At 35.3% G+C, this 57,671-nt stretch carries 36 protein-coding genes and 1 pseudogene (1 of these 37 running past the window's edge); 19 read left to right on the top strand and 18 right to left on the bottom strand.

The genetic code is table 11. From position 1 onward, the window contains the following. A protein-coding gene (locus F6K06_RS18020) for an ABC transporter ATP-binding protein (protein ID WP_124144051.1) crosses the window boundary here: on the top strand, window positions 1–97 show its 3' portion. Its footprint begins 1,736 nt before the window's first position; only the last 97 of its 1,833 coding nucleotides appear in the window; its start codon lies beyond the left edge, outside the window; it ends in the stop codon at window positions 95–97. Between the two features lie 730 nt (window positions 98–827). Here the strand turns inward: F6K06_RS18020 and F6K06_RS18015 are convergent. Beyond that, on the bottom strand, window positions 828–1,643 hold the full coding sequence (locus F6K06_RS18015) for a RusA family crossover junction endodeoxyribonuclease (RefSeq protein WP_124144050.1): 816 nt from the start codon (window positions 1,641–1,643) through the stop codon (window positions 828–830). A gap of 338 nt (window positions 1,644–1,981) precedes the next feature. On the opposite strand from F6K06_RS18015, the pseudogene F6K06_RS18010 reads away from it, so the two are divergent. After that, window positions 1,982–2,545 (top strand): annotated as a pseudogene (locus tag F6K06_RS18010) (IS1 family transposase); the annotation flags it as partial. A 54-nt stretch (window positions 2,546–2,599) separates the two neighbouring features. On the opposite strand, the gene F6K06_RS18005 reads toward F6K06_RS18010, so the two are convergent. Then, entirely contained in the window at window positions 2,600–4,651 is a 2,052-nt protein-coding gene (locus F6K06_RS18005) for a hypothetical protein (RefSeq protein WP_287242504.1), read from the bottom strand. Window positions 4,652–5,342: 691 nt separating this feature from the next. Continuing rightward, on the bottom strand, window positions 5,343–6,296 hold the full coding sequence (locus F6K06_RS18000; RefSeq protein ID WP_124144047.1) for a glycosyltransferase family 2 protein: 954 nt from the start codon (window positions 6,294–6,296) through the stop codon (window positions 5,343–5,345). Window positions 6,297–6,894: 598 nt separating this feature from the next. Here F6K06_RS18000 and F6K06_RS17995 point away from each other — a divergent pair. After that, window positions 6,895–7,494: a Uma2 family endonuclease gene (locus tag F6K06_RS17995; RefSeq protein WP_124144046.1), complete on the top strand. Its 600-nt coding sequence runs from the start codon at window positions 6,895–6,897 to the stop codon at window positions 7,492–7,494. A 452-nt stretch (window positions 7,495–7,946) separates the two neighbouring features. Continuing rightward, window positions 7,947–8,261, top strand: coding sequence for a PAN domain-containing protein (locus F6K06_RS17990; protein ID WP_205127589.1), 315 nt, complete (start codon window positions 7,947–7,949; stop codon window positions 8,259–8,261). Between the two features lie 363 nt (window positions 8,262–8,624). Here F6K06_RS17990 and F6K06_RS17985 read toward each other — a convergent pair whose 3' ends face one another. Both F6K06_RS17985 and F6K06_RS17980 read right to left on the bottom strand, forming a co-directional pair. After that, window positions 8,625–11,678: a DUF4347 domain-containing protein gene (locus tag F6K06_RS17985; protein ID WP_124154186.1), complete on the bottom strand. Its 3,054-nt coding sequence runs from the start codon at window positions 11,676–11,678 to the stop codon at window positions 8,625–8,627. Between the two features lie 949 nt (window positions 11,679–12,627). Continuing rightward, the gene (locus F6K06_RS17980) at window positions 12,628–14,409 is read right to left on the bottom strand and encodes a hypothetical protein (protein WP_124144043.1); all 1,782 of its coding nucleotides are present in this window, start codon (window positions 14,407–14,409) and stop codon (window positions 12,628–12,630) included. 227 nt (window positions 14,410–14,636) lie between these two features. Here F6K06_RS17980 and F6K06_RS34070 point away from each other — a divergent pair, with 227 nt between their 5' ends. Both F6K06_RS34070 and F6K06_RS17975 read left to right on the top strand, forming a co-directional pair. Continuing rightward, entirely contained in the window at window positions 14,637–14,822 is a 186-nt protein-coding gene (locus tag F6K06_RS34070) for a transposase (protein ID WP_205127292.1), read from the top strand. Between the two features lie 607 nt (window positions 14,823–15,429). Further along, window positions 15,430–16,416 carry a methyltransferase domain-containing protein gene (locus tag F6K06_RS17975; protein WP_287242498.1) on the top strand — a complete coding sequence of 329 codons (987 nt, stop codon included), beginning with the start codon at window positions 15,430–15,432 and terminating at the stop codon, window positions 16,414–16,416. A gap of 222 nt (window positions 16,417–16,638) precedes the next feature. On the opposite strand, the gene F6K06_RS17970 is transcribed toward F6K06_RS17975, so the two are convergent. The 3 genes from F6K06_RS17970 to F6K06_RS17960 are packed head-to-tail and all read right to left on the bottom strand — an operon-like array spanning window position 16,639 to window position 19,016. Next, window positions 16,639–18,450 carry an AIPR family protein gene (locus F6K06_RS17970; RefSeq protein ID WP_287242495.1) on the bottom strand — a complete coding sequence of 604 codons (1,812 nt, stop codon included), beginning with the start codon at window positions 18,448–18,450 and terminating at the stop codon, window positions 16,639–16,641. Between the two features lie 42 nt (window positions 18,451–18,492). Further along, window positions 18,493–18,786, bottom strand: a complete 294-nt coding sequence (locus F6K06_RS17965) for a type II toxin-antitoxin system RelE/ParE family toxin (RefSeq protein ID WP_287242493.1) — start codon at window positions 18,784–18,786, stop codon at window positions 18,493–18,495. Then, a complete protein-coding gene (locus F6K06_RS17960) occupies window positions 18,786–19,016 on the bottom strand; it encodes an addiction module protein (RefSeq protein WP_287242491.1) in 231 nt (76 codons plus the stop codon). Before F6K06_RS17960 ends, F6K06_RS17965 begins: the two co-directional genes overlap by 1 nt. A 107-nt stretch (window positions 19,017–19,123) precedes the next feature. Here F6K06_RS17960 and F6K06_RS34065 point away from each other — a divergent pair, with 107 nt between their 5' ends. From F6K06_RS34065 to F6K06_RS17940, 5 genes are all read left to right on the top strand, one after another. Next, window positions 19,124–19,480, top strand: a complete 357-nt coding sequence (locus F6K06_RS34065; RefSeq protein WP_353734862.1) for a hypothetical protein — start codon at window positions 19,124–19,126, stop codon at window positions 19,478–19,480. Beyond that, window positions 19,425–19,841, top strand: coding sequence for a hypothetical protein (locus F6K06_RS17955; protein ID WP_353734863.1), 417 nt, complete (start codon window positions 19,425–19,427; stop codon window positions 19,839–19,841). The genes F6K06_RS34065 and F6K06_RS17955 overlap by 56 nt, the downstream gene beginning before the upstream one ends. A 200-nt stretch (window positions 19,842–20,041) precedes the next feature. Continuing rightward, entirely contained in the window at window positions 20,042–20,686 is a 645-nt protein-coding gene (locus F6K06_RS17950) for a Uma2 family endonuclease (protein ID WP_287242488.1), read from the top strand. Window positions 20,687–20,972: 286 nt separating this feature from the next. Next, a complete protein-coding gene (locus tag F6K06_RS17945; protein WP_287242485.1) occupies window positions 20,973–21,347 on the top strand; it encodes a hypothetical protein in 375 nt (124 codons plus the stop codon). A gap of 12 nt (window positions 21,348–21,359) precedes the next feature. Continuing rightward, a complete protein-coding gene (locus F6K06_RS17940) occupies window positions 21,360–23,054 on the top strand; it encodes a GUN4 domain-containing protein (RefSeq protein WP_287242483.1) in 1,695 nt (564 codons plus the stop codon). Window positions 23,055–23,406: 352 nt separating this feature from the next. Here the strand turns inward: F6K06_RS17940 and fumC are convergent, their stop codons facing one another. The 4 genes from fumC to F6K06_RS17920 all read right to left on the bottom strand — a co-directional run bounded on the left by fumC (window position 23,407) and on the right by F6K06_RS17920 (window position 32,622). Beyond that, window positions 23,407–24,804 carry a class II fumarate hydratase gene (gene fumC / locus F6K06_RS17935; protein ID WP_240041530.1) on the bottom strand — a complete coding sequence of 466 codons (1,398 nt, stop codon included), beginning with the start codon at window positions 24,802–24,804 and terminating at the stop codon, window positions 23,407–23,409. A gap of 160 nt (window positions 24,805–24,964) precedes the next feature. Beyond that, window positions 24,965–26,164, bottom strand: a complete 1,200-nt coding sequence (locus tag F6K06_RS17930) for a response regulator (protein ID WP_124144038.1) — start codon at window positions 26,162–26,164, stop codon at window positions 24,965–24,967. A gap of 538 nt (window positions 26,165–26,702) precedes the next feature. Continuing rightward, window positions 26,703–27,911 carry a PleD family two-component system response regulator gene (locus F6K06_RS17925; protein WP_287242478.1) on the bottom strand — a complete coding sequence of 403 codons (1,209 nt, stop codon included), beginning with the start codon at window positions 27,909–27,911 and terminating at the stop codon, window positions 26,703–26,705. Window positions 27,912–29,925: 2,014 nt separating this feature from the next. Beyond that, complete coding sequence (locus tag F6K06_RS17920; protein ID WP_287242475.1) at window positions 29,926–32,622, bottom strand: AAA-like domain-containing protein; 2,697 nt, start codon at window positions 32,620–32,622, stop codon at window positions 29,926–29,928. 1,788 nt (window positions 32,623–34,410) lie between these two features. Here F6K06_RS17920 and F6K06_RS17915 point away from each other — a divergent pair. Next, complete coding sequence (locus F6K06_RS17915; RefSeq protein WP_124144036.1) at window positions 34,411–34,848, top strand: helix-turn-helix domain-containing protein; 438 nt, start codon at window positions 34,411–34,413, stop codon at window positions 34,846–34,848. 474 nt (window positions 34,849–35,322) lie between these two features. Here the strand turns inward: F6K06_RS17915 and F6K06_RS17910 are convergent, their stop codons facing one another. From F6K06_RS17910 to F6K06_RS17885, 6 genes are all read right to left on the bottom strand, one after another. After that, a complete protein-coding gene (locus tag F6K06_RS17910; RefSeq protein WP_287242470.1) occupies window positions 35,323–37,104 on the bottom strand; it encodes an ABC transporter substrate-binding protein in 1,782 nt (593 codons plus the stop codon). Between the two features lie 831 nt (window positions 37,105–37,935). After that, the gene (locus tag F6K06_RS17905; RefSeq protein WP_287242467.1) at window positions 37,936–40,083 is read right to left on the bottom strand and encodes a response regulator; all 2,148 of its coding nucleotides are present in this window, start codon (window positions 40,081–40,083) and stop codon (window positions 37,936–37,938) included. Window positions 40,084–40,155: 72 nt separating this feature from the next. After that, window positions 40,156–41,346, bottom strand: a complete 1,191-nt coding sequence (locus F6K06_RS17900; RefSeq protein WP_287242465.1) for a cache domain-containing protein — start codon at window positions 41,344–41,346, stop codon at window positions 40,156–40,158. A 571-nt stretch (window positions 41,347–41,917) separates the two neighbouring features. Then, window positions 41,918–45,298 carry a response regulator gene (locus tag F6K06_RS17895; RefSeq protein ID WP_287308858.1) on the bottom strand — a complete coding sequence of 1,127 codons (3,381 nt, stop codon included), beginning with the start codon at window positions 45,296–45,298 and terminating at the stop codon, window positions 41,918–41,920. A 700-nt stretch (window positions 45,299–45,998) separates the two neighbouring features. Continuing rightward, window positions 45,999–49,400, bottom strand: coding sequence for a response regulator (locus F6K06_RS17890; RefSeq protein ID WP_287242460.1), 3,402 nt, complete (start codon window positions 49,398–49,400; stop codon window positions 45,999–46,001). A 30-nt stretch (window positions 49,401–49,430) separates the two neighbouring features. Continuing rightward, complete coding sequence (locus tag F6K06_RS17885) at window positions 49,431–50,771, bottom strand: RNA-guided endonuclease TnpB family protein (protein ID WP_287242457.1); 1,341 nt, start codon at window positions 50,769–50,771, stop codon at window positions 49,431–49,433. A 520-nt stretch (window positions 50,772–51,291) separates the two neighbouring features. Here F6K06_RS17885 and F6K06_RS17880 point away from each other — a divergent pair. From F6K06_RS17880 to F6K06_RS17850, 7 genes are all read left to right on the top strand, one after another. Continuing rightward, entirely contained in the window at window positions 51,292–51,393 is a 102-nt protein-coding gene (locus F6K06_RS17880; protein ID WP_287242454.1) for a helix-turn-helix domain-containing protein, read from the top strand. Window positions 51,394–51,464: 71 nt separating this feature from the next. Continuing rightward, window positions 51,465–51,842: a hypothetical protein gene (locus F6K06_RS17875; protein WP_287242452.1), complete on the top strand. Its 378-nt coding sequence runs from the start codon at window positions 51,465–51,467 to the stop codon at window positions 51,840–51,842. A gap of 149 nt (window positions 51,843–51,991) precedes the next feature. After that, window positions 51,992–52,387: a transposase gene (locus tag F6K06_RS17870; protein ID WP_287242448.1), complete on the top strand. Its 396-nt coding sequence runs from the start codon at window positions 51,992–51,994 to the stop codon at window positions 52,385–52,387. Then, a complete protein-coding gene (locus F6K06_RS17865) occupies window positions 52,365–52,568 on the top strand; it encodes a zinc ribbon domain-containing protein (protein ID WP_287242523.1) in 204 nt (67 codons plus the stop codon). Before F6K06_RS17870 ends, F6K06_RS17865 begins: the two co-directional genes overlap by 23 nt. Before the next feature lie 443 nt (window positions 52,569–53,011). After that, complete coding sequence (locus F6K06_RS17860; protein ID WP_287242447.1) at window positions 53,012–55,105, top strand: NAD(P)H-quinone oxidoreductase subunit 5; 2,094 nt, start codon at window positions 53,012–53,014, stop codon at window positions 55,103–55,105. A gap of 285 nt (window positions 55,106–55,390) precedes the next feature. Next, window positions 55,391–56,971: an NAD(P)H-quinone oxidoreductase subunit 4 gene (locus F6K06_RS17855; RefSeq protein ID WP_287242441.1), complete on the top strand. Its 1,581-nt coding sequence runs from the start codon at window positions 55,391–55,393 to the stop codon at window positions 56,969–56,971. Between the two features lie 495 nt (window positions 56,972–57,466). Further along, the gene (locus F6K06_RS17850) at window positions 57,467–57,607 is read left to right on the top strand and encodes a hypothetical protein (protein ID WP_287308859.1); all 141 of its coding nucleotides are present in this window, start codon (window positions 57,467–57,469) and stop codon (window positions 57,605–57,607) included. Window positions 57,608–57,671: the final 64 nt, after the last annotated feature.

Below are 57,671 nucleotides of genomic sequence, written 5' to 3'. Positions count from 1 at the left end.
GCGAGGAGAGTTAATTGAATCTGGTACTCACGAAGAATTATTACAAAAAGAAGGTCTTTATGCTAGTTTGTATAAATTACAAATGTTAGGAACTTAATTAGAGAAGTTCTCAGAAAGATAGAAAAGTATCCACTCAATATGATGGGGTAGGCAATGATTAGACATAGGCGTGAAAAAGATATAGACTTTTTACACATAACAGGTAACAGGCAACAGCTCCGGAAAGCAACAGGGAATAGATTTTTAGGAAAAATGTACGAAAAATGATTTAGGGAACTAACTTTTACAACTCTAGCTTATGTTAAATAAAGGGTAAGTTTATTTTCACCAGATGTCTATTATATAAACCATACGTCAAGGTTTTAGGTGAAAATCCGCCCCTACAATTTTTTTAACGTTTAATTAGACCTACCTACTACCTAAAACCTACGATATGCTTCAAAATCTATTACCAATTAAAATAAATGGTGCCCAATAATAAGGATGACTAAACTCACTTCCAGCAAAAGGTAATTCTTCAAAATCAAATTTTCTTTTGCCTACTTGAAAATTATAAATTCCCTCTGTTAAAGCACCTGCTAATACTAGAGGATTAATCTATGTTTTCGGAGTTAAATCCATTAAAGTTGTGGCGGTAATATTGGAGTTAACTAGATTTCAACTTTGTAGCTTTTGGGCTTGCCTGTTTAAACCATTTAGACTTGGACTTACTCATATCTACGTTGGTGTAGGTTTGCTGTGGCACGCACTGTTACTTTTACCCTATTTCCTTTCTTTGTGCAACAAAGCCATATAACATACTAAATTAAAACTTATTATTTAACGATTTATCTCACAGGAAGTATTTCAATTGTAATCTTAACTCCCGTTTCCTTAGTATTAGGAATATATTCAAGATTAAGTTTAGGAATACAAGCCAAGCGGTCGTCCTGCAGCACCCCCGCGCCGTTTAACGTTAAAGCATCAAGACAAGCCCCTGCTAAATTATCTAAATCAGAATTAGTACGATGTTTACCACAAAAACTGATAGAAATAGCTGCTCTTTGAATTGGTAAATTTACTTCTAAATTAAGGTCAGAAACTTGACGGTAAATTTCAACTTCTGCTTGATTTCTCCAGGCACGATATCGAGGTGGTAAATAAGTACCATTAGTCGTAACTCGTGGGCGTGCTTTTGGAACTACTTTCCCACGAAGATAAAAGTTAATAATTGTAGCATTTTCAGATTTTTCAGAGTCTGGAAGGGAGGTCGGAAAATTTTCAGCATTGCTCAATAAAGGAATAATTTGCTTAACTTCTGTCTCCACATCTTCTTCAAAACTATCCTTTGACTTAGAGGAAATAAGTGACATCTGGGGTATATTCTCCATAGCAGATAGATCCACTTTTCTGTAAGGATCTAATTGCGTCCGGAAACTAGGCCAGCTTTTAGCTATTTGCAGATAAGTTTCAGCACAACTTTCTGAGAAATGGCAATTCTTTTTGAACCAAGATTGCCATTCAGTGGGAGAAAATAAAGCTTGAGTTTCTAGTAATAATTGCCCTAAAGAATAAGCAAATGCCATAGCATTTATCGGATCGTCTTGGCATTGTTTATGTTTAAAATTTATTTCTGCTATTAAGTCTTGCCAATTAATTAACATTTTATATTAGGTGAAGAAGTTGACTATAGAGCTATTTTACCGAATAATTAAGGTTTAAAGCATAATTGTATTAAGGATAAAAAAGAAAAAATCCTGGGTAGTCCTATATATGTAGTGGTAGGTTAATATAAATGATCAATTTATGATATTAATCTCTCAAATATTGAACTTCAATCTACTTGAAATTTGAAAATTTATTTTGTCGGCGATTGCTAACACAAAGCTCCGCTAACACTTGATATAATCAATCAGTACGTTATAAATAACTCAACCTTAAATGTAATACAAAAAAATCTGATAATATACATTTCAAAAATATTTCATCAATATCTAATCCTATGCCAAATAATGATTTAATCTGTGCCAATTGTGGTAGTGGCAATATTGTGAAAAATGGCACAATTCATAACAAAAAATAGAAATATCAATGTCAAACCTGTCAAATACAATTTGTCCCAAATAACTCTAAAGTATACATCAACGATCAAACCAAAGAATTGATTGATAAATTATCAAAGTGAAAAAATTAGTTTAGCTGGCATTATTCCTGTAAAAGGTGTATCTGAAAAATGGCTTCACGCATTACGTTAATAGTAAGTATACAGAGGTTTATCAATCTATTAAATCTACTAAAAAAACTGGAAAACTCACTATTGAGTGTGATTAAATGTGGTCATTTGTTGGGAGCAAATATTACAAGCAATGGCTGTGGCTAGCCATTGACATAGACACCAAAGAAATTGTGGGTTTCTTTTTAGTTAGGAGAAAGACGTGAAAAAGGTGTATTAGGGTTGTGGAATTGATTGCCAGATATTTACAGGCAATGTGCAATTTGTTATACAGATTTCTGGTGAGCTTATGATTTGATTTTTTCTGATTGTAGACATAGCTCAGTGGGAAAATAAACTGGTTTAACTGCCTATATAGAAAGATTAAATAATACTTTCCACACTCCCCTACTCTCCTACTCCACTACCATTTTTTGTAATCAGGTGATTTGTATCTAATTTATAAGCTTTACCTAATTTAGCATCAAATGCCCAAGCTGCAATTTTCAACTTACCTTCTGGGAGTAATTTACCAGAAATTGTTTGTTCCCAACCTGCGTTAAGGTATGCAGGATTATTGAATAGTTGAACTAAATTTTCTCTTTGAGTTTGAGCAGACATCAAAACATCAAAAATAATCCAATCATCTTTTGATTTTGGGTTTAATACCCCGCCATCTACAGGGTGTTTATAATTGGTTGGGGTTTGAGTCCCCATCCACTTTTTCCTTCTTCCTCTCTTGGTGCGCATTCCCTTGGGTCTGTCGCCGACGCGGGGTAGCACCGCTTCTTCCTTCTTCCTCTCTTGGTGTGCATTCCCTTGGATCTGTCGCCGACGCGGGGTAGCACCGCTTCTTCCTTCTTCAACTGCTTGATTTTTATAGGTTAAAATAATTGCATCTGCAGGCTCGTTACGCTCTGGTAAAAATGCCCAACCATTAACAAAGTACCAACTATTTAAAGGTATAATTCCATCTAACGATCCGTAAGTTTGATCTGGAGATTTTTCAGCAGCGATCGCTTCGATATTATTGCTGGCAACTAAATTAGGTTTTAACATACCTAAGTAATTAAGTCCCTTGACTAAATCTTTAACATGATCATAATTTCCTAAAATATTTTCTTCAATACAAAACTTATTTTCAATGATATTAATGAATGATAAACAAGTTTTTCCTTCCATACGCAATTGATAGCTAGATTTAATTTCTTTCACGCTATAAGTAAACGATTTATAGTGTAAAATCATCAATCCAGTCATGGCGATCGCCACTGTAACTTTATAGAGCCATACTTGCGATTTTATCGGATTTATCTGACTATAAATATGGCTCAAAACTATTGGTAATAAATGTATAATAGCGATTATTAAATAAATAGAAAATGTTGTATACCTTGAAGGTAAAGCACTTTCTACTCCAAAACCAACTCTACCAACGGCAGTAATTAAAGCACTAATTATTGAGTAGATAGCAATCATCATCCAACCAATAGTTCTCTCTAAAATATGGTAATTTTTAATATGTTTGAGTAGGTAAATAAATAAACAGCAAAATATTCCTATTTCTACTCCACCAATAAATATCGAAGAAGTAAGAGGAGATATTTCAAAACCAGAACCCAAAGGAGAACCCAAAAAGGCTAAGAAAAACTGTAAAGTTTGCTCTGGATGCCGAAATGCTGGTATAAGACTAGGGCTAACTTCAGGCTTTTGATAATCATAAAAATAAATAATTATATTGCTGATAAAAACTGCTATCCAGCTTAAGAATAACCATTTTTGTTTCAGTAAATCTGATGTTGATTTTGCCGTAACTAATATTAATACAGGTAAAATTATTATCCAAGCTATCATCCCATTAGAATAGGAAAAAGTACTAATGATGCAAAGCATCATACAAATTAAAAATTTATATCTAGTATGAAAGTGGGAGTAGACAACTGAAATTCCTGTAGTAATACAAGCGATCGGCATCAAAACTACTAATTGGATTCCCCAAAACCAGTTATCATATTGAATTGGAGAAAAAATCAGGATATTTGTCAAGAAAGCTATGAGTGAAGTTGTCAACAAATTAGCATTTACGGTTAATCGATTGAGGCGATAAATATTAACAGAAACTAGACAAGCTAAGATAAATATTACTAGCATTTCATATCTAACATCCCAGTTAGTTAAATATGCCAGTCCGAGAAATATTAGTCGTGGAAATAGTTTTCTACTTTCATTATGTTGAGCAATCAAGTCTTGCCAGGACAAGGAATTTTGGGAAATTTTTATGAATAACTGAGGCATAAGATTCCATTGGTCCCAATAAGGCATATTAACGCTGTAGGTCAGAATTAATATTCCCATTGCAACTGCTGGAAGTATAACTAAAACTATACTTATCCAATTTAAAAGTTGGAAATTATTCTTGAAGATTTTTTTGCTAATTGGGGATTTTTTTTCTGTTGTCATTATCCTCATTACGCTCTAAAGGTTTTATACCAATTTGAAAAAGGTAGTTAGATCTTAATCTTTGAAGAAGTAAGAAGGAAAGACCGAAAAAGGAAAAAGAGAATGGGGACTCAAACCCCAACCAATTGTAAATACCGCGTAGACGGCGGGGTATTAAACCCAAAAGAAAAAGATAATTTTTGGCCTTAAGTATAAAATTTGATCGTTCGCAGATATTGTAAATATTTAATTTTTTTTCTCTTTTTTCATATACTTCTTTTCCTCTGCGACCTAGGGACATTGCATGCAATATCCCTACCTAATCCCTGCTTACTCTTCCATGAATGTAGCAATATTTTATGAACAGGACTTACGCAAAAGACGAAATTATACAGCATTTTTAGGGGTTGGCCGTTAACCCCTAGGCATAAGTGGTAGTTATGCGTAAGTCCTAATGAAATTGGTATTAGATTTTAGGTGGTAGATTGAAGAGAAACTTGTTGTGCAACCCTGGTTTAAAATTAGACTGAAGTATTAACCTAAAAACTATAACTAAAAACCTTCTTCAACTCTATAAAATTAATCTGCTGAGTGAAAAAAATATTTTATAAATAAAATTGAATATAAATTGTTATCCAGATACTGAAAAATTGTGTACCACAGTTTTTAGTAGATAACTTAAATATTCTTGTTCAACCCACTGTTAAAATTTTTAACTTTCATCTGAACTTATTTTCTCAAAGCCAATTTTTTCTCTAATAATATAGTACGGTCTTTGCCTAACTTCATCGTAAATACGACCAATATATTCTCCAATAATTCCTAGAGACAGCAGTTGTATTCCCCCCATAAAAAATGTTGTAGTTAAACCATAAGCCCAGGATAAAAATTCTTGCCCTAAAACAAATTTAAAGTAAAGACCAATTAATCCTATAATAAAAGAGAAAATTGCAGATACTAAGCCTAAAATAGTTGCCATTTTCAAAGGAATTGTTGAAAAAGAAAATATGCCATCAAAAGCAAGCTTAAATAACTTAGAAACTGAAACTTTAGGCTCACCTCTATATCGAGGACCACGTTCTACAGAAATACCTATTTGTTTAAATCCGGCATAGGCTCTTAAACCACTTAAATATTTGTTGCGTTCTGGCATTTGTCGTAGAGTTAAGATGACTTTTCTATCCATTAATGAAAAGATACCTGCATCCATTGGAGTGATAATTCCTGACAACTTTCTTTGAATGTAATAAAAACTTTTAAATGCTAATCGTTTCAACAATTTTTCTTTACGATTTTTTCTAATAGCATAAACCACATCATATCCCTGTTGCCAAAGTCGTGAAAAACTAATAATTGCTTCTGGAGAATCTTGCAAATCTCCATCCATTAAAATAACTGCTTTTCCATCAGCATGATCTATTCCCGCAGACAAAGCAGATTGATGCCCAAAATTTCTAGAAAAGTTAATAATTTTTACTTCTAGGTGTTGCTGAGTTATTTTTTTTAACAGTTCAAAGGAAGAATCTACACTACCATCATTGATAAAAATTACTTCGCTATTACCATCAAGTCGCTGTAAAACATCTAATAACTGTCGCCATAGTTCAGGGATGATTTCTTCTTCGTTGAAGATGGGAATAACTACAGAATAATCTATATTTTTCATAGTCTTTACTCACTACTCGCCCAAATCATACATATCTAGTTTATAATTGTCAACTTTTAGGGAGTAGTCATTTCAGTTATCAGTTATCAGGTAAGCATTCAGCTATTAGCTGTCAGCTCTTCCTACGGAATGCTGCGCAAACAGCTTTTTAATAAATGAAGCAAGCATTTGCTTAACTTCTACAACATTTTTAAACAAAGAATTGAAGCACAAGAACAGCAAGCTTAAATTGTCAACTAAAATTAATAAAGCTGATAGCTGACTGCTGAATGCTGACAATTAACAACTGACTTTAAGGGTAAGGAAGCCAACTTTTGTAGTAAAACAATTAATAAAGCTTTTATCCTAAATTAAAAGCAATAGCTGATAGCTGATAGCTGATGACTGACTGCTGAATGCTTAGATTACCGCACTCTTATTTATCAATTCTTTCCCCCTACTTCCTACTCCCTACTCCCTCTTTTGGAGGAGATGTTTAATATCTGTTTATAATTCTATAATTACTTCAATATTTCATCTCCCCTACTCCCCTACTCCCCTACTCCCTCACTCCCTCACTCCCAACTATAATAATAAGTATTCAACCGGATTTGATATTATGACCCAGGTACTTTATAGGACAAGTTTTAGTGATTTTGATGAATTTATTAATTGGTATCCAGAACAGTCGGAATACCACTATGAATTACATAACGGAGTAGTTACTCAAATGCCTAAACCTAGAGGTCAACATTCTCAAATTGCAGGTTTTTTAATGGCTGAGTTGAGCTTGGAAATTAGGCATTCAGGGTCGCCTTACTTTATCCCTAAAGAATGTATTTTCAAAACCGATAATTTATCAGGTTACGAACCAGATGTAATTGTTGTCAACCGAGATTTTATTCAGAATGAACCACGTTGGGAAAAAGAATCTACTTTAATTAATAGTCAGTCAATTAAGTTAGTAATTGAAGTTGTCAGTAGCAATTGGAGCGATGATTATCCTCTCAAACTAGATGCTTATGAAATTATGGGCATTAAAGAATATTGGATTGTGGATTATTTGGGATTAGGAGGAAGAAAATTTATCGGTTATCCCAAACAGCCAACTTTTACAGTTAATACCCTAGAAAATGGAGAGTATAAATCTACTCAATTTAAGGAAAAGCAACTCATTCAATCTTCTATCTTTCCGGAATTAAAATTGACTGTGGAATAAGTTTTTCGAGCAGAATAATGTAAGCATTCAGCCGTCAGCTATCAGCTATCAGCTATTAGGTATTGTTTTTAGTTTTAGATAAAAGCTTTACTAATTGAGTCAGAATTAAATCTTACTACAAAAACTGGCTAAAACAGTCTATTTTCATTAAAACCCTGTCCTTTTTCTGAGAGTTGATAGCTAATAACTGTTTGCGCAGCATTCCGTAGGAAATGCTTACAGAATAATACCAAATAGTTTTCAACTAAAATCCTTGGAAAGATTCGTCCAAGATTATCTCTATAGATATTGCTTGATGAAAAGTCAATTATTGTCTGTAGTTGTTTGAGAAGGAAAAATTAAGAAAATATTAGAGAAAAAGGTCTTCATCTGAGGGAAAGGTAAAAATGTTCTGAAAAGTTCCTTTTGAAAAGCACCCAATATAAGGATAAACGAAGAGACAAATGGAAAGATTGTGGAAAATTATCGCAGGAATCATGCTGGTCGCATTGGTTTTTTTCGGTACGATGCTGGCAAATGTAACTTCAGCTCTTGCAGACGATATGGGGCCATTGTCCCCTGATGTATTTATCCGAGGGCGAGGGCTTGCTGTTACCGATGTTTCTGGCCCAGAAGAATGTTCTAACTTATGTGAAAATGATTCTGAGTGTATAGCAGTGAATTGGTTTCGACCTACATCAACTTGTACGGAGTTAATGGCTTACTTTTCAGCAGAAGTAAATCCAGACTACATTTCTGCATTAAAACCCCAAGGTTACGGTAACTAATCGCAATATTGGACCCACCTTTTTGCGTAGCATTCCGTAGCAAAAAACCTAGTTATATCATGTCCGGATGATATAATTATAAATTTCTAACCGCGATCGGAGCCGTTTTCGCTTTGGTAGACTACATAGCTCCTGCCTTAAAGCCAACATCTCTGTACTCTATTCTAATGAAAACTGCTATCAATCGATCGCTGTTGTTATATTATGTCCGGATAATTAGTGAGAAAAAACTTTCTCCTTCTTCTCTTGTTCTTCTTCTTTCTTCCCTCCTGACTCCTGACTCCTGACTCCTGAGGACTCCGTCGTTATTTATTTATAACTGTTCAACCGGACATGATATTAATGAAATCAAAGGAAAGAGCGTCAAGCTCTGACTAAGAAATCATCTGCCTCCAAAGATACTCCATTAGAGAAAATAGCAAAGCGATCGCCATCTCCCAACCCATTCTCTATACCATTAGGATTATAATATAAGGTACTATTAGCAGAGTCATAAACGATCGTAGCATCAGCGGTAAATACATCAGCTTCACCATCCACCACAGCAAATTCGCTACTATCTAGACTTTCTCCAGGAGTAGTTGCAATGGCAGTGAATACAGTCACATCCAAGAGGATTCGATCTTTGCCAGATACAAAATCAGTAATTTCATCCACACCTAAATTTGCTTCGCTAAATGTTTTATTAGCAGCAAAAATAAATTTATCCTTACTCGCTCCACCACTGAGAATATCGTCATCCTCTCCTCCATTCAGGCGATCGCGTCCGATACCACCACTCAGACTATCTTCTCCACTGCCACCAAGCAAAGCATCGAAACCCAACCAACCAATTAAAGTATCATTGCCACTATTTCCCTTGAGAGTATCGTTTTCATAACCACCTTTGAGAATATCGTCACCATCACCACCTTTGAGAATATCGTTACCCCGGTTGCCATAGAGTTCGTCATCACCAGCAAAGCCAAAGATAATATCGTTACCACCTTTGCCTTGCTTAATATCATTTCCTGAAGTTCCCTTAAGTAGGTCGTTAGAACTAGATGATATTTTTGTTAAAATTTCAGAACCAGAAATCTCATCAACTAACTCAATATAACCTACGCCAACTTCTCCTGCTTCCTCTGCAAAAAAGTCTTTCAGTGTCAGATCGTCTGCTGCTTGGAAACTGCCATCTTGGTTAACATCTATGATTAGATCGGTATCTTCTCGATGCAAGTCTGACATAGAAGTTTCCATACCTTCAAGAGTCAAAGTTTCGCGACCAGCTACTTCTTGAATCTCCAGACCTCCAACATCAGCAGCATTCAATTCAAATAATTCATTACTCGTACTGCCATGAAGTACCCCATCTTCGGCATCCTCCACAGTTCTCACAGGTAATATTTGACCTCGAATATCACCAGGTTCAGGATTTTCGTTTGTATGCACCTGGACGTAGAGGTTGCCATGAAATAGATTAACTAGAGAAGTTATCACTGGTTGAGTTCCCGGCATTTGAGCGGTAGGCAGAATGGCTATTTCCCCGGTAGGAAGATCGCCTCCTTCTAGCAGACTTGCTGCAACTGTAGTGCCTTCTACCGTAGATATGGTGATATTTTCTGTTATCTCAACTGTTGCACCGTTGGCAAAGTTGAGCTGAGTTCCCTCAAAAATGTTGAGTTCGTCTCGGGGTTCCCCATCTAGTAGTTTGATACCTAAAGTGCCATCATCGTAAGCTTCAACAACTTCAATTTCTAATTCGGGAGCTGTCCAGTCACCATAAACCCCATCAGACTTGGGTTCAGAATGGCGAGCAAAATTGGCAGCAGCATCAGACCAATCCCATTTACCTGTAATTGTTTCACTTTCGTAGTCGATCTCAATGTCATCATCATCTACGGATGGTGCCCCAAAGATATTCAAAACATGACTCCCATTAGTGCCATAGTCGCGGTGGTGAAAGTGAATTTTGGTAACAGCATTATCGGTGGTACGTTCTGCGGGGTCTTCAATTAGATCGATTCCATTGAATTGAATCGTATATTCTATTTCTGTCTGTTCGGCATTGAGACTAAAAGTTGCAACTCCTGTAGCATCTGACTCTACTCCATTTTGACTGCTGTCTAAGAAGGCTTTAAATTCTTGAGCTGGTTCGGTCATGCCGAAGTTTTCCAGCAGATAGTTTTGAGCTGCCAGAATAGTATCTTGGTCTGCATCGGGGGCGGGAGAGAGATTTTGATTGTAGAGAATATAAACAGGATCGGAAGGAATGCTACCAGGAATGTTAGTCTCAACCTCCACTGGCAAGAGGTAAAGTCCGTCATCAATACCAGTAGGTGAAGTACCTGCCTGTAATTCCATGACATAATGCCAGTGGTCATTACCTGCCTGGTCATATTCTGCATAATAGTAGGGTTGTCCTTCTACAACAGCTTCCCCTGTAGTGACTTCATTTACGAATTCTACATACCATTCACCTTCATCATTGACTAACCAGTTTTCTTGATACCAGGTCATCACTTCTCCACCTGTGGTCACAAAACTTTCTCCATCCCAAACCTTCAGCTCATCGAGAAAGTTGACTTGGAAATAAGTATTGCGTTCGCGATCGAAAGAATCATCCACTGGACTACCGTCTACAGGAGTATCGTAGAACATATCTATTTGTGGTGTAAAGCCAGGAAAATAGGATGCGTTATCAGTATAGCGATAGTCGAAGGCAGTATCTGATTCTTCTACTACTCGGTCATCCCAAACCCCAACTGGTGCTAAAGTGAGATAGTCGTCAGAAAATAGGTTGGTGTAGCCATTACTCACGCTGTCATCTTTGCCAAGATAGGCTCTGATTTGACCTGTTTCATCTTGACCGAAATAGAATTGTAAACCGTGAAACACTCCAGGATAATATTGAATAATTTGTGGTAAAAAAGCTATCTCTGAAGTAACTGAACCAATGCGACTTTCTAAATCCCAAGTTCCACCTTTTAATGGGTTGCCCACCTGATGTTTTGAAGCAGCAATATTAGCTCCAGTTAGTTGATGTAAAAGTTTGATAAAGTTATTTGATTGACTGGCAATATTACAACTATAAAGTAATATATCGACAATGCCCCATTCTTGCAGATATCCACTATATTCGGCAAGATATTGCTCATTTATGGGTGTTTTTCCTAGATATAAAATTCCAGGATCGCCATGACAAACTATATACAAACTATTAGTTGGATAGTTAGATAAAAGTTCGGTAATTTGTTCTATGCCATCACGATTAGGGTCAATTAAAGCAACTTTTGTTTGTGGAGTAACTCCGGTGGCTAACTGGCGATAATTTTCCACTCTGGTGTCAATTACCATCAATCTTTTATGCTGTCGGAGTTGTTGCAACTTTTGGTTGATTTTTGTTGATTCTGTAGATTTTTTTAAGATTAAATTCATCTTGATAAATCCTCAAATTGATAAATTTGAGAAATACCCTAATCTCTCAGTAAATATTTTGTCAAAAGACAATTTGTCAAAGATTAAGTAATTCTAAAATATGGGATATGAATTGTGAATTTGGAGGAAACCGTTTAGGTTTATTTTTGTTTTAATGATTTTTCTAGTTGTTTATATTTGATACCTAATAAACGTTATTTGTCTTGTGGATGATGGCGAATATGTTTCAGTATTCTAGTGATAATTATCTGCCAAAATCTTGGAGTTCAAACGGCGACGTTATGAGGAGTTAGGATGAATAAATATCGGACTTTGGCAAGATGAAATTGTCTGATCTCTACCTCAGAAAAATTTTATAGAGTTTATAGCTTATGGAGAGAAGTAACCAATCAAAGTCCCATATTAACAGGAGTAAGACTCCATGATTTACGTCATACTTTTGCCACCGAAAGAGTTGGTTTAATGGGAATTGAGGAACTGCGGGCCTTGATGGGTCATTTTCACATTCTTTAAAGTATCAAAAAGTCATATCATTAATACCAATTTGATAAATGTTTGCTACAAATAGATAGGGTATTTATTAGAATTTCCTACGGAATGCTCCGCAAACAGAATCCAGAATTCAGGAGTCGTATGGGAATAGATTTAATACCAATTTTCAGGTCGTAAATTCTCTTTTTTGTCAAAGGGACATTTCCTACAAAATCTTTTTATTGCACTTATTATTCGTAACATTCTTTTTTCAAATTGGTATAAGGGCAAAACAAGTTGCTCAAAACGCTTTGCAAATCTTATTAACTGAGGAGTTGTAAGTAGAAATTAAATTTATATTATTATGAGAGCAATTCTTACAACACAAGAGTATTGACAATACTCTTGCTCTGATGAGTGAGTGTTGAGGGCGTTTATATACATGTCAGATGTTGCTACAAAGCTTGCGTGGTATGATTTACAGCCTTGGCGCATATTTTCGTTCCATTACTACCGATCGCCCGTTAACTATTTGAGTTTGATTCAATAAAAAAGCTTTGCCAGCTTCAGTATCAAACGCCCAAGCTTTAAGTTTAACCTTTCCTTGAGGAATTTCTTCCACAGTAAAAGACTTTTGCCAACCTGAATCTAAATAAGCTGAATTATCAAAATATTCCTTGACACTAGGTCTCGGCATTCTCTGATTAATTAACTTAAATATGATGTCTTCTCCCTCGGTATTTTCGTAAGTTAAAATCACACCATCAGCAACTTCATTTCTTTCGGGTAAAATTGCCCAACCATTGGCAAAATAAGTCCGATTATCAATTTGATTAACTGTATCAAAATAACCATAATTTAATTCTGTTTGTCTCTCTCCAGCAATATCTTGAATATTCTTACTCTTGACTAAACCAGGTTGTAAAAAACCTAATTTATCCAGAATATTAGCTGTATTTCTCAGAGGTTCAGGACTTCTTTTAGTCACTAAACATTCATCTTGAGGAATAACATTTATCATTAACAGGCAAGCCTTACTTTGTAATAAAATTACTCGGCGATCGCTCATCCTCTCCAAAGCATTAATAGTAGTCTTAAGATGTAAGATAATCAAAATACTAACTAAAAAGTAGGAAGTATATTTAATCAACTTTGTCTGAACATTTTTTTCACTAGCTAACTGCCAAAAAATAGCCAACAAATAAACCAAAGAAACCATCAAATATAAAGAAAAAGCCGTATATCTTGGAGCCAAAGATTGTTCGACACCAAAACCAACTCTACCTACAGCAGTTACAGCACCACTAATAATTCCATAAACCCCAATTATTAGCCAGCCAATTAAACGATGTAACAATAAAAAATCTGTTTTAACTAACCAAAAAAATTTCCAACCTAAAAACAGCCAAAAACCAAATACCAAACCTCCAACTATTGTCGCCACAGTTAAATTTTCAAATCCTAAAGGAGCGCCTAAAAAAGCTAAAAAATAATGAACTGTCTCAACTGGATGAGCTATAGCAGATAAAAAACTTGGATGTTTATCGGGCTTTTGATAATCATAAAAATATACGACTAAATTAGCAACTAAACCCAACAACCCACCGATAATTATCCAAATATTCTTAGTAAAAACTTCCTCAAATTTTCCAGAAGCTAAAATTGCCAATGCTGGAAAAATTAATACCCAAATTAACATTCCATTGGCATAAGAAAAAGTGCTAACCGTACAGAGACAAAAACAAATAATAAACTTAGTTCTTAAATTCAGTTTTTTCTGGGCAATAACCAAACAACCAGTCAAACAAGCAACAGGGATATAAACAACAATTTGAATTCCCCAAAGCCAATTTTCATATTGGGCAGGAGAAAAAATTAGTAAATTAGAAATTGCCAAGAGCAAAAGTTGAGTAAAAAGACTAGCCCTAACAGTCAACCTATTTAAACAATAAATATTGAAAGAAACAACACAAGTCAACAAAAATATCACCAACATTTCATATCTGACATCCCAATTAGTCAAATAAGCTAAACCGATAAAAATTAGCCTGGGAAAAAATTTTCTACTTTCATGGAATTGAGCAAATAAATCGCTAAAAGATAAATTTCCAGCATAGATTTTCTCAAACATTACTGCTAGAGGCCATTGGTCAGAAAAAGGAAAATTTACGCTATATTTTAGGATGCAAATTCCCATGAATAAAACTGGCAAAAAAATCAGAAATAAAATAGGAATTTGTCGGCGGTTGAATTGTTGCATAGACTAGAAATATTTGAATTAATGACTATACTCAAGAGCTTTTCAAGTTTAATAAACTCCAGGTATAAAAGATAATATTAGATAATTTTCAGACGAAACAAAGGAAAAATGTATTTATAGAACCCCTGAGTGGGATCTTTTAGGAATAAAGTTATACTAATGAGCGATCACCAACTAGCATGAGAAAATGCCAGCCTTCAAGTAGTTTAACAGACAAAGAATAGGTTCTGATCGAACCACTACTACCTAAGAAGAAGAAAACTCGGCCACAAAAATGGAGCAACAGAGAAATCTTAGATGGTATCTTGTATCAACTTAAGAATGGTTGTAACAGGTGTAACTTACCCTGCATACTTACCTCCTTATTCAACAGTGTTTTGGCAGCTACATTCAGTGGCGAGCATCAGGGATAATTGAGAAGGTTAGAGATGTATTGCATTCTCAAGTACATCAACAGGTAAAAAAAGCCAGATGGACAACTTTAATCATCATTGATTCACTTATCTGTAAAAAATACCTGTAATGCTAGTATCAAGTCAATCATGATTTTGTTTTTACAAATCCACGAACGGAATTAAGCGACATAAGCGCGTTAGATAGTCTCGGTTTTCCTTCTTGCTCCGTCCTTACTCTGAGGAAACCTCAGAGCGGGCGGTGCGCTTTTTTACTTATTGCAGCAAAGCCAATGTATCTGACGATTAGGGATGAACAGAAATTTTGTCAGATAACATTGATTACTTCAAGTCCAAACCTGTTAACCCATAACAAAATTACTATTTTACTTGACAGGTGTAAAAGCTTGACCAAAAATTTTGTTTGCGCAGCATTCCGCAGGAAAAGGACTCTTAAAAAGACTACAGCTAAGATTAATCTGTGTTTGATCCGATTGATGCTTCAGAGATTGGCGGTCGCATAGAACTCATTTGGGTTCTATAGCATGGTATGCTGACGCGAGGCCGCACCACTGTTCCCTGTTCCCTGCTATAAATAAAATGGTAAATAAATAATCTGGTTTGATAAATGTTCTTATATTACTTATTGGGATTTCTACTTTTACTATCAGTAGTAGGTATTACGCTTTATTTCGTCACCCCTCGCAGTTATGAGTCGTCTGAGACGGTAGCTAATTCCTACGATGAATGGACTCAAGACGGTATCCTAGAATTTTACTGGGGCGAACACATTCACTTAGGTCACTATGGTTCGCCACCACAGAAGAAAGATTTTTTGACTGCCAAGTCTGACTTTGTCCATGAAATGGTGAAATGGGGAGGGTTGGATAAACTATCTCGCGGTACTACTGTTCTAGATGTAGGTTGTGGCATTGGTGGCAGCACCCGTATTTTAGCAAAAGATTATGAGTTTGACGTTACAGGTATTACTATTAGTCCTAAACAAGTACAACGCGCTCAGGAATTAACCCCGGAAGGAGTTGATGCTAAATTTCAGGTAGATGATGCTCTAGCACTTTCTTTTCCAGATAATAGTTTTGATGTCGTTTGGTCTATTGAAGCGGGACCTCATATGCCAGATAAAGCTAAATATGCTGAAGAAATGATGCGGGTATTAAAACCTGGTGGAATATTGGTTGTAGCTGACTGGAACCAGCGAGACGATCGCCAAAAACCACTCAATTTCTGGGAAAAACCTGTAATGAAACAGTTATTAGAGCAGTGGTCTCATCCTGCTTTTTCTAGTATTGAGGGTTTTTCGGAACTGATAGCAGAAACTGGATTAGTGGAAGGGGAAGTAGTGACAACAGATTGGACACAGGAGACTATTCCTTCTTGGTTAGATTCTATTTGGCAAGGTGTAATTAGACCTCAAGGAATGATTCGTTTTGGTTTATCAGGGATAATTAAGTCTATACGAGAAGTACCAACTTTGTTATTAATGCGTCTGGCATTTGGGAATGGTCTTTGTCGTTTCGGAATGTTCCGCGCAGTCAAGGTTAGTTCAATATTATCATCAACAGAAAATACTGAAGCTGAAGTAGTTAAAGTGTAATATTTGTATGTATCTTTGGCAGATGTTGGAAGTTGCTTATTTTGCTAATTTATAGCAGTCGAAGGAAAGGTGAGGACAGATCGAGAGCTTAAAACTCAGACAAAGCAAGATTTTTCCATCTTCCTTCTTTCTTCTGCTATAGCATTAAGTATTGGGGATTATATTTGGCATCGGAAAACTTAACTGTTTCGCAAGGAAAAGTCAATCATAAATTTTGGTTGACTAATTGCTAGTGACTTTATCTATCAAAAATTCTGTAAAACCTTGACGCTTAATTGCTTGATTTAAATAAGGATAGTCAGATGAAATTTTTAAATATTCATCTGTCCAAGCATCAATTTTTTTAATCACTTCAAAAAAAACTTTACTATTATGGGGCAAACTTAATTTTTCTACATCTTTTACTTTGTAAGTTGCTGTTTGTAGTTGTCTGATAGTAAATAGCATTGCAATATAAAATTTTAAAGTTTTAATTGTTGTTTTAGACTTCTTGAGAGACTGATTTTGTAGACAATTCTTTATTTCTGAAAACTCTGGCGAACTAATACAATTTTCTACTTGTTTTACTAACTGAGCACATAAAAGGTAAACTTTCATATTTATCGATTCATCAAATACTTTTTTATAGTGACTATCCGCTTTAATTATTGTATTTGGGTTAGACGTTGCTCTATGGGGTTCACGAAAAACTATAGAAGTTACCGCCTGACCTAAATAAGGAATTGTCACTATTTTTTTAGAATCTTTACCCATATTTTTATAAAAATTTTTGCGACGATCATAAAACAAGTTAGATTTTGAAAAGTAGTTTTCTATATTTCGCTGGATAGAATCTGTAGCTCTTAAAGAAGATGCTTGAATCGGAGTTTGAAAATTGGTTGCCTTAATAATTTGGTCTCTAGCTTCCTGGTCTTCTGTAAATATAATTTTAATTAGTATTGCTCTATCATCTAGATTGTTTTGATCGCCAAATTTTTCGTTGCTATTGTTTTTATTTAAACCTTTCATATATTCATATATAATTGTCGTTGTTTGTAAACCATTTACTATTTGAACATCATCAAGACTAATGACTTTTCCTTTGGTTGTTCCATTAGATGCCAATATAGTTACACCATTATTCAGCCACCAAAAATCTATATCTTGATGAGGAGAATCAAGGGAGTTTTTAATATCCTTGTTAACTTCTATATTATTACCTTGATAATCTCGCACATTTGACTCAAATATATACTTTCGTAAATTACCTTGTTCATCAGTCACAAATTCATAGTAGTCTTTGAGCTTCGAGAGGATGACGTAACCTTTGTTTAAATTATTATCTGAATTATTGTCTAACCTTGATATATAATTTTCTACAAACTTTAATTCTAAATTATAGCTTTTCTCTTTCCTAGATATTTCAAGTAGTTCACTAGCACCGAGAAACTCAAATTCTACCTGAGAAGACGAAAAATATTTTTTTGTTTGCTCTCTTAGTGTTTCAACTTTAGACTTCACGTTATTATTAATATTTGATTTATCCCCTTTGCTAGCATAGATATACTTAATTTTTAAACTTGGATGCTTACTAGCTAAATCTTTATATAGCTGATGAAATATTTCTATCTTCTCTAGAAGCAGATCATTATAAATATTTTTGAGATTTTTTATGTCTTTGGATAAATCAAATATTGTATGTATAGTAGCAATAAACTTATCTATGGCTTGTTCTTGAAATGACTTCGATATTTTAGCTTGAATCAAGTAAACTTCTAGTCGTGGTTTTTTGGTAATTTTCTTAATTTCCTCTGGGGAAGGAACTTCATTAAAAAGTACATTTTCTACAAAAATAAAAAACCCATCTATACCTCCATCATTACTTCCATCTACCAGACCTGAAGATATTTCTTCATCCGATAAATCATATTCTTTTAATGATTGCTCAAAAGAGAAAAATTCAAAAAATTCTGCTTTTGAATTAGTAGAAGAAGTCTCATTCATTTTATCCTCAAGAATTTGCTCTACTATAATTAAATCGTTATTATTTGACATAAATTTTCACCCTTTATAAAGTTATATCCATTCTGTATATTACTATGAACTTCTATCTATCCAGTAGTTAGGTTTTCGTTGGAGGTGCATAACAGCTACTACCAAAATTCTACTTTCTGAATGTTTGTAAACTATGCCGTAGGGAAAACTAAGAATCCGGCAACGTCGTGTATTAGCTGACAGCTTAGGCCATGCTTCAGGAAACTTTTCTATTCTATTAAGAGTAAATTCAGCTTCAGCAATGAACTTATCCGCTAGAATCGAGTTTATAGTATCATAATACGCAACAGCTTCTTGCATTTCTCTTTGTGCCTCTGGATGAAAATCACAAACCATTATTTTCCTCTAGAACGTAATTTCTGAAACACCTGTTGGCGACTCACTATTTCAACTTTTCCTTGTTCAACTTCTGCAACTCTTTTTTCTGCCTCAATTTCCCACAAAGCATCTATTTCTTTTTGATAATCAGCATCAAGACTTTTCAGTAAATGTTCTGCTAACATTGCTCTTGAACCTGGTGGTAATGATAAAGCTGCACTAAAAATATCATCATAAGCAGTAGTCATATATTCTAACTCCAAAATAGACGATGTATTGATTATAAATTAGTATTATAAAAGAAACAACCCGTGGATTATTGATTATAATATTTACCACCAAAGCAGTTTAGCAATTGAAGGAAAGATTAGGACATATCAAAAGCTTAAAACTTAGGCAAAGCAATATTTTTTCCTTCTTCCCTCTTCCTTCTTCCTTCTTCCTTAAAAAAATGGCATATAGTGATTTTAAAATCTTAAGTAAATTCCAAAAAGAATTTGATTTACATATTCACGAACAAGTGAATTTATTTGCTCAAGTAGAAGCCCTCAAATCCAGTAATTTTCTAACTAAAACTCTGGCAGAAACTGTAGAACTTGCTTTAGCAATTAATACTGAAAAAGCTCGTTTCCTGACGGAATGCTCCGCAAACAGAAATGATTATTACTCCCTTGTTATTAGAAATCAGAAGGCAGGCAAATTATTCGGTTAGTTTATTCTCAGGAATTGAATTTAATATTGACTTTGACCGGAGTTTAAATGGATATTGTGACTTTCTAATTATTCGTTCTCCAGAACAGTTAATAATTAATGCTCCTGTAGCAATTATTGTTGAGGCTAAAAATGAAGATATTAAGGGCGGTTTAGGTCAATGTGCAGCCACAATGTTAGCAGCACAATTATTTAATCAACAGGAAAATAAAGCAATTAATAGAATTTATGGTGCGGTGACAACTGGGGATATTTGGAAGTTCTTGTTGTTAGAAGGAAATGAATTAAAGATTGATTTAAGTAATTTTTATATTCGGGATGTCGAGCAAATTTTGGGTGTATTATGGCAAGCTGTTAAATAATAAGCATTCAGCCATCAGCTAATAGCTAAATACTTACGTTAAATAGAGAAGGAAAAGTATGTTATAAAATTTTATAGTAGAGGTTTGGTCTCCAAACCTAATTGAAAATGGTATTGAGATGACCAAGAGAAAAGAAAATTTAGTATTTGAAGCTTCCTACTTCAGTAGGAGGCACTGATAACTAATAACTGATAACTGAAATGACAAATTTACAAGTAAAATTTCCAACAGATACATGGGTTTCAGCTACTTGGGATGAATATCTCCAAACTATTAAAAATCCCATTTATGCTAAAGCTAAATCTTATTATTTTCAAGGAAAATTCAGAATAGAAATGTCACCAGTAGGTTACGATCATGCTAGCGCTCATTCACTTATTTCTGCAGTTATTGGTATTTTCTGTAGTCTCAAAAATATCGACAATAAAGGTCTAACTAATTGTAGTTATAGAAAAATCGGATTTCAAGAAGTACAACCAGATATTTCCTACCATATAGGTGACAATGCCAATATTATTCCCTGGGGAACTTCTATTGTAGATTTAGGTACATATCCACCCCCAGATTTAGTCATAGAAATAGCCAATACCTCACTGTCTGATGATAAAGGTGAAAAAAGGCTGATATATGAAGATTTAAAAGTCAAAGAATATTGGATAGTTGATGTAAAAAATGTAGATATTATTGCTTTTACTATGGTTGATGGTGGCAGTAAAAGAATTAGAGAGTCTCTAGTTTTACCAGGGTTAGTAATAGACGTTTTAAAAGAGGCTTTAAAACAGAGTCGAAATATCAATCAAAATCAAGTTATTTCCTCCCTATTGTCTAAATTTAAAGCATCTTAATCAGAGAATATAGTAATCCTAAATTAGGTTGTAATATTTTATCGTGGGGGTTTGGAGAACCCCTATAACTGACGATTTTTGCTTAAAGAACTAATTTAAGGCTATAATCATTCTAATTGTCTGTTTACAACGGTTTTCATTTTGGGTAAACCACAGTAGGGACTTTCCATGGAAGATCCTGGATTATCATTTTTGTAATGTGCTTCATTGACCTGAAAACTGCTGTCCTAGTTTATTTCTCCTTTGAATTAGTAATTTTATTCCTGAGAACTAACAATTAAATATTATGTCGTTAGAAAATATTCAACTATCAATTACTCTATCTGACCAAAAATTAGAAGAGGAGGATCTTCAAACAGATACCGAGAATATTTTGTCGGAAATAGAAAAATTTGATGGCGTTCAAAAAGCAGATTTAATATCAATAGAAAAAGCCGAACCTAATACTAAAAGTATCGGCGGTTTTTTAGTAGGAATTCTCACGGCAGAAATTAATGCTAAAAATCTTAAAGCTTTGGTTGGATATTTGGGCGATCGCCTCTCTGGTAAGACTGTTAAAATTAAGGCTGAAGGTAATGGTCGAAAGATAGATATTGAAGTTGGTAATCTGGAAGATTTGAATAAAGCTTTGGCAGAAGTAGATAATTTTTTGAAGGCTTAAGGAGATTTTTTTATGGCAAAAATAGCTCTATTAATTGGAGTTAGTGAATACCTCTCAGAATTTCCAGCTTTGCCTAGTGCGGTTAAAGATGTTGAGGCAATGAAGGAAGTTTTAGGTAATTCGGAAATGGGAGGTTTTGATAATATTGAGGTTTTGAAAAATTCCAATCGTCAACAGATAGAAGAGGCAATTTATGATTTGTTTGCTGACCGGAATAAGGATGATGTTTTACTTTTTTATTTTTCTGGTCATGGAGTTAAAAGTAGAGAGGGTAATTTATTTTTAGCTACTCCTCAAACTCGCAAAGGTGAAAGGGGAATTGTTACGCCGACTGCTGTGGGTGCTAGTCTTTTACAAAGTCAAATGAATGATAGTTTTTCTCAACGTCTGGTTGTGATTCTTGACTGTTGTTATAGTGGCGCATTTACTAAAGGAATGACTGCTAAAGGGGATGAAAATATAGATATTCAAACTGAATTAGGTGGAGAAGGTAGGGCAATTTTGATGTCTTCTAGTGCTGTTCAAAGTTCTTTTGAGTCGGAAGGTTCTGAATTATCTATTTATACAAAATATCTCGTTGAAGGTATTAAAACTGGAGCAGCAGATACCGATAATAATGGCAAAATTTCAGCCGATGAATTGCATCAATATGTGAGTGAAAAAGTACGCCAAGAATCTCCAGCAATGACTCCTCAATTTGAACCTCACAAGGAAGGTTATCGAATTTTTTTAGCACGTTCGCCACAGGATGAACCGAATTTAAAATTTCGTCGAGAAGTTAAAGAAATACTGATTAAAAACAATGGCGAAATTAGTTTGCTAGACCATAATTTTTTGGATGAACTCTATAGAGAAATTGGGTTATCCCAGCCTGAATCTGAAGCTATTATAACTGAAGAAAAACAGCCTTATGAATTATTTAAAAATAAATTGAAGCGTTATGAAGACGCTTTAATTTTAGCAGTTAAAGAAAGTAATCCTTTAACAGAAAATAATCGCAAAACTCTCCAGAAATTTCAGTCACTTTTTGGGTTGAGAGATGAGGATATTGCGCCTATTGAGGAAAAAATTATATCCCAGCTACCAAAGCCACCTAATCCCAAACCTAAACTCAAAGTAGGGTGTTTTGTAATAATAGGTACAGGAGTTTTACTAAGTATTTCGTTTTTTACTTTACTACCAAAGTCAGCACCACCACCAAGACCATTACCATCGTTAACAACAACACTACCAACAGACCAAAACTCAAAGTATTCAAAGCTAGAAAATCTACTAAAAGAAAAGGAGTGGAAAGAGGCAGATATAGAAACTTCTCGTTTAATGTTGAAAGTTGCGGGGGGAGAGGAGCGAGGATATCTAAGTGAAAAAGATGTAGAAAATTTTCCTTGTACAGACCTCCGCACAATTGACCAGCTTTGGGTAGAATATAGTGATCGTAAATTTGGCTTTTCTGTGCAGAAGAAAATTTACCAGAGTTTGGGTGGAACAAAAGAGTATGATTCAGAGGTATGGAAAAATTTTGGAGATCAAGTAGGATGGAGAAAAGGAGACGAATCGTTGAGCTACGATGAGCTTTGGGAGGAGGATAACCTCCCTTCCATGTTGAAGGGGAACCTCCCTTCCATGTGGGTGCTTATTAATGGCAATAGGCTTATTAATGGCAAACGGTTTGTGGTCTTCTCTCGCGCAGAGACTTGTAGACTTTAACATATAAGCGTTTCAGCCGTCAACAGAAAAAAGTTTTAGGAACTTAATTTTACGAATTTTGTTGATTTCAGGATTTTGATACCCTTTTTTCAGTTATCAGTTATCAGTTATCAGTCTAGTAGGTTGGGTTAAGCGACAGCGCAACCCAACAAAAATCTATATCTATAGAAATAAAATATGTGTTGGGTTTCACTTCGTTCTACCCAACCTACGAAATGGTTGTTTTTTATTATTAGGAATTGTTTAACTCACTACCTGAATTTAACTCTTTATCTGTACCAGTCTATAAATGTTAATTTTCGGTGTGTTACGCTGACACTAACACACCCTACTAGACCTACTTTTCATCAAACTAAGCTGAAGGATGAGTCATATTTTTAGGAATCACAATCTCATCAAATTCCTCCGCTGAAACATAACCCAACTCCAAACAAGCTTCCTTCAAAGTCAACTCTTTCTCATGGGCAACCTTAGCAACTTTCGCAGCATTATCATACCCAATTTTTGGACTCAAAGCTGTCACTAACATCAAAGACTGTTCCAAATAAAATTCAATTTTTTTCTGATTTGCCTGCAAATCAACTAATAGAAAGTCCGTAAAATTATTACAACTATCAGCAATCAAATTAATCGACTGAATTAAATTAAATATCATCATCGGTTTATAAGTATTTAACTCAAAACTTCCCTGAGCGCCAGCAAAAGCGATCGCTGCATCATACCCCATTACCTGAGTCGCCACCATCGTCATTGCCTCACACTGAGTAGGATTAACTTTTCCTGGCATAATTGAAGACCCTGGCTCATTTGCAGGCAAAATTAATTCCCCAAACCCACACCGGGGACCACTTCCCAACCACCGAATATCATTAGCAATTTTCAACAACGAACAAGCTAAAGTCTTCAGAGTGCCGCTCGCCATAACTATTGGATCGTGAGCAGCTAAAGCAGCAAATTTATTCGGTGCAGACACAAATGGCAACCCAGTTATTTCACTAATATATTTTGCAGCAAGTTCGGCAAAACCACTAACTGTATTTAATCCCGTTCCCACTGCGGTGCCACCTAGAGCGAGTTCATACAAACTTGGCAAAACATTAGTTATGTGTTGTATATTTGCATCGAGTTGTGCCACATATCCAGAAAATTCCTGCCCCAATGTTAACGGTACAGCATCTTGCAAGTGGGTACGCCCTATTTTAACAATTTCGGAAAATACTTCTGATTTTTCCTGGAGTGCATCGCGCATTTTCTTGACTTTCGGCAACAACTTTTCCTGTAATGCTATTGCTGAGGCGATGTGCATAGCAGTGGGAAAAGTATCGTTAGATGACTGCGACATATTAACGTGGTCGTTGGGATGTATTGGTATTTTGCTTCCCATTTCTCCACCAGCAATTTCGATCGCCCGGTTAGAAATGACTTCGTTGACATTCATATTGCACTGGGTGCCACTTCCTGTCATCCAGACTCGCAGCGGAAAGTTACCATCTAGTTTCCCAGCAATTATTTCTTCTGCTGCTTGAGAAATTAATTTTGTTTTATCTTCTGGGAGTTTGCCGAGTTCGTGGTTGGTTTGAGCAACTGCCTTTTTGAGAATGGCGAATGCTTTGATGACTTCTGGTGGGATGTAGTCTTGGCCAATACAGAAGTAGATGAGCGATCGCTGAGTTTGAGCGCCCCAATAACGATTTGCTGGTACTTCTATTTTTCCCATGCTATCGCTTTCAATGCGCATTTTAGACGACATTAATTCTGTCATTAGTATTTTGATGATATGGTGTATCTTTATATTTACTTACATCATTATCTTTTATGGCACTGACTTAGTTAAATTTTTATTTTTTTGTCTTTAATTTATAAGAATTTTATGCTCATAAAATTATCTGATTATACTATTTTTATTCTCTTTAGCATTCAGGTGCCAAAGCTAAAGATTGCGAAAGGTTATTTTTATTTTGATATTTCTGTTTTTTTAACTTTAAATATTTTTCTACTGTGTCTAAGATTTTTTTTGCATTTGCTGGTTTTCTTAAAAAATCTGTTGCTCCTGCTAATAATCCCCTAGCCCGATTTAGATAATTATCCTGTCCAGTATAAATAATAATAGGAGTTTGTTTATAAATTGAAGCTTTCCGCAAAAAATTACAGAGTGCATAACTATCAACTTCCGGCATAACTAAATCTATAAATATTAATTCAGGATTTTTTTTAGCCATTAATCCTACCCCTTGCATTGGGTCAGTAATTTTCTCAATTTTATAACCTTTAGGCATCAAAATTTGCTCTAAAAATTTACCTGTTGTTGGTGTAGAATCTATACAAGCTATCAGAGGTCTATAACGATTTGTTGAACAGTAAGCTAGGTGTAATTGTTCCCATGGAGAAGGTAAATCTGGTATAGCTCGAACTTCTATTACACCTTGTTTTAAAAAATGATATATAGTACGAGTTGTTAAGGTTAAACATTGCCTTTTTTTAGCTGTAATATCCCACAAGGTATTTTCACCATTAAATTTATTAGTAAGAACCTGTATAGATTCTTCACTGAGACGACTTTGTAATTTTATAGATTGTTTAACTACCGGAGCTTGTTCTGGGAAAATATCATTAATACCTATTTTCTGCCAGCGTTCCCAAAGTTTTTGTGCTGCCTCTATAACTTGCTTTAATTCTAATGGAGATAATGCTAAGTTGGAACAAATTTCTGATGTTAATTCCCCATCGGATTGCCAGTTGAGATTTAAAATTGACTGACCTGCTAAAGCAAAGAAAATTTCATAGCTGCTACTACGGATAATTGCTTTACCTTGTTTTATAGTTATTTGTTCTTTAGTAAGACCTTGCTGAAGAAGCTTATATTCCCATAATTCTTCAGTAGATAGTAAATTAGCGTTAAATTTTAGATGCTGACAATGTTGACTAATTGTTCTGTACCAACGTCTAGTTTGATGTAATCCCCCTGTAGCATATAACATTTGTCCTCGACAAAAGTAAATCTGCCATTTTTGTTCGCCATTGTCTAATATTAGTTTACCTGTTGCTTGCTTGTGACTAAGTGCGGCCAAAACTTTCCATACTTTGTTACACCTGATATTAGTTATTAACATAATTATTCTATTTTATATTTGCTATCTAATTTTATCTCTAGTTTAATCATACAATAAAACTTTTTCTATAGGGTTTAACCCTCTACGGAGTATTTTATCCACGATTAATTATTAAAAAATTAATTTTTCTGAAAATTTTACTATAAACATATAGATTAACTAGCTGTAAGCTATCAGTTACTAGCAGTCAGCGGGGATAGTCCATATAAAAAAGACATCTAAAAGCTTGGGTTAAAATCCCCGACTTCTAGCTTGTTGTTTAATTTTATGAGGAGTTGAAATCCCATTCTAAAAAGCTGAATACTAAACGCTCTCTCGCTGTTTGCGGAGCATTCCATCAGGAAATACTTTTTAATAATGTTGATTTAATGATTTTATTAAGATTACTTTTTTAATATATTTTACGAGATATAACAAAAAGATTAGGCGGCTAGTCGTGATGTGGTTTATATAGAAACACTAGATTTGACAAGTGCAAAATTGTGTATCAAAATTATCATTAATGAATAATTAACTTATAATTGATCGCAATTTAGTGTTAGCTTCCTACAGCCATAAAAGTCAAATCATATGTTTGCCCCAAAGTGCTTTTCAAATCATTTGTAGAATGTTTAGGATTGACATACTTTTCCAAAACTTCTACAATTTTTTCTGGATCGTAAGATTTATACAGGTAATCATTAGCACCTACAATTCTAGCTCTAGTCCGGTCGATAATACTGTCTTGAGTTGAAAAAAATACAATTGGTATATCTTGAAAGGTAGTAGTTTTTCGTAAAAATTTACATATTGTATAACCACTAACTTTAGGCATAATTAAATCCAAAAAAATTAAATCAGGTTTACATTCTTCCAAAAGAGCTAATCCTTTAATTGGATTTTGAATATGCAAAATTTCATATCCCAGTGGCTTGAGAATTTTATCCAGTAAGAAACCAGTACTATAACTATCATCAATACAAGCAATTTTGACTTTATCAACACTCTTTTCTATCGCTGGCAAGTGAAATTTTTCTGAAGGTGGAAGCCAATCTTCTACCTTCATAAAATTAATTAAGCCTAGTTTTTCAAAGCTATATAAACTATGGGTAATTACCTCTAATGACATTTTCATTTCTAATGTAATATCCCAAATTGTTCGTTTACCATTGAGTAACTTATCGAGCTTCAAAACAGACTCTGATTTTTCTTGATTTAATAACTTATTTCTATTTTTAATAATTGGCACAAGTTCGGGATTAATGTGCAATAAACCTTCATCTTTTAAAGATTTTAAAAGTATTTTTGCTGAAGCAAGAACTTCTTTAATTTCTCGCCTTGATAACAGTAAATTTAAAGTTTTTTGAGAAGTGGAATGTTTCTGTGGATGCCATCTTCTTGTTAAACCTGCTTGACTAATAATAGCAAAGAAAACTTCTTCAGTGATAGTACGCAAAATTGCCTTAGCTTCACTTAAAGTTATTTGATTATCACTAATAGCTATTTGCAACAATTTATATTCCCATAGTTGAACATTTGTTAACTGATTAAGTTCAAATTTAAAGTTAGGACAATGTTTCTTGACAGCTCTATACCAACGTCTGGTAGGGTGTAACCCACCACTTGCATATAAAAGATGACCAAATAGGAAATAAAGTTGCCATTCTTGATTGCCATAAGCGACGCTCAACTTTCCGGTAACTTGCTTTTTGCTGACTATACTCAGGGTATTTGCTAGCTTAATATAACCAATAGTGGGTGCTGACATAATTATTGAACCTTTCAAATCATCGTAATATTTAATTTTGCAGTATTAAGCACTAGAGCAGCATGATATAGACATGGTTTTTATTGTTTCATATTTCCTTTATTATGTCATCGCTTGTTATACTGAGTTTTTTTAATAATTGTACTGAAATATCAGGGTTTTCTCAGAAACTTTTTGATTTACTTGTTTGTAGCAGGAAACACTTAACAGTGGGGAACAGGTTTTCTTGTATTCAATTCATCATCACTCTATATACTAACCAATTCAATATTTACTAACAATATTTATTATTAACCACATTCTCTACCGATTATACATCCGCCATTCGGATTATTTTTGAATTATTTTTTTCAGCAGATTCATAATATTAGATTGTAGGTATAGCAGTAGACAGATAGGTTAGGACATAGATTGATCAAGATATTTAGACAGGGAAATATTTTTCCTACTTTTCCCTATTCCCTGTAATATTTTATATTTTCGACATTGATTTAATTGTATCTCATCTCAAACTTGGTTGATTGTATACCAATTTGATAAATATTTGCTACAAATAGCTAGGATATTTCTTAGGAGTCAACCCACCCCTAACTCCTCCCAGGAAGGGAAGTCAGTCCTCAGATAGGAGAGCTGTCGGATTGGCGACGTACAGAATAAATAGCTTTGATACCATTTATTAGGTCGGAATTTATATTTTTAGTCCAAGGGACATCTTTGATAAAGTCTTTTAATTGCCCTTATTATTCGTAACATTATTTTTCCAAATTGGTAGTATATAATTAGTGTTTCGTAATTTTCATAATTTACTTGCTTGCAAATTGTTATAATATTAAGTCTCATGTAATACTTAGTGTGATTCGTTCTGGAAAATACTATTTGTGTTAAATTTACACTTAAATCCTTGTAAATGAAGTGTTCTATAAATTATCAAATCAGCTCTCCAAAGCAATAATATTTAACTTAAATAAATTAGTTAGGTATTAGCATAATAAATAAAGATATTAATGTTTGAATGCGATGACAAGATTGGGGATAAAATGGAAAAGTTATTGTTCCTATAGCAGTACGTTCTTTAGTGAGGACAGTAAATTTGACTGAAAAGGGAGTAGGGGGTAGGGAATAGAGGAATGTCTGCACTATATTTGCGTAGTGCTATATGTAAAATTGATAAAAATTAGTTTTAGAAGTAGGTAAAGAGTTAAGTGAGTATGATTAGCCATTAGTTTCATTTGCAAAAATACCAGGCAAAAATAGACCTATTATCAAACTTTTCTAATTTAGCAATAAGTCTAATACCAATTTGATAAATATTTGCTACAAATAGCTAGGATATTTCTTAGGAGTCAACCCACCCCTGCCCCTCCCAGGAGGGGAAGTCAGGAGGACCGAGTCACACGGGAATAGCTTCAATACCATTTTCAGGTCGGAAATCATTCTTTTCTCTTGGTGCGCTACCAGGTGCGACTGGCGTCGTCGCGGGGTCACACCGCTTTGTCGAAGAGAATATCCTGCACGTGTTTTTTTATTCCTCTTACTATTCGTAATATTCTTTTTTCACGCTTGGTATAACAAACTCCTGCTTAAGATAAATAGACATCTGGTAAAAATCAAAAATTAAATCAATTCTCACACTAGATATATCAATTATTTCTCCCTACTGCCTACAGCAAAGCTGCCTACTCCCTCTTTTCTGGAGATGTCTAATAATTATTATCTCAACAATAAGATAGTAAAGAATGATCGAAATTCTAGTCTTGTCTTCAGAGTAAGTTACTAATCTATTAGCTATCCATCTTTCCCATTCTTTTCTTAACTTTTTTTACTTCTTTATTCCTGTTTCTAGAATAGATGATTTGAATGCTGACCAGCTTAATGAATTCCATAGTTCATTTTCGACTATTTTTTCTTCTTTATCATAGAAGTAAATCCACAATTTATGTGATTTATATATCAACAGCTAGCCGCAATAATAGTTTGTAATTTCTATTGCCGACATTAGTATTAGTATTTTATTTTAGCTCTGACAAAATTCTACTACTCTCATAAAATAGTTAGGTTTTCCTACTAAAAAACGACAACCTTTACTTAAAAGTTCATCTAAATTTTCCACAGACCTTAGCCAAACCTTCCCATTACTACCAGCAACAGCAATTTTTTTACTATCCGAACTAAAACTAATACTAATTACATTCTCCATAAATTCAAATTGACTAATCTGCCGTCCTGATAAATTCCAAAGTCGCACAATACTATCAATTCCAACAGTAGCTATTAACTCTCCATCAGGACTAAAACTAACTAACTTAGTATCCAGATGTAAACTTTGAAAATTATTCATTAATTTTCCTGTAGAAAGCTGCCACAATTCCACGACTCCATTTGATGTTGCTGTTAGTAAAAGCTGGGGTTGAGAAATGCTAAAATTCATACTAATAGCTTGCACATCTAGAGTTTTGAATTGATTTTCAGATATATTCCATAATCTAATTGTAGACTTTCCATCTAATGTTGCTAGAAATTTTCCATTGGGACTAAAACTAACAGCTCTAATCAAACCATTATCATTCAAAATTGAATCAGATAATATAGTTATAGGTGACGATGATACATTCCAAATTTGAACAGGAATATCTATGCCAGAAGTGGCTAAATACTTACCATCAACACTAAAACTAATACTATTAACTTCAGTTTGAGATATCTCTAATACATATAATTTTTTCCCTAATAAATTCCATATTTTTACCGTACCATCACTACCAGCAGTTGCTAAATATTCACCATTCGGATGAAAAATTAGACTATTAACTGATTTTTGCTCCGTTTGCCATTCTGTAATTTTTTCGCCCTCAAAATTCCAAATAATTACTTTTCCATCTACTCCTGCTGAAGCTAAAATATCTTGATTCGGTCTAAATTTAACACTCGTAACAGCACCTTGATGACCTTGCAGAATAATCTTTCTTTTTTGAAGAAAACTATCTTCAAATTGTTTTTGTTCGTCAAGTTTATCGAGAATCATTTGTAGTGCTAATATTGGTCGAGTCGCAGGATATTCCGCTAGAGGAATATTGTTATTAACCAAATCTTTTAATCTTTGTCCCGCAGATATTGCCTTGGGTAAAGCTTCCAACAATGCTTGATTTGTTGTTGACTTCTTGAACATTGCTAATAACAAAGCATCAGTGCCAGTTTGTTCAATTTCTCGACTAGATTGTGCTAATCGAAATCTTTGATAAGCTAATAGGGAAAAACCTATTGATAAAACTAAAGATGTGCCAAGGATAGCAGAACCTATGGAAATCCAACGTTTAGCTTTTTGTTGTGCTTTTGCAACTTCTGCTTGAGCTTTTTTAGTTTCTATTTTTGTTGATTCTAAGGCTTCTATTTGAGCATCTAATACTAATCTTTGGCTAGTAGTCAAAAATTGAAAATCTTGATTTCTTAAACTTTTTCCGGCTGCCCAAATTAAAGCATATTGTAAATCTTCCCCTTGCAATAAATAAGATTTATCTTCACAGTTTGAATGAAGCCATGCTTTAATTTGTGTAGAATAAGGAGGTAACTTTTCTAACTCTTCATTAATCATTTCTTCGTGAAAAATTGTAGCATATATAGAATTAGCTACAGTTAATTTATTATCTCGTCTAACTACCAATCCAGATAACCTAAGTTCCATTTGTTCAGGACTATCATCGGCAACTATTCCAGCCAAATCATTCTGTAAAATTTGCTTATATAACCCTAATCTTCTAACTATTATTTGATCTTTTCTGAAAAGGCGATCGCGAATAGTTTTCAAATGTTCTGGTATGTCTTTTGTCTCCCAATTATGAATAATTTGAGATTTAATCATCTCCTCTAATTCTATTTTAGGATTAACAATAAAAACCCCATTTTCAATGATAATTTTACACACTTTTTGAGTTAAAAATGGTTGTCCATTCGTCCACGATAAAATCTCTTTTAAAACTTCCTCTGGTTGCTGACAAATTTCAACTAATCCATCCACCAAAGATAAGGCTTCATCAAATTTAAAACCAGTTAACTCAATAGCTATACCAATATTAAAAGGCGTACTATTTTTGTCTTGACATAAATCTTGAGGCGTACTAACTCCTAACAAAGCAAAAGTTAAGCGATTATATTCTTGATTATTGGCACGTTTATTATAACAAGACCGAATAAATCCAAAAAAATCATCTACCGGAAAATCCAGAGCTAGAATGCTATCAATTTCATCAATAAAAATCACAATATTGTTCTGGATTTTTGTTAGTAATATCGTTTCAATAAATTCACTTAATCGTTGTACGGGTGCGAGATAATTTCGTTCTCGCCACCAGGTACGAATATTCACATATTCTGAGAGATTAAAATTATTTTCCAAGATGCGAAGAATACCTGCGTACCATTGTTCAGGAGTAACTCCCCGATTACCTATTTCTGAAATATCTATTGCCACACAAGAAATACCTTCTTGTTGTAATCTTTTAATCGTTCTAACTTGCAAGCTAGATTTTCCCATTTGACGAGAGTTGAGAACATAACAAAACTCACTTATTTTTAGATTTTTATATAGGTCTTCATCTGCTTGTCGCTTGACGTAGTTGGGTGAATTTCTGGGGAGACAACCACCGACTTGATAATAGGATTTTTGTGTTGAGTTATTCATGGCAAGAATGTATTTATTAACTAAGTTAACAGTCATAACTTTTCTTGGTTAGATTGAGGAAAGCTATAAGCAGTTGTGCAAAATTACAGCGTATTCGGTGGTTTATGAAGTTGCATGCAACGTCCGTACAGAGTAGGAGTTAGGAAAGAATATAGTTTTTTCCATCCTGAGTATTTTGTTCAATAAGCTTTCATTATTTGGACTCTGAACTACTGTGCCACATTTACATGGAAATCTGCTGTAATTTAATATTTGGAGAAGGCAAAGAAGTTAGAAATGTTTATTAGATTAGATATCTCCGAAAAAAATATAATGATGATATTTTAAACTTGAAAAACTAAGAAGGAGCAAGAAAAAAGGGAAAAGAGAAAGATGATAAAATAGTGTTTTTATCAATATTAATTAGGACTTACGCAGTAAAACGTATTTTCGTCATTGCGACCGACAGGGTTTGCGGAGCAGTCCAGAACAGATAGCAATCTCAAGTCCTAGTTTTTCGTAACTCATGCGTAAGTCCTGAATATATAGATATAGCGTTTCTCAAATTGCTGAGGTAGAGTTCTTTTTCTTGTTTTCTATTCTCTGTTGCCCGTATCGTTAACGATAGTTGTGTGCAAACTAACCGCTGTTTTGTGCTTCGCAGAGCTTCCTCTAATATCAAATCTGCTGATTTCGGTAAAAAAAAGGGCGTTGCTGAATGGTAATGATTTTGAGATTAACTTTGGGCGCAAAACATCAGTTTTTCAATTTTACCTTCAGCTAATAGACATCTCCAAGAATCAAAAATCAATATCTATATCCCAAAGAAATTATCAATTCTTTACCCTTACAGCAAAGCTGCCCACTCCCTACTCCCTATGGGTGGAGTAGATGTCTAATTATCATTACATTTAAGCAACGCCAAAAAAAGTTCCATCTGAGCACCATTGCCAAATCTTTCTCGATCTCTCCATTTCCTCACCTTCCCCACACTCTTTATATCATGTTCGCACTTTATCGTTTGTGTAAACCCAAGCGTGAATATCTACAGAAAATTTAATTAAGTTTTTTCGGACTTTTAAGTCTTCTGTTCTAGATAACTAAAGCCTTCTTCCTTTATTAAGTAAATTGAAAATTTTAGGTAGAGACAGAATATAACAATAGGCAATTCATAAAATAGAAGCACTGCCAATAACAAATCAGTTTTGGTAAAATACCTGGCTGTTATTATCTTAAATTTGCGTCGTAATTGAAAAATAACTTCAGAATTAGAAGAGCAAGACAGAAAATTAATTACTCACTAACCGCTACTTCCAGCAGATAAAATTACTTCATAAAACTAGCGTAATCGATCCATATTCTCAACAGGGATCAGATTTTATATACTCAACTAAATTTGTATATCAAATGCTTAAAATTCTATTTTAATCATAATTTGAGTTGAATATTATCAAGATTTTGTAAAGATTTTCATAAAAAAAGTAAAGATTTCGTGAAGTTAAAAAATTATCTGAATTAAGTCTTTTATATATTTACACAGATATTATAAAATGATATAGTATATGTAGATAAGTAACTAAACCGTAAACAATACAACTGCAAAGTTAATAAAATCAACAGATATTTCTAACATTAAGTGTTAGTCCGTAAATTAAAAATTACGGTTAAACTGCTCAAAAAGGTTTACTACCTTAACTAAGAAATCATCTCAAGTTGTAACGGTCGATTTAAACTTTACAGGGTCATCTATTTCTGGGATAGCAATTGCGTTGAGCAGAACAGAGTTCTATTGCTTCCCAGAGTCGAGCTACTAATATTTATTACTCCCTGATAAAGTAGAAAAAGATGCCTAAAAAAGCCTATCTAAAATCTCACCTGAGTGAAATAGAAATCAAAACACGTTATCTCCAAACTAGAGATAGAGTAGAATCTCGGCGCTGGCACCTTTTGTGGTTAGTGTCTCAAAAGTGGACGATTAAAGAAGCAGCTAAAGCTTTGGGTCTTAACTATGATTATGCTAAAGATATAGTAAAAAATTACAATCAACAAGGACCAAATGCCATTTTGAATCGACGGAAAACCAGGAAATTTTATCCTTCTCATGCTTTACTGACACTAGAACAACAAGAACAATTACGCATAGCACTCAAAAATCCACCCACAGACCAAGAAACCTGGACTGGACCGAAAGTGGCAGAATGGATTGCGAAGACTATTGGACGCGATCGCGTTTCTCCCCAACGTGGATGGGAATATATGAAACGATGTAGTTCCAATTCTTAAATTTCCTGAATACACCAACGTTTAATCTTTTTACTCTATTACATAGTAGTGGCGTGTGACAGCTCAATTAATGATGCCGTCACACATTACTATATAGATAGTGCGTTATTTCATGTCCGTTTAATAGCGGTTCTTAGGTGCTAGATCATAGGTGTAAATTCAAGATAGAACACTGGAAACGGAGCATAAATTTTGGATATTCCTTTCTTTTCGCGCATCAATTTTGAGGAAAAATCATCTGAAGGAGTGTTGAATTTTTTGTATTATTTCTCCCCACATCTTCCCTCTTACCTCCTGACTCCTTGCTTTTTGTATTATTTCTCCCCACATCTTCCCTCTTACCTCCTGTCTCCTGTCTCCTGTTTCCTGTCTCCTGTCTCCTGTCTCCTGTCTCCTGACTCCTTGCTAAATTTATGAAGATACGATCAGGAGTTCTATATAATGTCTGTTTAATAGCGTTCAGGAAAAACTTTCTTATCCTCTTCCTTCTTCTTCCCTCCTGACTCCTGACTCCTGACTCCTGACTCCTTCATCAGCAACTTTCAATTCATCAATATTCCAAAAAGCTCCACCAATAGCAGAAAATTTTAAATTATCTACACGATCGCGAACTGCTTGCAATGAAAGAGGATTTACTAAAAAAAATATAGGTAACTGTTCCGCAACAATTTGCTGAAACTGACCGTAAATTTCTCGACGTTCATTCTCATCTACCGTCTGATATCCAGCAGTAAATAAACGGTCAATTTCTTGCTCCCAATTAGAAACTTGCCAATTTTGCATTAGTGTTTCCCCAGGTTTAGCACCAAGGTTAAATTGATGAAATGAACCATTACTTAACCAAAATAAAGAGAGTAAATTTGGCTCAAAATCTGCACCAGGAACACCAAAAGCTCCGACATAACATTCCCAATCTCTACGAAGTAATAGCTTTTCTAAAACAGTGTTGAAATTGAGTACCTGTAAATTAGCTTTAATCCCAATTTTACTTAAATCTTCTTTGACTTGAACTGCTGTATCTATCCTGAGTTTTTCTTCAGATTTTACTAAAATTGTAAATTCTACTCGGTTACCATCCTTGTCTAATAATTCATTTGCATTATTATATTGAAAACCAGCATCTAACAATAAATTTCTAGCTTTTTCAAGATTATAATTATAAACCTTTAATCCTGCTTCTGGAGATAAATAATAAGGACTTTGTACCCCCAGAGCAGAATGTTGTATTGCTCCTAAACCTCGATAAATATTATTATTTATCTGTTGACGGTCAATAGCATAAGCAACTGCTTGACGAAACGCCAAATTATTAAACCAACCAGACTTAATAGGATTTAAAAAAGGTTTACCTTCCGAATTTTTAGCTTGATTAAGATTAAAACCAACAAACTGATAGCCAAATTGAGGACCACCATTATAAATCTGATATTTTCCTCGTTTTTCTTCTCGTTTCAGCAATTGAAATGCCTCGGCATTTACTCGTAGAGTATCTAGTTCCCCAGAACGAAATCTGAGCAATTGATTATCGGTTGAAGGAATAATTTGGATAACAATTTCATCGAGATAAGGCAGTGAATTACCCATGGCATCAGAACGCCAGTAAAAAGGATTTTTTTGTAAAATAATTCTTTGAGAAGGTATATAACCAGCAAGTTTAAATGCGCCATTACTAATGATTTTTTGTGGCTCTGTGTTTGTATTCCAGGTTGATAAAAATAGGGGTTTACCATCAGCATCAATTGATAAAATAGTATCTTGCAAAACATGAGCTGGTAAAATTTTTAATCTTTCTATATATCTGAGAAATGGGGCAAATGGTTCGGGTAAGATAAATTCAACTCTTTGTCTATCTAGTTTTTTTACATAGGGAAAAGCACCATTACTACCAATTCTTAAAAAGTCTCTGTAAACAGTAGGAATTTTTTGATTTAGATAAATATCTTGATAGGTAAAGACAACATCATCAGCAGTTAGAGGTTCACCATCAGACCATTTTAATCCTGAGCGTAATGTAAAGATAATTCGTCTTTTATCTTCAGACAAAACCCAAGATTTTGCTAATGCTGGTTGTAACTCTCCAGTTAGACCATTTTCTGATAGTAATCCTTCGTAAATAAACTTAAAAATTCCGTATGGAGAACGAGATATTGGATAGTTAAAAGTAGGTGGCGCACTAGGCAGAACTAAAACTAATTTTGAATTATTATTAATCTGTGAATTTAATAATATTGGGCGACAACCACTTATTAAAATCAATAAACAACATAATAAAAATCCAATTGAAAAATGTAGGAATCGAAAAATCATAAACTTAGGAATAATAAAATTAATTTTTTTGAACTTTCTTAGCTTTTGTTTGTAGTTGGGCTTGAGCTCTTACAATACTTATATTAAATACGTTATCCCAAATCTCACGCATTATTGCTACATCTCCTTGATAGTAGGGAGTAGGGAGTAGGGAGTAGGGTGAAAATAGATAAGATATCTTGGTTTAATGCCGATAATCGTTATAAACATTACTAAACGATTATTATTACTTAATAACTGAAGTTCATCGGAAGTATAGCATTATTTTTGGTAATTGGTATTAATATTTGCTACCAAAAATTGATAGGGAGACGGGAAGATTCGTAAGTAGCACAATTTTTTGTATTTCATATAAGTATTGTTGCTCAAGCAAAACTACGAAGTCCTATTATAAATCTTCTACTTTCCTACTCCCTACTTTCAAGAATATGTAGGAAAAATGGGTGATATTTGATATTTTACCATTTAAAAAAAAAAGAACGTTATGAATAATATCAAATCCGTTTGATCGGACAAAAAAAATATTCAATCGTCATAACTACGCTCATCTTTGTGATTCTCTCTAATCCTGACTCCTGACTCCTGACTCCTAGAGACTTAACCATTCTATAACTGTTTAACCGGATTTGATATAATTTGGATGATTATGGGGATATACCGTTGACGAAAAATATAAGTTCCGACCTAAAAAACAATATCGAAGCCATTTATTCTGACTCCTGACTCCTGACTCCTAATAAATAGTCTACCTATTTGTAGCAAATATTTATCAAACTGATATTACTTCTGAGTAAATGCCCAAGCTCCATCCCAGTTTTTCGGCACACCAGTTGCTGTTAACTCCTCAATTCTTTCTAGATAAAGTTGAGATGTTTGGTCTGAAGAATTAACTGCTAATACTTTCTCAAAATAATTCTTAGCACCAACCAAATCTCCCAAACGATAATACTCTACAGCTATTTCAAAATCTGCCTGAGTTCTTAATTTTAATTCTCGAACATAATCTACTTCTCCATCAAGCACCTCATAAACATTAATTGGTTCATCTCTACCCTTAACAGATGCTCTATCTAGAAATCTAATTTGATATTTTTGAGGATATTTTAAACTCTTAAAAGCTGACTCAGAAATTAATAAAGAAACTCCATAATACTTAGTCAAACCTTCTAAACGTGAAGTCAAATTCACATTATGAGAAAGTGCATCTCCTGACATTCGAGTTTCCTCTCCAATGATGCCAACCATCATATGACCCCAATGAATACCAATGCCGATTTTCATCGGTAACAAACCCATCGCTTTTAGAGTCTGATTATATTTCTGTAATGTCTTAAGTTGAGAAATAGCTGACTGTATAGCATCATCAGCGCCTTCAGGAAATACAGCCATAATACCATCTCCCATAAACTTAATAATTAAACCATTGTAAGCGCGAATTTCTGGACAAACTTGTTGTAAGTAACCATTTACAAAAGCAAAAGTTTCTTGAGAAGTCATTTTTTCAGATATACTCGTAAAAGAACGAATATCAGAAAAGAATATAGCCATTTTTTTACTCACCCGATCGCCTAAATTGACATCAAGAATATTTTCTTTTGATAGCAATTTTACATATTCGTGGGGGACAAAACGTCCGTAAGCATTAGTGATTTTTGATAATTGAAGATGGGTTTTAATCCGAGTTAATAATTCATCTTTAGCAAAGGGTTTAGTCAAATAATCATTGGCACCAAATCGGAAACCCATAACTAAATCAGCTACTCTATTTTTAGCAGTTAACATCAAGATGGGCAAACTTTGAGCAGGATATTTTTCCCGAACTTTAGCGCAGACTTCATAACCAGACATATTAGGCATCATTACATCTAGTAAAATCATGTCAATATTCGTTTCTTTCTCCAAAACTGCCAAAGCTTCTTTTCCGTTTAATGCTTGAGTAACTTGATAGTTATTAGCTTTGAGGTGGTTATTCAAAACTTGAATATTTATAGGTTCATCATCGACAATCAAAATATGAAAGTTACTATTGTAAATATTAGTATCAAGAGGAGTTATTTCTTCAATTTCTACTTGCTCTTCAATATAATGAATACTTTTTATTGAAGCATTCAAGGTTTCTTCTACAGTTTCTTGAGAAATTGGTAAGGTAAAACTAAAGCGAGAACCAATATCCACTTCAGACTCAACCCAAATCTGACCGCCATGAAGTTCAACTAATTGTTTTGTGACTGCTAACCCTAAACCTGTGCCGCCGTACTTTCTTGCTGTAGAACCTTCACCTTGCTCAAAAGATTCAAAGATGCGGTCTAATTTATCATTAGAAATACCAATACCAGTATCAGAGATAGCGATTACCAGTCTTTCCCATTCAAGGCAAGAGCGATCGCTATTTTGAGATTTTGTAGTAAGATCGCTAACTAATGCAGCTGACATTTCAATTACCCCAGATTCAGTAAATTTGATAGCATTGCCAATTAAATTATAAAAAATTTGTTGCAAACGATTTTCATCAGCATAAACTGGAGGTAAATTTTTGGGAACACTGTTGATTAATTCCAGGTTTTTCCTTTTTAATGAAACTTGGCTTAAAGCTACCACTACTTCCACCACTCCACGCACATCAACTGGTTTAATTTGCAGTTCTAATTTATGATGTCTGAGCTTAGAAAAGTCAAGAATATCGTTCACAAGATTAGATAAACGACGAGCGCTAAAAACTATCATACTTAAGTTGGAAGTAGCCATCGGGTTTAACTCTCCAGTGCCACCTTCCAAGATAAATTCACCAAGACCAATAATCCCATTAAGTGGGGTTCGGAGTTCGTGGGAGGTGTTAGCTAAAAATTCGTCTTTGAGGCGGTCTAGTTGTTTGAGTTGTTCATTTTGTGTTTCTAAAGTTTCAAAATAATTTTTAAGTTGAGCTGCCATGAGATTAAAAGAGTTGGCAAGTTCGCCTACTTCATCACGACGGTGAATATTGAGTTGATTTTCCCATTTGCCTTAAGCAATTTCTTTAGCCGCAGAATTAAGTTGTAAAATAGGTTGGGAAATCCAGTTAGTGGTGACTATTCCTATTAAGATAGCTACAATCAGAGCAGCAAGACTGAATAAAATTGTGTTCTTGGTGTTGGTGTTAATTTTTTCCATGAAGTCATTTTCGGGAACAACTACTACTACTAACCAATCAATAACTTTACCATCCCTAACTGGCATTATGCTAGCATAATACCACTCTCCATCAATCGGAAAATTTATTTGTTTGCTACCCTCAATTTCATCAAAATTACCGAACTCTTTTTGTAAGTGTTTGGCCGTGGAACTTACTGTAATGCTATCACTATCAATAGCTTGTAAGCGTTTAATTTTTTTCTTTTTACCAAATTCAATAGTGAGGAATGGTTGGGAAATCTGAGAGCTAACAACTAAATCTCCCGATCGCTCCATAATAAAACTTTGTCCATTGGGACTAATATTTAAGTTTTTGAGAAATTCTGTAATCCTGGTCAAGCTGGTCTGATTTGCTAAAACCCCGATTAACTGGCCAGTAGAATTAAAAATGGGTCTGACAGCGGATATATCCAAAGATGTATTAGCACGAGAGAAAGCTGCATAAATAGAACTCCATGTGGGTTGACCAAGTTTCTTTGCCACTTGATACCAGGGGCGAATCCTGGGGTCATACTCTTTTACTTTCACAAACTCTTCCGCATTACCCCGAGAATCTAACCGATAAATTTCACGAACTGGTTCAGTAGCTATAGTACGAATCCGGAAGACAATTTCACCATTATCAGGATTAAGTTCAACACCAATAAATTCTCCCTGCTCATTACCGAAAAAAAGGTCACTTTCCAAATCCCCTTCTTTAATAATTTGCCAAAAATAGGCTCGCATTGCCTGAAAATTGTCAACATCTAAATTGTCACTTTCAATTGCATCATTAGTTACTCTTAGCACCTGATAAGACTTGTTGAGATAACTTAAAACGTGCTGTTCAATACGAGAACTAATTTCTTTAGTTAACTGGTTTGCAAGAGTATCGACAGTTTGGCGTCCATTAGTAAAAGAAAAATATCCTACTAATCCCACAGCACTAACAATTTGCAGAATAAAAGGGACAATTAGAACAGTTTTAAGAGGAAATTTACTAAACATTTTGCCTAGTGTGAGAGATAGAGGTTTAAATACCATAAAAGCTTTAGGTTTATTTTTAATATATCTCTGAACTTGAATTTGGTCATGCCAATTTAAAAAAAAGAATGTTACAAATTATAGGGAATAGGCAACAATTAATAATTAATAATTATTGCTCTACCGAGCTAATCTAGGGTTTGCTGAATAAAGTTTTTTGGTAGGAGTAGGAGACAGGAGATAGGAGTAAGAATTGTCCCTCAATTTTTCTGTCCTTAGTTAGCATAAAAGCCAGGGGGGATAGCAAAAAAATCACGATCAACAATTGTTCCGGGTATCTTTTCTATAATCCCTCGTTTCTCTTAACTAGGGCTTGCGCTCATAAAGCTAAAAGTCAGGTAGCTTAGGGTAATTGAGCTTTTTATATTCAATTTATCTCCTAAGTTATTGGCTCTTATTGGCATCAATTTACTGAATTTTTCTGCTGAAATTCAAGAAAATTTCTTCGCATAAAATGGCGAAACCATTGTCTGTTCCCCCATCTCCGCGTCTCCCCCTCTCCGTGTCTCCCCCTCTCCCCCTCTCCCACTCTCCGTGTCCTCAATAACCCACTCCCCACTCCCTACTCCCTTTACTTGTGAGTAAATGCCCAAACCCCATCCCAGTTTTTGGGCACACCAGTTACAGTTAATTTATCAATTCTTTCTAGATAAAGTTGAGCTGTTTTATCTGAAGAATTAACGGCTAATACTTTCTCAAAATAATCTTTAGCAGTAACAAAATCTCCTAACCGATAAAACTCTACACCCAATGCAAAATCTGCTTGAGTTTTTAATTTTAATTCTCGTACATAATCAATTTCTCCATCTAGAACTTCATAAACATTAATAGCTTTATGTCTACCTTTGACAGATGCACGGTCTAAAAATCTAATTTGATATTTTTCTGGATCTTTCAAACCCTGAAAAACTGATTCAGAAATTAATAAAGAAACTCCGTAATATTTAGTTAAACTTTCCAAACGAGCTGTCAAATTCACATTATCAGAAAGTGCATCTCCTGACATCCGACCTTTCTCCCCAACTATACCTACCATCATGTGACCCCAATGAATACCTATACCAATTTTAATTGGGGGAAAATCTTCTGCTTTTAGGGTCTGATTATATTCTTGTAATTTCTTAAGTTGAGCAATAGCAGTTTCAACGGCATCATCAGCGCTATCCGGGAATACTGCCATAATCCCATCTCCCATAAACTTAATAATCAAACCATTGCGATCGCGAATTTCTGGACAAACCTGTTGTAAATAACCATTCACAAAAGCAAAAGTTTCTTGAGAAGTCATCTGCTCAGATATAGTTGTAAAAGAGCGAATATCAGAAAAGAAAATTGCCATTTCTTTACTTACTCTGTCTCCTAATTTAACATTGATAATACTTTCTTTTGAGAGTAACTTCACATATTCGTGAGGAACAAAACGCTCATAAGAATTAGTAATTTTTGATAATTGAATATGAGTTTTAATCCGAGTTAATAACTCATCTTTAGCAAAAGGTTTAGTTAAATAATCATTTGCACCAAATTGGAAACCCATAACCAAATCAGCCACTTGATTTTTAGCAGTTAACATTAAAATGGGCAAATTCTCCGCAGGATATGTTTCTCTAATTTTAGCGCAGACTTCATAACCAGACATATTTGGCATCATTACGTCTAACAAAATTAGGTCAAAATTCTGATGTTTGGCTACAGCATCTAAAGCTTCTTTTCCATTTAATGCTTGAGTAATTTGATATTTATTGGCCGTCAAATGGTTAGTTAGAACTTGCACATTTATCGGTTCATCATCAACAACTAAAATATGGAAATCACCATCTGCTAAATGATTTTCATAGGGTTCGATGTTTGGGGATGTTTCTACGATATCATTAACTCTAGAAACAGAAATATTCAGAGGATCGGCGACATATTTTTCGGAAATGGGTAGAGTAAAACTAAAACTAGAACCGACACCAAATTGAGACTGTACCCAAATTTTACCCCCATGAAGTTCAACTAATTGCTTGGTGACAGCTAACCCTAAACCTGTACCACCGTATTTTCTAGCTGTGGAACCTTCTCCTTGTTCAAAATATTTAAAAATGCTTTCTAATTTATCACTGGGAATACCAATACCAGTATCAGAAACAGTAATTATCATTTCCTGAAATGCTTGGGAGTTATAATTATTGGTAATTAGTGCTGCTGAGATTTCAACTTTACCAGAGTCAGTAAACTTGAGTGCATTGCCAATTAGGTTGTAGAGAATTTGTTGTAAACGGTTTTCATCAGCACTAACGGGAGGTAAATTTTTGGGGATAGCATTGATTAACTGTAGATTTTTATTTTTGCTGATCAATAGATTTAAGGTGACTACTGTTTCTACAACCACAAAAACATCAACTGCTTTAATCTGTAATTCTAGTCTATTGTATCTAATTTGGGAAAAGTCAAGAATGTCATTAACTAGAGTAGAAAGACGACGAGCGCTAGATACAATCATAGTTAAGTTGGAAGTGATGGTTGTATTAATATTTTGGGTTGGTTCTCCTAGAAGAAATTCACCAATACCAATAATGCCATTCAGTGGGGTGCGGAGTTCATGGGAAGTGTTGGCTAAAAATTCGTCTTTGATGCGGTCTAATTTTTTCAGTTCTTGGTTTTTTGCTTCTAGGGTTTCAAAGGAGTTTTTGAGTTGTGTTGCCATCCGGTTAAATGACTGAGCAAGTTCTCCTACTTCATCCCCACGATCAATATCCAGTTGATTTTCCCATTTGCCTTCCGCAATTTTTTTCGCAGCAGAATTAACTTGTAATATTGGTCTAGTAATCCAGTATGCAGTAAATATCCCAACTAAGATAGCGATAATTAGAGCCGTAATACTCAATAAAATAGTAGTTCTGGTATTGGCATCTATTTTTTCCATAAAGTCACTTTCGGGAACCACAACCACCACTAACCAATCAATACCCCGTCCGTCTTTAACTGGGATAACGCTAGCATAGTACCACTTTTTATTAATAAGAAAACTAAATTGTTTGCTGCGATTAACTTTTTCTAAACTACCAAACATTTTTTCTAGGTGAGTTGCCGTAGCACTGACTACAACATTATTGCTGTCAAAAGCGTGCAAGCGTTCTATGTTTCGTTCCCCATTAATTTTAGTAATTACAAAAGGTTCAATATCTTCGGAACTAGCAATTAGATTTCCAGAGTGCTCCATGATAAAGCTTTTGCCATTAGGACTAATCTTTAAGTTGTTGAGAAATTGAGTCATCTCCGTTAAGCGAGTTTCATTACCCAAAACTCCAATTAAATTATCGTCAGAATCAAAAATAGGTTTAACCGCAGCTATATCTAAAGATGTGTTTTTGTCAGAAAAGCTAGGATAAATAGAACTCCATGTAGGTTCACCTATTTTTTCTGCTGCCCGATACCAGGGGCGAATGTGAGGATCATACTTTCTAATTTTCAATAATTTGCTGATATTAGCACGCTCATCTAACAGATAAGTTTCTCGTAATGGTTGAGTAGCTGTAGTCAGAATTCTCAAGACAATATCTCCACTTTCAGGATTAATGTCAACGTTGATAAACTCTCCCTCTTCGTTACTAAAAAAAAGGTCGGTTTCCCACTCCTGATCTTTGACAATTTGCCAAAAGTAGAGCCGTATTGCACCAAAGTCGTAGAGATCAAAGTTGCCACTGGTAATAGCATCATTGGTTATTCTTAGAACTTGATGGGATTTGTCTAGATAATCTAGAACGTGCTGCTGAATACGAGTGCTAATTTCCAAAGTTAACTTACTCGCCAAAGTCTCAACAGATTGGCGTCCATTAGTAAAAGAAAAATATCCCACTAATCCCACAGCAGTAACAATTTGTAGAATAAAAGGGACAATGAGGACAGTTTTTAGAGGAAATCGACTAAACATTTTGCCTAGTGTGAGAGATAGAGGTCTAAATAACATAAAAGCTTTAGGTTTATTTCTAATATATCTCTGAACTTGAATTTGGTTGCTAATTTAAAAAAAAGAATGTTACAAATTATAGGGAACAATTAATAATTAATAATTAATTATTAATTATTAGGGCTTACTGATTAAAATTCAAAGCATTTATAGATAAAGGTTTTAGCTTTTTTAAGTATCAAAAAATGCGAGGTTTTAAGTGGTAATATCATGTTCCCCTTGCAGGGGAGCTGCGCTAACGGATAATCAGTTATAAAAAAAATTTATCCCTTTCAACCTTTTCTTCCCTTCTGCCTTCTGCCTTCTGCCTTCCTTCCTCCAAAGTGTAAGTATTCAACCGAACATTATATAATGGTTCAAAAATGAGCGGATTTTGGTCAAGATTTGGGCAGAAAAATCATTCTGACAAAACTTAGCTCCTACCTCCTCGCATTCCCCTAACTCCTGTCTTCTGTTTCCTGTATCCTGTCTCCTACCCCTACTAAAAGACTTTCCATACGCAAACCCTAATTAGGGCTTGCTGATTAAATCTCAAAGCATTTATAGATAAAAGTTTTAGCCTTTTTATATCTGGAAAAAATACCTAGCTTTCAACTCTTTATGCTCAAAAAGGTGCGCATTTTGGGCAGGAGGGTAGCCCAAAAATTATTTCCCTACTCCCCCGCTCCCCCTACTCCCTACTCCCTACTCCCTACTCCCTTTACTTCTGAGTAAATGCCCAAACCCCATCCCAGTTTTTGGGCACACCAGTTACAGTTAATTTATCAATTCTTTCTAGATAAAGTTGAGCTGTTTTATCTGAATAATTAACGGCTAATACTTTCTCAAAATAATATTTGGCAGTAACAAAATCTCCTAAACGATAAAACTCTATACCCAATGCAAAATCTGCTTGAGTTTTTAATTTTAATTCTCGTACATAATCAATTTCTCCATCTAGAACTTCATAAACATTAATAGCTTTATGTCTACCTTTTACAGATGCACGGTCTAAAAATCTAATTTGATATTTTTCTGTATCTTTCAAACCCTGAAAAGCTGATTCAGAAATTAATAAAGAAACTCCGTAATATTTAGTTAAACTTTCCAAACGAGCTGTCAAATTCACATGATCGGAAAGTGCATCTCCTGACATTCGATTTGGCTCTCCCACAATACCAACCATGATAAAACCTACATGGATGCCAATTCCTACCTGAATTGGGGGTAAACCTTCTGCTTGTTGAATCTGATTATATTCTTGTAATTTCCGAAGTTTACCAATAGCAGCTTGCACAGCATCATCAGTGCCATCAGGAAATACTGCCATAATGCCATCTCCCATAAACTTAATAATTAAACCATTCCGGTCGCGAATTTCTGGGGAAACTTCTTGTAAATAACCATTGACAAAAGCAAAAGTTTCTTGAGGTGTCATGTTTTCAGATATAGTAGTGAAAGAGCGAATATCAGAAAATAAAATTGCCATTTCCTTACTCACACGATCCCCTAATTTCACATCAAGAATATTTTCTTTTGATAGTAATTTTACATATTCGTGAGGGACAAAACGTTCATAGGAATTAGTAATTTTTGATAATTGAATGTGAGTTTTAATCCGAGCTAATAATTCATCTTTAGCAAAAGGTTTAGTTAGATAATCATTAGCACCAAATTGGAAACCCATAACTAAATCGGCGACTTGATTTTTAGCAGTTAACATTAGAATCGGTAAACTTTGGGCAGGATATTTTTCCCTAATTTTAGCGCAGACTTCATAACCAGATATCTGAGGCATCATCACATCTAGCAAAATCAGATCGATATTCTGATTAGTATCTAAAGCAGCTAAAGCTTCTTTTCCATTTAATGCTTGAGTAACTTGATAGTTATTGGCTTTTAAGTAGTTACTTAAAACTTGAATATTTATAGGTTCATCATCAACAATTAAAATTTGAAAGTTACTATTAGCAATATCAGTCTTAAGAGGAGTAATTTCTTGAGGTTTTTCTACTAGATCTACAAAATAACGAATACTATTAACGGTGGAAATAATAGGGGTTTCTCCTACAGATTCTTGTGAAATTGGTAAGGTAAAGTAAAATCGGGAACCAACACCAACTTCAGACTCCACCCAGATATGACCACCATGGAGTTCGACTAATTGTTTCGTGACTGCTAACCCTAAACCTGTACCCCCATATTTTCTAGCTGTGGAACCTTCTGCTTGTTCAAAAGAGTTAAAGATGCGGTCTAGTCGATCGCCAGGAATACCGATACCAGTATCCGAGACGGCGATCGTCAGTTGTGGAGATGGTTCTATATTTTGACTGGAGTATTCTGGGGCTAGAATTTGCTGATGGGGGTTTCTAGAATTGCGACTAATTACTTCTGCCCAAATTTCGACTTGACCAGACTCCGTAAATTTAATAGCATTGCCAATTAAGTTATAGAGAATTTGTTGTAAACGATTTTCATCAGCACGGACGGGGGGTAAGTCTTTAGGAATGTTATTAACTAACTGTAGATGTTTATTTTTGCTGACCACAAATTTATTTAAGCTAACTACTGTCTCTACTACCCCATAAATATTAATAGCTCTAATTTGTAATTCTAATGTATGGTGTCTGATTTTAGAGAAGTCAAGAATATCGTTGACAAGATTAGATAGACGACGAGCACTAGAAACTATCATGCTTAAGTTAGATCTAGTAAGTGAATTTAGCTGGGATTTATCTCCTTCTAAAAGAAATTCGCCAATACCAATAATCCCATTAAGTGGGGTACGGAGTTCGTGAGAGGTGTTAGCTAAAAATTCGTCTTTGAGGCGGTCTAGTTGTTTGAGTTGTTCATTTTTTGCCTCTAAGGTTTCAAAGGAATTTTTGAGTTGGTTAGCCATCAGATTAAAAGAGTTGGCGAGTTCACCTACTTCGTCACGACGATGAATATTGAGGGTGTTTTCCCATTGACCTTCAGCAATTTTTTTCGCAGCAGAATTAATTTGTAAAATCGGTTGAGTAACCCAGTGAGTAGTGACTATTCCTACCAATATAGCTATAGTCAAAGCACCAAAACTTAATAAAATAGTAGTCTTGGTGTTGGCGTTGATTTGTGCCATGAAGTCATTTTCAGGAACGACCACAACCACTAACCAATCAATACCTTTACCATCTTTAATTGGCATGACTCTGGTATAGTACCAAGCTCCATCAATTAGAAATTTAAGTTGTTGATCGCTATTAATTTTTTTTAAATCACCAAAATGTTGTTGCAGTTGCTCGACAGTTGCACTTATTGTGGGGTTATTACTTTCGATCGCAGGTAGACGTTGGATCTTGCGCTTTTTGTCCTCTTCAGTAATAATAAATGGTGTCTGAATTTGAGAACTAACTACTAAATCTCCCGACCGCTCCATAATAAAACTCTGTCCACTAGCGCTGATATATAAGTTACTCAGGAAATTTGTGACCTGCACGAGGGTTGTTTTATTTGAAAGAACTCCCACAAACTGCCCACTTGAGTTGAAAATAGGTCTGACTGCTGATATGTCTAAGGAGGCATTTTCACGGGAAAAGGAGGCAAAAATTGGACTCCAGGTTGGTTCACCTAACTGCTTTGCTGCTTTATACCATTGGCGATCGCGAGGATCGTAAGCTTTTCCTTTTAAATATTCGCTGATGTTACCCTCATTATTAAGTAAGTAAGTTTCCCGAATAGGTTGAGTTGCGATGTTACGAATTTTAAAAAGAATATCTCCATCTTCTAAACGTTCAACCCCGATAAATTCTCCTTCTTCATTGCCCAAGAAAACATAATCCTCTAAATCTTTTTCTTTTACCACTTGCCAAAAGTAAAGTCTCAGACCAGCAAAATCATCAACATCCAAATTTTCACTTTCTATGGCATAATTGGTTACTCTTAAAACTTGATGAGATTTATTTAGATATCCTAAAACGTGCTGTTCAATACCACTGCTAATTTTTTGGGTTAACTGGTTAGCAAGGTTATCAACGGTTTGTCGCCCATTGATCAAAGAAAAATATCCCACTAATCCCACAGCACCAAAGATTTGTAGAACAAAAGGGACAATGAGGACTGTTTTCAGGGGAAATTTGCTAAACATTTTGCCCAGGTTAAAGGATAGAAGTGTGAACTACCCAATGCTATAGCTATTGCTATAGGATAGGTTTCCATCTTCGCTGGGAATAGCATCTAACAAAACTGATGTTTTGCCAGGTGACTTACATTCCCTCAGATTGGCAGTAGAGCTAATTCCTAACTCCTGTTTTGAGTGCATTTGACATTTGTCGTGCAACGGCAAATTACGCACTCGCAATATCCGCAAGGCTTCATTTTTGATATTGATTGCAGCATTAATTTCTCTATTATGGGTTGTATGACAATGCTCGCAAGTCCAATTTTTCACATTCAGAGACAAACTACCAACTTGATTTAAACAAATATTACAAGTTTGTGAATAAGGCAAAAAACGATCGACTTCTATATAAATTCTTCCCTCTCTTTCTGCCTTATAACTAAGCATTGTTTCAAACATTCCCCAAGCACAATCACCAATAGATGCAGCTAAATTATGGTATGCACTACCAGGTGCGTCTTTCACCGACGCCGGGTCACACCGCTTTTTTATAGCCAGATTTTCTACTGCAATTACTTGGTTTTCGTTTACTATCTTAAGGCAGCGCGTTGCGGGGGTTCCCCCCGTTGTAGCGACTGCCGCGCGGGATAGCTTGTGTAGAAAATCTTCGCGGCATCTAGCTATTTTACCCTGTAATCTAGCTATTTTTATGCGTGCTTTATTTCGTGTATTGCTTCCTTTTTGTTTACGAGCTAATTTCTGCTGCTTCCGTTTGAGATTAAGAGTATATTTAGCAATATTCTTAGGATTTTGATATTTTGAACCATCTGATGTTATACAAAAATGAGTTAATCCTAAATCAATTCCTATTGCTTTTCCTTCTGCTAGTTTTTCAGGATTCACTAGATCATCTTCAACTAAAACAGAAACAAAATATTTACCATCTGGATTCACAGAAACAGTTACAGTCTTGATTTCCCCTGAAAAATCTCTATGGCGACGATAATAAACTAATCCAATTTTAGGTAGTTTGATATAGTTATCCTGAAATTCTACATTTTGAGGATAAGTAATAGATTGTCTACCTTTTTTAGACTTAAATTTTGGTAACTTCGCCTGTCTATCAAAGAAGTTTTTGTAAGCTGTAGACAAGTTTAATGCTACTACTTGGAGACACTGAGAATAAGTATCTGTTTTTAGCCATTCATGCTCTTTTTTAAGTTGAGGAAGCATTTTTTGAATAGCAGCTCTACTGAGACTTTTTCCAGTGTTTTTGTAGGTTTCATGGCATAAATTTAGTGAATAGTTCCAAAACCATCTACAACAACCAAAGCTCTTTGCTAAAGCCAATTGCTGTTCTGATGTTGGATATATTCTATACTTATATGCCTGATACATTTATCACTTATCTATAACAATGATAAAATTTTAGCATATATTTTTATGTACCTACAACTATAGCGCTACGCAAATACGCTGTTGACATTCCTCTGTTCACTATTCCCACCAAAGTTTAAAGTTTATTGTCAAATGCCAAAAGACGTAGTGCTATATATTGATTGTGATTAATACCAACACCAAGACTCCACTATGATGGGGGACTTATCACAACATCAAGTTATATCATGTCCGCTTGAATACTTATACTTTGGTGGAAGGAAGGCAGAGGGCAGCGGGAGCTCCTATGCTGTTTGCGTAGCATTCCGTAGGAAAGGGTTTCTTTCAATTGAAACTTAATTCTATACACGCTCCGATGCTACTGGACATGATATTAAAAGTAATATGTTTAATCCAACTTGATACGGTCTCGGGGTCTCCCGTTATCATCTGCGATTTAACGGCAGGGGAATTGCCGAGAGCAAATTAAAAAAGTATCGATTGATGTTCAAATATAGCACTAAAGAGTAGTATAAAAATTATGATAATTACTCATTGCTACAAAATTCAGCCTACTCCTGAACAGTCAGTCAAAATTGATTATTGGCTAGAACTGTTGCGGAGGCATTACAATTATGCGTGATAGTCAAAGACTAGACTGGTTAAATAGAACTAGATGTCCAGTTGACCGTTGTTCATTAATTTCATGCCCTATTGGCGAGATTTCCAGTAGACCAGATTATTATTTCCAGCAATCAGCACTCTTACAGACAAAACAGTTATTTCCTGACTACAAAGAAATATCCATACGAAGTTCAACAAATTAACCTACAAAGACTAGATAAAGCTTGGAAACGTTGGCTAATACCTGGTAAAGCTGGTAAACGTGGAGGACGACCTAGATTTAAAAAATCAGGAAAGTTACGGTCATTCTGTTTTAGTAGAGTTAATCATCCTAAAGCAGCAATAAAATTTGATGGAAAACAAATAATTAGTACGAGGTTTGGTGCTATTCGAGTGATAGTCCATAGACCTATACCAGATGAGTTTACGATCAAAACTGCAACTATAACCAAAAAAGCGAGTGCGTAATTCTGGGGAAACCCCAGAATGTAAGACGCACTCAAGACGCTGATGGTTATTATGTAAGTTTCAGTTTAGAAGATAAGTCAGTTCCTAGTTTAATTTATACAGAAAATATCAAAACTGCTGTAGGTATTGATGTAGGGTTAAAATAGTTTTTGACTACTAATACTGGTGAGACTGTTTCTGTTCCTAATTTTTATAGAAAATCTCAATCTAATTTAGCAAGAAAGCAAAGAAAAATAGCTAGAAAAGAAATTGGGTCAAACAACTGGAGGGTAGCACAAAATAGAATAGCTAGATTACATCAACATATTGCTAGACAAAGAGAAGATTTCCATTACAAAACTGCTCATAAATTAGTTAAAGAATATGATTTAATTGCTGTAGAAGACCTGAATATTAAAGGTTTAGCTAAAAACACTAAACTCTCAAAATCAATTTATGATGTAGCCTGGGGTACTTTTATTGAAAAATTGAATGCAGTAGCGGCAGTTCGCGGTGTTCATGTAATAAAAGTTAACCCTCACAATACATCACACTCATTGCAGTAATTGTGGCCAAAAAGTACCTAAAACTTTATCAGTTAGAACTCATTCTTGCCCTAAATGTCAAACAGTTTTGGATCGGGACGAGAATGCAGCAATTAACATATTAAATAAAGCGTTAAACGAGGTGGGTATCATCTTGTATGCTTGTGGAAGCTATGAGATTAATCAGCCTGTGTTCGCGTAGCGTTGCGCCAGCACTCGCAAGAAACTTCTTTGTTTGAGAAGCTCCCGTTATAATCTTTGATTTAACGGGAGAGAACTTCACAATTAAACACTAGCTTTCACAGGTAGAATGGCTTAAGCAATTATACTGAAAAAAAAATTAAAATTTCCACTTTGTATAGACTACTAATTAAAGTCTTGAATGAGGAAATTGTGTGAATATTCATCAAAATCAAATTCATGGTCAGTTTTTTTGACTTTCCTCAAAAAAAGTGCTATTTAAAAGATTTCCAAAATTTAACTCTACAGTATATAACCTTTTGACTATTTAATTTTGACTTTTGACTTTTATACCTGGATAACCATTAAAAAAATTGATCTTTAGTTTTGATCCCAGGAAAGTCTGTGTAAGAATGCTTATTAGTTTTGTCTACTTAATTAAGAATTATAAAGTAACCATAAACTATGGAAGCACTTTATCAATATGCCTGGCTGATTCCACTATTGCCCCTACTTGGAGCAATGGTAGTCGGCCTGGGACTAATATCCTATAGTCAAGCCACAAGTAATTTGCGACGGGGATCTGCAATATTCATTGTCTCCCTGTTAGGAACTGCAATGGTTCTCTCCTTTGGCATCCTCTGGAGTCAAATTAATGGCCATGAAACCTATACTCAAATGTTTGAGTGGGCAGCAGCAGGTGACTTTAAACTCAGTATGGGCTATACCATCGACCATCTGACTGCCCTAATGTTAGTCATTGTAACTACTGTTGCCTTTTTGGTAATGGTCTATACAGATGGTTACATGGCTCACGACGCAGGTTATGTACGCTTTTATGCCTATCTGAGCTTATTTAGCTCCTCAATGTTAGGTCTAGTGGTCTCTCCAAACCTGGTCCAGGTCTATATCTTTTGGGAACTCGTGGGTGTATCTTCCTACCTACTAATAGGTTTCTGGTACGACCGGAAAGCAGCAGCAGATGCTTGTCAAAAAGCTTTCGTTACCAACCGCGTCGGTGACTTTGGTCTGCTACTAGGGATGCTCGGAATTTACTGGGCGACTGGTAGCTTTGAATTTGAGGTAATGGGCGTTCGCCTAGAACAACTGGTAGAAACAGGCGCTCTGAGTGCTGGTTTAGCTACTCTGTTTGGTGTTTTAGTCTTTTTAGGACCTGCGGCCAAGTCGGCTCAATTCCCATTGCACGTCTGGCTACCAGATGCCATGGAAGGTCCTACACCAATTTCTGCTTTAATCCATGCTGCGACAATGGTAGCTGCTGGAGTTTTCCTAGTTGCGCGGATGTATCCAGTATTTGAACATCTGCCAATAGTAATGAACATTATTGCTTGGACAGGAGCTTTCACGGCTTTTCTAGGAGCAACGATCGCCATTACTCAAAATGACATTAAAAAAGGTCTTGCCTATTCCACTATTTCCCAATTGGGATATATGGTCATGGCAATGGGTGTGGGAGCTTATAGCGCCGGACTATTTCACCTAATGACCCACGCTTATTTCAAAGCCATGTTGTTTTTGTGTTCCGGTTCAGTTATTCATGGTATGGAAGCTGTTGTCGGTCATAACCCAGTTTTGGCGCAAGATATGCGGTTAATGGGTGGACTGCGGAAATATATGCCTGTTACCTCTGCTTGCTTTTTAATTGGTACTCTGGCAATTTGTGGTATCCCTCCTTTTGCTGGTTTTTGGTCAAAGGATGAAATTCTGGGTAGTGCTTTTGGAGCAAACCCCGCTTTATGGTTGATCGGTTGGGCAACTGCTGGAATGACTGCTTTTTATATGTTCCGGATGTATTTCTCCACTTTTGAGGGAGAGTTCCGGGGTAATGATGAGCAGATTAAACAGCAATTAATGGCTGCAAACTCTACAGGTGACAAGGTTGAGATGACCCCAGCAGTAGCTTTCGGACCTGGTGCCATGGACCCGAAAGAATTAGAACACGGCCATGATGACCATGACCACGACCACGACCACGGTCATCATAGTGACTCTCCCCATGAGTCTCCTATTAGCATGACTTTACCGTTGATGGTTTTAGCGATTCCTTCAATGATTATTGGTTTGTTAGGAACGCCTTTTGCTAATTATTTTGAGCAGTTTATTTATGCACCAGGAGAATCTTTGGCACAGGTGCTAGAGGAACTAGCGGAGTTTGACCTGACTGAATTTTTGATTATGGCAGGTAACTCTGTTGGTATCGCTTTAATTGGCATTACTTTTGCTTCACTGATGTACTTGAGTCGTAAAATTGACCCTAGTGCGATCGCTGAAAAAATCAAACCTCTTTACAATTTCTCTCTCAACAAGTGGTATCTAGACGACCTCAATGACTTTCTATTTGTTAAAGGTAGTCGTCGTCTAGCACGTCAAGTTTTGGAAGTAGACTACAAAGTAGTTGATGGAGCTGTTAATTTAACAGGTTTTATTACACTTCTGACTGGAGAAGGTTTGAAATATTTAGAAAATGGTCGCGCTCAGTTTTATGCCCTCATTGTATTTGTAGCGGTGTTGGGTTTGGTTGTTTTCTCTGGAGTTTAGAGGGAACAGGGAACAGGCAGTGCTGTTTCACCCTCGATAGACACGGAGAAGCGGGGATGGAGGCTTTTAATTTACGATTAAAAGTTGGCTTTCCACCCAAAGAAGTAGAAATGCCCATAACTGTCTCCCCGTCAGGCTTTGAGAGAAACGCAAAAAATTAGAATGAAACAGCCCTGAAGGAACAGGGAACAGAAAATTAAGAATTGCGAGTAGTATTTTTTCTTCTTCCTTCTTCCTTCTTACTTCTTCCTTCTTCAAACATTTTAAAAGTGAGATTTGATATTTATGGCTAATTTTCCTTGGTTAACTATAATCATCCTATTTCCAGTAGTTGCATCGTTGCTAATTCCGATTATTCCGGATAAAGACGGCAAAACAGTACGGTGGTACGCCCTAATTGTTGGATTAATTGATTTTACTATTATCACTACTGCCTTCTGTACTGGATATGACACGAGTAACCCAGACCTCCAACTGGTAGAAAGTTATGCTTGGGTGCCACAATTAGACTTAAATTGGTCAGTGGGAGCTGATGGTTTATCCATGCCATTAATTATCCTGACTGGTTTCATCACAACTCTGGCAATTATGGCAGCGTGGCCTGTAACTTTTAAGCCAAAGCTGTTTTATTTCTTGATGTTGTTAATGTACGGCGGTCAGATAGCTGTGTTTGCTGTGCAGGATATGTTGCTATTTTTCCTAGTTTGGGAATTAGAGTTAGTACCAGTTTACCTAATTCTTTCCATCTGGGGTGGTAAAAAGCGGTTGTATGCAGCAACTAAGTTTATTCTTTATACCGCAGGTGGTTCGCTATTTATTTTGATAGCAGCGTTAACCATGGCGTTTTATGGCGATACTGTTACCTTTGATATGAGTGCGGTCGCTGCGAAAGATTACGCTCTGAATCTACAACTATGGTTATATGGAGCGTTTTTGATTGCTTATGCTGTAAAGTTGCCAATTTTCCCATTACATACCTGGTTGCCTGATGCTCACGGGGAAGCAACTGCACCTGCTCATATGTTGCTGGCAGGAATTCTGTTAAAAATGGGTGGTTATGCACTGTTGCGGATGAATGCAGGAATGTTACCTGATGCTCATGCAGTGTTTGCTCCTATATTGGTAATTTTGGGGGTTGTGAATATTGTCTATGCCGCTTTGACTTCCTTTGCTCAACGAAATTTGAAGCGGAAAATTGCTTATTCTTCAATTTCTCACATGGGTTTTGTGTTGATTGGTATGGCTTCATTTACCAATATTGGTATGAGTGGAGCTGTACTACAAATGATTTCCCACGGTTTGATCGGGGCGAGTTTATTCTTCTTAGTGGGAGCTACTTATGACCGTACCCATACTTTAATATTGGATGAAATGGGTGGTGTCGGTCAAAAGATGAAGAAAGTGTTCGCGATGTGGACGACTTGTTCGATGGCTTCTTTAGCATTACCTGGAATGAGTGGATTTGTGGCAGAGGTGATGATATTTATTGGTTTTGCCACCAGTGATGCTTATAATCCAACTTTCAAGGTGTTGGTAATATTCTTGGCTGCAGTGGGAGTGATTTTGACTCCAATTTATCTGTTGTCAATGTTGCGGGAGATTTTATACGGTCCTGAGAATAAGGAGTTGGTAGAACATGAAGTTCTCAAGGATGCCGAACCCCGTGAGGTGTTTATTATCGGTTGTTTGTTGGTGCCAATTATTGGTATTGGTTTGTATCCCAAGATTGTGACTCAGATTTATGATGCGACGACAGTACAGTTGACAGCGCGGTTGCGAGATGCTGTACCAACGTTGATTGAATCTGGGGAGGTGGCATTGAAGAGTGAGTCTGAGTTGTTGATGCGTGCGCCTGCGATTAAATAGTGCGGCCATCTTGGTCACCTGTAGTTCAGTAGGGTGCGTTAATGAAATGTAACGCACCGCTTGTCCCAAATAAATGTTTCGCTCAGTTACGCTTTCCTACGGAATGCTGCGCAAACGCTAACACACCCTACTGGGGAAGTGGCATTGAAGAATGAGTCTGAGTTGTTGATGCGTGCGCCTGCGATTAAATAGTGCGAGGTATTTGAATAATTTAGAATCCTGATAAAAGCCCAGTAGTTCGGTTAGCCGTTCTATTGGGTATTTTGTTTGCGTCTCTCAGTCAAATTGTGTATTGCCATCATCAAAATTAGATAAACAGGACTTACGGAAATTCACCTTGAAAACGCCATATGTAGGAGCGTTAGTGGCAGCTCTGCGTTAGCAAATGGTATTCGCCCTCACTTGATTTAATGTCCATGCGTAATATCATGTCCGGTAGCATCGTTTGTGTATAATTGAAGAGGAGAAAAATAATTCCCTGGAGCGATCGCCATTATGCCAAGACGCTTAAGTATCCAAGAACACCTAAGTATAGATGAACTAGAAAGAAACTACCGAGCTACCTATGATCTCAAATCCGGTAGCATCGGAGTAATTAAACCTGAATTTTCGGCCACCAATGGTACTGGGTTATAGCCTTGATTGCAAATTGCTGTGTTAAAAGAACTTGACAACGCTCAAACAGAATTTCTTCTAACTC

The organism is Okeania sp. SIO1H4 (assembly GCF_010672695.1).
In the GTDB taxonomy this organism is placed as follows: Bacteria; Cyanobacteriota; Cyanobacteriia; order Cyanobacteriales; family Microcoleaceae; genus Okeania; species Okeania hirsuta.
The sequence above is the reverse complement of the archived record's forward strand: the minus strand, read 5'-3'. Positions and strand labels throughout refer to the sequence as shown.

Coding starts and splice junctions, on each gene's coding strand:
- F6K06_RS18015 (WP_124144050.1), bottom strand. CDS start 1,643: ATGTTAATTAATTGGCAAGACTTAATAGCAGAAATAAATTTTAAACAT.
- F6K06_RS18005 (WP_287242504.1), bottom strand. CDS start 4,651: ATGACAACAGAAAAAAAATCCCCAATTAGCAAAAAAATCTTCAAGAAT.
- F6K06_RS18000 (WP_124144047.1), bottom strand. CDS start 6,296: ATGAAAAATATAGATTATTCTGTAGTTATTCCCATCTTCAACGAAGAA.
- F6K06_RS17995 (WP_124144046.1), top strand. CDS start 6,895: ATGACCCAGGTACTTTATAGGACAAGTTTTAGTGATTTTGATGAATTT.
- F6K06_RS17985 (WP_124154186.1), bottom strand. CDS start 11,678: ATGAATTTAATCTTAAAAAAATCTACAGAATCAACAAAAATCAACCAA.
- F6K06_RS17980 (WP_124144043.1), bottom strand. CDS start 14,409: ATGCAACAATTCAACCGCCGACAAATTCCTATTTTATTTCTGATTTTT.
- F6K06_RS17975 (WP_287242498.1), top strand. CDS start 15,430: ATGTTCTTATATTACTTATTGGGATTTCTACTTTTACTATCAGTAGTA.
- F6K06_RS17970 (WP_287242495.1), bottom strand. CDS start 18,450: ATGTCAAATAATAACGATTTAATTATAGTAGAGCAAATTCTTGAGGAT.
- F6K06_RS17965 (WP_287242493.1), bottom strand. CDS start 18,786: ATGGTTTGTGATTTTCATCCAGAGGCACAAAGAGAAATGCAAGAAGCT.
- F6K06_RS17960 (WP_287242491.1), bottom strand. CDS start 19,016: ATGACTACTGCTTATGATGATATTTTTAGTGCAGCTTTATCATTACCA.
- F6K06_RS17955 (WP_353734863.1), top strand. CDS start 19,425: ATGATTATTACTCCCTTGTTATTAGAAATCAGAAGGCAGGCAAATTAT.
- F6K06_RS17950 (WP_287242488.1), top strand. CDS start 20,042: ATGACAAATTTACAAGTAAAATTTCCAACAGATACATGGGTTTCAGCT.
- F6K06_RS17945 (WP_287242485.1), top strand. CDS start 20,973: ATGTCGTTAGAAAATATTCAACTATCAATTACTCTATCTGACCAAAAA.
- F6K06_RS17940 (WP_287242483.1), top strand. CDS start 21,360: ATGGCAAAAATAGCTCTATTAATTGGAGTTAGTGAATACCTCTCAGAA.
- fumC (WP_240041530.1), bottom strand. CDS start 24,804: ATGTCGTCTAAAATGCGCATTGAAAGCGATAGCATGGGAAAAATAGAA.
- F6K06_RS17930 (WP_124144038.1), bottom strand. CDS start 26,164: ATGTTAATAACTAATATCAGGTGTAACAAAGTATGGAAAGTTTTGGCC.
- F6K06_RS17925 (WP_287242478.1), bottom strand. CDS start 27,911: ATGTCAGCACCCACTATTGGTTATATTAAGCTAGCAAATACCCTGAGT.
- F6K06_RS17920 (WP_287242475.1), bottom strand. CDS start 32,622: ATGACTGTTAACTTAGTTAATAAATACATTCTTGCCATGAATAACTCA.
- F6K06_RS17915 (WP_124144036.1), top strand. CDS start 34,411: ATGCCTAAAAAAGCCTATCTAAAATCTCACCTGAGTGAAATAGAAATC.
- F6K06_RS17905 (WP_287242467.1), bottom strand. CDS start 40,083: ATGGCAGCTCAACTTAAAAATTATTTTGAAACTTTAGAAACACAAAAT.
- F6K06_RS17900 (WP_287242465.1), bottom strand. CDS start 41,346: ATGGTATTTAAACCTCTATCTCTCACACTAGGCAAAATGTTTAGTAAA.
- F6K06_RS17895 (WP_287308858.1), bottom strand. CDS start 45,298: ATGTTATTTAGACCTCTATCTCTCACACTAGGCAAAATGTTTAGTCGA.
- F6K06_RS17890 (WP_287242460.1), bottom strand. CDS start 49,400: ATGTTTAGCAAATTTCCCCTGAAAACAGTCCTCATTGTCCCTTTTGTT.
- F6K06_RS17885 (WP_287242457.1), bottom strand. CDS start 50,771: ATGTATCAGGCATATAAGTATAGAATATATCCAACATCAGAACAGCAA.
- F6K06_RS17880 (WP_287242454.1), top strand. CDS start 51,292: ATGATAATTACTCATTGCTACAAAATTCAGCCTACTCCTGAACAGTCA.
- F6K06_RS17860 (WP_287242447.1), top strand. CDS start 53,012: ATGGAAGCACTTTATCAATATGCCTGGCTGATTCCACTATTGCCCCTA.
- F6K06_RS17855 (WP_287242441.1), top strand. CDS start 55,391: ATGGCTAATTTTCCTTGGTTAACTATAATCATCCTATTTCCAGTAGTT.
- F6K06_RS17850 (WP_287308859.1), top strand. CDS start 57,467: ATGCCAAGACGCTTAAGTATCCAAGAACACCTAAGTATAGATGAACTA.